Consider the following 54,113-nt stretch of genomic DNA (forward strand, 5'->3'; position numbering starts at 1 on the left):
GAACCCGGAAGCTAAGCCTTACAGCGCCGATGGTACTGCAGGGGGGACCCTGTGGGAGAGTAGGACGCCGCCGAACAATCATTGTATGAGAGCCCTGCACCGGGAACGGTGCGGGGCTTTCTGCGTTTATGAGTTTATGAGGGTCTCACCAGCTTCGTGTCATAGGCCAGGATCACCGCCTGGACGCGGTCGCGGGAACCGGTCTTGGACAGGATGCGGCCCACGTGGGTCTTCACCGTCGACTCGGCCAGGTGCAGGCGCTCCGCTATCTCCGTGTTGGTCCAGCCCTGGCCCATGACCCGCAGGATCTCGGTCTCGCGGTCGGTGAGGGAGGTCAGGCGGGAATCGAGGGTGTCGTCGGGCTCCGCGGAGGCGTCCGGCAGGTGCTGGACGTAGGCGTCGAGCAGGCGGCGGGTGAGGCTGGGGGCGACCACCGCGTCGCCCGTGGCCACCGACCGGATGCCGGCGAGGAGTTCCTCGGGCCGGGCGTCCTTGACGAGGAAGCCGGACGCGCCGGCGCGCAGGCCGGAGTAGGCGTACTCGTCGAGGTCGAAGGTCGTGAGGATGAGGACCCGGGTGCGGCCGCCGGTCGCGACGATACGGCGGGTCGCCTCGATGCCGTCCAGGCCGGGCATGCGGACGTCCATGAGGACGACATCGGGATGGAGTTCGGCCGTCAGGCGGACGGCCTCGGCGCCGCCCGGCGCCTCGCCCACGACGGTCATGTCGTCCTGGCTCTCCAGGAGCATCCGGAAGCCGAACCGCTGCAGGGGCTGGTCGTCGGCGATGAGGACGGTGGTCACTGCGGGATTTCCTCCGGTAGGTGCAGATGGACGCGCCAGCCGCGTTCGGGGTGCGGACGTGGGCCCGCCTCAAGTGTGCCGCCGTACAGGGACGTTCGCTCGCGCATGCCGGGCAGGCCGCGGCCACCGGGGCGGGCTGGGCGGGCGGGAGAGGCGGCGGTCCGGCCGGTGTCGGTGACCGTGAGGGTGACGGCGCCGCCGGCCTCGTAGGAGAGGGCGATGTGTGCGGTGGCGTCGGGGCCGGCGTGCTTGAGGGTGTTGGTGAGGGCTTCCTGGATGACGCGGTAGAGGGTGAGCTGGCGGCCCTCGGGGAGCGTGGCGCGGCCGTTGATGCTCGTACCGACGGGGAGGCCCGCGCGGCGGACGCCGTCCAGGAGTCGGTCGAGGTCGGTGAGGGCGGGCTGCGGGGCGAGTTCGGCGGGGCCGTCCTGTTCGTCGTCGCGCAGGACGTCCAGCAGGCGGCGGAGTTCGGCGAGGGCCTGGCGGCTGGTGGTGCCGATGGCGTCCAGGGCCTGGGTGGCGCGCTCGGGGGACTTGGCGGCGGCGTACCGTCCGCCGTCGGCGAGGCCGGTGATGACGGAGAGGTTGTGGCCGATGATGTCGTGCATCTCCCGGGCTATGCGGGCGCGTTCGGCGGCTGCGGCGAGCCGGAGCTGCTGGTCGCGTTCGGTCTCGAGACGGTGGGCCCGGTCCTCCAGGACCTCGGTGTGGTCGCGCCGGGCCCGGGTGGTGATCGCGATGAGGGCGACCACGCCGATGGACAGGAGCATCGCCCCGATCTGCTGGTGCCAGGAGCCGTCGTCGCCGTACCGGGCGGCGGTGACGACGGCCGGGGCGGTCACCAGAGGGGTCACCCACCACAGGGAGCGCAGGGGGCGGCGCAGGGTGATGTGGAAGACGAGGACGAGCTGGAGCAGGGCGGCCTGGAGAGCGGTGCCGGTCCAGGCGTTGACGAGGTCCACCGGGACCATGAGGAGGAGCACGGCCACGGGGTGGGTACGGCGCCACAGGAGGGGGACCGAGAAGGCGAGGCTCATGGCGATGACGAGGCCGCCGGGCACGTCGAGGCTGTGGGCGTTGTGGCGCCAGCCGCCGCCGGCGTAGTCGGTCAGCGCCGCGATGACCCAGAAGGCGGTGAGGTGCAGGTCCCACACGAGCGGACGGCGTCGGTCGAAGGCGCGTAGCCGCCGGGTGACGCGCTGGACGTACTCGGTGAGGGGTTCGGCCGCTCGGTCTTCCGGGACGGGCTTCACGGGCTCCATTCGACCATGGTCGGGGGAGAGGGGGACGGGTGCGTCCGTCCCGGGGCCGTATATGAGGTGAGGGGTGTGGTACCCGGGTATTACGGTGGCGCGCATGAGTGCCTCGGTCCCCGGTGACTACGTGATCCGCTCCATACGCGCCGACGAGTGGCCCGCCGTGAAGGAGCTGCGCCTGCGCGCGCTGCGGGATCCGCTGGCGCACCTCGCCTACCTGGAGACGTACGACGACGCGGCGGCGCGGCCGGACTCCTACTGGCAGGAGCGGGCGGCCAAGGCCGCGGAGGGGCAGACCGAGGCGCAGCAGATCGTCGCCGTGGGGCCCGCAGGGCTGTGGCTCGGCACGCTGACCGTGCTGGTGGAGGAGGCGGGGACTACGGACTGGGCCGGGTTCCCCGTGGAGCGGCGGCAGGGGCATGTCGTCGGTGTGTTCGTGCGGCCCGAGTGGCGGGGGAGCGGGCTGACCAAGGCGCTGTTCGACGTCGGTCTGGAGTGGGCGTGGGCGAACGGCGCGGAGCGGGTGCGGCTCATCGTGCATCCGGACAACGGGCGGGCGCAGGGCGCCTACCGGAACGCGGGGTTGGTGGCGAGCGGGCGGACGGTGCCGCTGGTGGACGGGCCCGGGGACCACGAGCTGGAGTTCGTGCTGGAGCGCTGACGCGGGGCCCCTACACGGGGAGTTCGTCGTGGGGCCAGCGGGCTCGGCCCTGTTCCCGGGAACGGAGCAGGGCCAGGGTCGGCATGCCGTGGTCCGCGCCGGTGGTCAGCAGCTCCGGGAGCTGGGGAAGCGGCGCCACGGCGGCGACGTCGTCCAGGACGAGGGTCATTGGTGGGTCGAGGCGACCGGAGGATGACCGTTCGGCCATGCGCCGGCCGCGCTCGACCACGCTGGAGACGAGCGCCGTCAGCAGCGGCATCGCGCCGGGGCTCGTGCGAGGGTCCTCGATGGATTCCCCCACCACGTAAAGGGTGCCCTGTTCGTGGACGAAGGAATCCAAGGCGAGGGCATCATTTCGGTTGGGAGTGCAGGCCTCGCGGATATTGACCGTGGAGAGGGCCGCGAGGGCTCGGGCCGTCAACTGCTGTGCCATGTCGCGGCGTTCGGGGTGGGCGGTGAGGGCCCCTTCGAGTTCGCCCGCGGAGCCGGGCGCGGCTTTGGGGTGGGTGCGCAGGACGCGTACGGCGTCCTGGATCTGAAGCCCCTGCGACCAGCGGTGGACGTGGCGGATGGTGCGGCCGTCGATGGCGGCGGCGTGGAGGTAGCTGCGCAGCAGGAGTTCGGCGGTGTCGCTGACGGCCTGGTCGAGGCGGGCGGTGGGGCGGATCGGGGCGAGGAGGGCGGCCGCTCTGGTCGTGGCCGTCCGTCCGTCCTCGCAGCCGGCGGTGGGGGACCAGTGGAGGCGGGCGGGGGTGTCGCAGCGGTGGGTGGGGTCGTACAGGTGGACCGGGCCGAGCTTGGCGCGGGCGTCCTTGGTGTCCGACCAGAGGGCCGGGTTGGAGGTGATGACGAGGGCTGCGCCTTCCGCGTCGCGGAGGGTTCGGGTTGCGGTGGAGTGGCGGGTGGCCGGGGGGCCGTAGTGCACCGCGCCTTCGGCGCGGTGTGTTTCCCACCCACCCACCCGTTCACCGGCGGCCACAGAAGTGAGGGGCTCCGCCTCCGGAACTGCCTGCGGCTCGGGCGCCCTCGGAACGGGTACCTCGTGCGACTGCTCCCGTGTCGGCTCCGGCTCCCGCTCCACCACGGGCGCCGCCTGCTCCTCCACCCGCCGCCGCAGTCGTACCGCCCGCCACCGCGCCACCGTGCTCATCACGAACACCGTCAGGACGACCAGCACCATCATCTGGCCGATGAACAGCCCCCAGAACAGCCCGTACCCGGAGAGTGCGCTCGCCGGGGTGTCCGGCCAGGCGCCGGGGATGTCGTGGGGCTCGGCGATCAGCTCGCGCATGGCCAGGGGGGTGCCGGTGAAGGTCACGCCCGGGGGCCAGGAGCCGTGGGCGAACAGGGCGGACAGGCCGGTCGCCGTCCACACCAGCAGCGTCATGCCGAGGAGGAAGGCGAGTATGCCGACCAGCAGGCCGTCCGGGATGCCACCCTGGGCCGGCCGCTGGTCGCGGTGGTCGTCCGGTCTCATGCGTCCGGTCCCTCCCCGTGTTCCTAGGCCACCGTCGATTCGGACGAGTCGCCGATGTGCTGTTCCACGAAGGCAGCCGCCCGTTCCTCCGCCTCCAGTTCGGCGGCGCGCAGGGCGTCGTCGTTGAAGTCGGCGGAGGACTGGGTCATCGCGCGGTCGGTGAACACCAGGGGGCGTTCGGTCTCGGTGATCAGGTGTTTGACCACCTGGACGTTGCCGTTGACGTCCCACACCGCGATGCCGGGGGTGAGGGTGGGGATGATCTCCACGGCCCAGCGCGGCAGGCCGAGGACGCGTCCCGTGGCCCGCGCCTCGTCGGCCTTCTGGGCGTAGATGGTCCGGGTGGAGGCCATCTTGAGGATGGCCGCGGCCTCTCTGGCGGCCGCGCCGTCGACGACGTCGGACAGGTGGTGGACCACCGCCACGAAGGACAGGCCGAGCCGGCGCCCGAACTTCAGCAGCCGCTGGAACAGCTGCGCCACGAACGGGCTGTTGATGATGTGCCAGGCCTCCTCGACCAGGAAGATGCGCTTCTTCCGGTCGGGGCGGATCCAGGTGTGCTCCAGCCAGACGCCGACGATGGCCATGAGGATCGGCATGGCGATGGAGTTGCGGTCGATGTGGGAGAGGTCGAAGACGATCAGCGGCGCGTCGAGGTCGATGCCGACCGTCGTCGGGCCGTCGAACATGCCGCGCAGGTCGCCGTCGACGAGGCGGTCGAGGACGAGGGCCACGTCCAGGCCCCAGGCCCGCACGTCGTCTATGGCGACGTTCATCGCCTCGGCGGACTCCGGCTCGGGGTGGCGGAGCCGCTCGACGATGTCGGTGAGGACGGGCTGGCGTTCGACGATGGTCTCGTTGACGTAGGCGTGCGCCACCTTGAGGGCGAAGCCGGAGCGCTCGTCGAGGCCGTGCCCCATGGCGACCTCGATGATCGTCCGGAGCAGCGCGAGCTGGCCCGTCGTCGTGATCGCCGGGTCGAGGGGGTTGAGACGGATGCCGTGGTCCAGGGCGGCCATCGGGTCGAGCCGGATGGGAGTTATGCCCAGCTCCTCGGCGATGAGGTTCCACTCGCCGACGCCGTCCTCGCCCTGGGCGTCCAGGACGACGACCTGGCGGTCGCGGAAGCGGAGCTGGCGCAGGACGTATGTCTTCTCCAGCGCGGACTTGCCGTTGCCGGACTCCCCGAGCACCAGCCAGTGCGGGGCGGGGAGCTGCTGGCCGTAGAGCTGGAAGGGGTCGTAGATGTAGCCCTTGCCGGAGTAGACCTCGCGGCCGATGATCACGCCGGAGTCGCCGAGGCCGGGCGCGGCGGTCGGCAGGTAGACGGCCTGGGCCTGGCCCGTGGAGGTGCGGACGGGGAGGCGGGTCGTCTCCACCTTCCCGAAGAGGAAGGACGTGAAGGCCTCGGTGAGGACGGACAGCGGGTCCCGCATCTGGCTCAGCCCCTACCTTCGGATGCCGGTGGCGAACGGAAGTGTGTTCACGAAGGCGCGATGGTGCTCACGGTCGCACCACTCCAGTTTCAGGTACGACTTCCCGGCCGAGGCCCTTATCGTCCGCTTGTCGCGGGCGAGGGCCTCGGGGGTGCGGGAGGAGACCGTGATGTAGCCGACCAGGTTGACGCCGGCCGCGCCGCTGGCGAGGTCCTCGCCGCGCTGGTCGAGGCGGCCGTGGGCGGCGATGTCGCGGGGGTCCACGGTCCGGTTCATCTTGGCGGCGCGGGACGCCTCGGCGTCGTCGTTGGTCTTCTCGGTCAGCATGCGTTCGATGGCGACCTCGGTGGGTTCGAGGTCCATGGTCACGGCGACCGTGCGGATGACGTCCGGGGTGTGGACGAGGAGCGGCGCGAGGAAGTTCACGCCGACCGGGGTCATCGGCCACTCCTTGATCCAGGCGGTGGCGTGGCACCAGGGCGCGCGGGTGGAGGACTCGCGGGTCTTGGCCTGGAGGTAGGTGGGCTCCATGGCGTCCAGCTCGGCCGGCCAGGCGTTGCGCTTGGTCATCGCCTGGATGTGGTCGATGGGGTGGTCCGGGTCGTACATGGCGTGCACGAGGGAGGCGAGCCGGCCCTGGCCGAGCGGCTGGCGTACGCGGATGTCGGCTTCCTGGAGGCGGGAGCAGATGTCGGTAAGCTCGCGGGCCATGACGACGGCGAGGCCGCCGTCGCGGTCCAGTTTGCGTCCGCCCGCCGAGCGGGCGGCGCGGGCCATGGCGTTGGCCTCGGCGGCCAGGTCGCGGTTGTAGTGCATACAGGCGATGAGGTATGCGCGGTGCTGCTCGCTGCTGGTCGACACCATCGACTGGAGCTGGTCGTACGACTGCTGGAGCCACGGCAGCGACTTGGCGTCGCCGCGCTGGGCGACGTCCTTGGCGTGCGCGTCGGGGTCGGCCGGGAGGGTGCGGGCCAGCATCTGGATGCGGGTGACGAAGCCGTCGCCGTTGGCCACATGCTTGAGCAGGGTGCCGAAGCGGTCGACGAGGGCTTCCTGGTCCTCGGAGTCGCGCAGGCCGACGCCAGGGCCCTCGATCTCGATGGCGGCGGTGACGGTCTTGCGGTCGGCGTGCAGCAGTACGGCGATCTCGTCGGGGCCGAAGGGCGCCGCCAGCCAGCTGATGCGGCCGATGCCGGGCGGTGGGCCGACCTCGACCTCACGTCCGTCGGCCCGGGTGCCGGCCTCGATGGCGCCGGAGCGGTAGGTGGTGCCGTTGCGCAGTGTCCGCTTGAAGCTGCGGTTGATCTCGAACCACTTGTAGAACGTCCGGTGCTTGTACGGCACGTAGACGGCCGCCAGCGCGAGCATCGGGAAGCCGCAGAGCAGCACGATGCGCAGGGAGAGGACGGGGACGAGGAGCCCGCACATCATGCCGAGGAAGGCGCCCACGACGATCAGCGCGATCTCACCGGTCTCGCGGTTGCGGCCGACGATCGCGTTCGGCCGGGCGCGGCCGATCAGATACGTACGGCGGGGCGTGACCGGATGGGACACGTGGGACTCGGTCGTCAACGCCCGTCACCTCCTGTGCTCTTGCTGTTGCGGGTGTTGCCGGCGTGGGGCGTGTTCACCGGGCTGGCGGAGCGCGGTGCGGGTGCGGCGGAGGGGACATTTCCGCCGCCGCCGTTCGAGGGGCGCGAGCTGTGCGCGGCGACTCCGCCGGAGGCGGGGTTCGAGGGGCGGGCGGCCGCGGAGGACGAGGACTGGCCGCCGCCGTCGCCGTTGTTGCGGGCGCTGTGGGTTCTGATGCCCTGGGCGACGAGGTTCGCCGGGGAGCTGATCACCGCGGCGGCCTTTCCTTCGGCGCCCTGCATGATGCGGTTGTTGCGGCCGTTCGCGATCTCGTCGCCGAAGCCGGGGACGAAGCGGTAGATCATCGCCGAGGCGAAGATCGCGAGGAGGATGATGGCGAGGCCGGAGACGACGGCCGAGAAGGCGTCGGGTCCGTCGTCGGCCGACAGGGCGCCGGCCAGCCCGAGGACGATGACGATGACGGGCTTGACGAGGATCACGGCGATCATGATCCCGGCCCAGCGGCGGACGTGGCCCCACAGGTTCTTGTCGACCAGGCCGGCGTAGACGACGGTGCCGAGCAGGGCGCCGACGTAGAGCAGGGCGGCGCGGATGACGAGTTCCAGCCAGAGGACGCCGGCGGCGAGGATCGACACCAGGGAGACGACGATCAGCATGATCGGTCCGCCGCCGATGTCCTCGCCCTTCTCCAGGGCGCCGGAGAACGTGCCGAAGAAGGTGTCCGTCTGGTCGCCGGTGGCCTTGGCGAGGACGTCCGTGACGCCGTCGGTGGCCGAGACGACCGTGTACAGGATCAGCGGCGTGAACGCCGACGCGAGGACGGTGAGCCAGAGGAACCCGATCGCCTCGGAGAGCGCGGTGGTGAGCGGGACGCCGCGCACGGCTCGCTTGGCGACGGCCAGCAGCCACAGGAGGAGCGTGAGGATCGTCGACGCCGCGAAGACGACGGCGTACTGCTGGAGGAACGTCGGGTTCGTGAAGTCGACGTTGGCGGTGTCCTGCACGGCGGCACTGAGCTTGTCGACGGTCCAGGCGGCGGCCTTGGCGCAGCCCTTGGCGAGGGAGGAGAGGGGGTCGAGGGCGGCGGTGGGGCTGTAGTTACCTCCGCCGGTACCTCCGGTGGATCCGCCGGCGCCTTCGCCTCGTTGGCAGTAGTCCTTGGCGGGGCCCACGATGAGATCGCAGTTGTCGTCCGACGGGGTCGGCGAGGGTGTGGGCGCGGCTACGGCACGGGTGGCGAGCAGCACGGCCGTGGCCTGTACGGCGGTCAGCGCAGCGGCGACCTTGAGTACGCGGCGCGGGTTATCGGGCATACGTGAACCCTCCGTACTCCTGGACGGCCTTGGACATCTCGTCGGCGCTGGATGCCTTGTTGTCTCCGGGGACCGGCGCGGGACCGTCCTTCTGGGAGAAGGACTCGACCTTCCAGTCGCCGTCCGCCCAGCGCAGCTGCAGGGTCATGGTGAACCAGTCGCTGCTGACGGGGTTGGTGGTCTTCTCGCCCGCTGTGCCGAATACCCCGGTGCACCAGACCTCCACGGTCGTGGAGGCATCCGTGGACTGGGTGACCTTGGTGCCGATCGGCATGGTGCGCGAGACGTAGGTGCTGCCACGCGTGGCGTTGCCGTTCGCGTCCAGGCCGATGGAGCTGAGGAACTGCTTGCTGTAGGCCTTGTCGAACTTGTCTCCGAGCGCGGCCTGCTTGTCGGTCACGAAGACCTGCCGCACGATCTCGTCACGCCGGGCCGGCTTGAGGATGTCGGCGGAGACGAGAGCCACCGCATAGTTCGCCGCCGCGCTCTGCGCGCCCTGGTCGTCGTGGGCGAAGCCCGACTGGACCGGCTGGGTGCCGGTGGGGGCCGTTGCCGAGGTTCTGGGGTTGCCGGCGGCCGCCTCGTCGTCCGGGGATGCGGAATCGTCTCCTCCACGGTTCGCGAAGGCGATCGCCGCGATGAGGAGGACGACGACGCCGACCACCGTGACCAGGCTCCGTGAGGACGAGCGGCCGCCGCGCCGCGGCCCCCCGTCCGCGTCGGGCAGTCTGGTGCGCGTGTGACCCGTGCCGCCGTAACCGCCGGAGGACTGGTGGTCGTCTCCGAGACTCATGCCGCGTACGCCCCCTCGACGTCGTGCCTGCCGTAGAAGTACGACGGTAGCCGTGCTGGTTCCCGCGCGGGCGCGGTGTGGTGACTCGACATCAGGGAAACGCAACCTCAGCCGGTTGGCACGACGGGCGGGTGGGATGGGGGAGACAGGGACCGTGGGGTGCCGGGCTACACGGCCATCCCGTACACGATGGTGAAGAGGGTGCCGAGCGAGCCGATGATGAACACGCCCGTCAGCCCGGCAATGATGAGGCCCTTGCCCTGCTCCGCGCTGAAGGTGTCGCGCAGCGCGGTGGCGCCGATGCGCTGTTTGGCGGCGCCCCAGATGGCGATGCCGAGGCAGAGCAGAATGGCGACGGCCATCACCACCTCGATCATGATCTTGGCCTCGTTGCCCAGGCTGCCGAAGGGGCCCCAGTCCGGAGCGATCCCCCCGATGATGGTGTTGATGTCTCCCTCGTCGGCCGCAAAGAGCATGTAAGTCACCGCCCCTGTTGGGTAGTTCCGCGCCCTCTGCGGACGTGCAGAGGTCAGGCCTCATTGTCGCCGACAATGCCGCCGTCGTATGTCGACTTGGCGTCATTGATTGGCGGGTTTCGTACGAATAGCTTGCCACCGCCTCGTGCCGGGTGCTCAGGGAGGCGCGTGGCGGAGTACGAGGTGTCGTATCGTCACTCTGTGTATCACGGCAGGTCACGAGGGGCAACGATGCGTGAGCGAAACCTGCCGGGTGGCTCGGTCGTTAGGCCCTTTCAGGCCGTCTTCGACTCCTGGTGGCGGATTCTGACGGGTGGTCGGGTGAAGGGCCGTTTTGGTGTTCGTCCGGTGACGGCCGCCGCACGGGTGTCGCCTCTACACTGAGCCGGGCGGCGACTCCTGAACGGCGAGGGGCGGTTGACGGTGCGTAAGGCATGGATCGCGGGGACCGTGGTCGTCGGCTCCGGTCTCTCCTTCGTGATGCTGCTGGTCGTGGGCGTCTACCTGGTCGCCGGAGACCTCGCGGGAGGTGCCGGCGGAGGGACGAAGAAGCTCGCCAAGGGGTCGGTGCCCGCGGCCTACCAGCCGCTCGTGCAGAAGTGGGGCAATCTCTGCCCCGCCATCAACCCGGCGCTGCTCGCCGCCCAGCTCTACCAGGAGAGCGGCTTCAACCCGAAGGCGCAGAGTCACGCGGCGGCGCAGGGCATAGCGCAGTTCATCCCCGGCACGTGGGCGACCCACGGCATCGACGGGGACGGAGACGGGGACCGGGACGTGTGGGATCCCAACGACGCGATCCCGTCGGCCGCCTCGTACGACTGCTCCCTCGCGTCGTACGTGAAGGACGTGCCCGGGAATCCGACCGAGAACATGCTGGCCTCCTACAACGCGGGGGCCTACGCGGTGATCAAGTACCAGGGTGTCCCGCCTTACAAGGAGACCCGGAACTACGTGAAGGTGATCACCACCCTGGAGAAGAGCTTCGCGGCGCCCCAGACGCGGGTGGATCCCTCGGAGCAGGCCGCCGGGGCCATCGCGTACGCGCAGAAGAAGCTCGGCACGCTCTATCTCTGGGGCGGCAACGGGACGCCCGAACAGGGCGGGCGCTTCGACTGTTCGGGGCTGACCAAGGCGGCGTACGAGAGCGTGGGGATCAAGCTGCCGCGCGTCGCGAACGACCAGTACAACGCGGGGCCGCATCCCTCGCGGGACGAGCTGCTCCCCGGTGACCTGGTGTTCTTCTCGGACGATCTCACCAACTCACGGGCCATCCGGCATGTGGGGATTTACGTCGGCGGCGGCTACATGATCGACGCGCCCCGCACGGGTGCTGTGATCCGGTTCGACCCGATCGACACCCCCGACTACTTCGGGGCCACGCGGGTGACCGAGGATGGCGCGAAAGCGTTGCCCACCACGGTGTGAATGCGAGGGTTTGAACCCAGCGTGAAACCCTGCCCTGAGCTGCGGAGACGTGTTTCTCTTCGATAACGTCTGCGTGATCATTCAGTGGAGTGTGGAACGTATCAACGGGAGTCGTGCGTTCCTGTGTGCGTGTAGGTGACCACGGGGGTGGCGGAAGAGGCGCGCGTTCGGTGCGCCGGAGGACATGACGAAGGGGCCGCAGCACCATGGCTGGACTCGCCGAATCCGGGTCGAACCCCGACGTCGAGCTGCTCTACGACATCAATGGCCTGGCCAAGGACGCGCCGCACTGGTTCGACCGGGTCATGGAGTTCGTCGGTGAGTACGGACTGCTGTTCGCGATCGTGCTGCTGGTGCTCTGGTGCTGGTGGGGTGTGCGGCGGCGCGGCGGTGAGGACGCGGCCTCCCACGTGGCGGCCCTCGTGTGGGCGCCGCTCGCGGCCGGCGTCGCGGTACTGATCAACGTCCCGATACGGGGTTTCGTGGAGCGTCCCCGGCCCTTCAAGACGCATGACGGGCTGGAGGTGCTGATCGAGGGCAAGAACGACTTCTCCTTCGTCAGCGATCACGCGACGCTCGTGATGGCGCTGGCCGTCGCCCTCTTCGTGGCCCACCGCAGGTTCGGGATCGCCGCGATCGTGCTCGCGCTGTTCGGCGGCTTCGCCCGGGTCTACATGGGCGTGCACTACCCGACGGACGTCGTGGGAGGCTTCGCCCTCGGCACGGCGGTCGCGCTGCTGCTGTCGCCGGTCGCCATGGCCCTGCTCACACCGCTGACCCGCGCGATCGAGCGGTCGCCCCGGGTGGGGTGGCTGGTCAGCGCGCGCGGCCCGGAGGGCACGGCCGGACGCGATGCCGTGATCCCCGGGGCGCGCAAGGAGAGCGCCGGGGCGGGCGAGCGGGATCTCGCCGCCTAGAGGACGTACTGAGGACGTACAGACGACGTACAGAGGACGTACGCGGGCGCGTTTCTAGAGCGCCTGGGGGTTGTTGAAGACGCGGTTCGGGTCGTACTGGTGCTTGAGTTTCGCCAGGCGCGGGGCCGCGTCCGCGTAGTAGGCCTTCCGCCAGTCCGTCAGGGTCGGGTCCGTGTAGTTCTGGTAGGCGGCGCCCGAGGCGTACGGGCGCATCGACTTGTGGGCGGAGGCCAGCCAGGACTGGGCGTCCGTGCCGCTCGTGCCCGGCCGCCACGAGACGAGGTACTGGACCAGCGTCCGGGAGCGGCGGTGCACGAACGCGGTCGCCGTCGGGGAGACGCGGTTCACCGCGCCGCCGAGCGCGGTGAACGCGATGCTGCCGGCGCCGCCGCGCACCGAGGTGAGGCGGGAGAGCAGGGCGCGGATGCCGTCCGCCGGGATCGAGCGGTCGAAGAAGTCCGAGCGGGCCGCGTACGTCTCGCGGCCGAGTCCGCCCTCGGGCGAGCGGCCCGGGGTGGAGCCGGGCAGGTGGCAGCGGGCGTCGGTGGAGAACGACGAGCAGCCCGCGTACATCTCCATCGACTCCGCGTACGAACGCCGCTTGAGGTACACCTTGCTCGCGGACGAGCCGATGCGGCCGGCCAGCCGGTCCACGGCGTTCTGCAGTTCGCGGTAGCCGCCCAGGGAGAAGGCGGCGACCGAGACGGTGGGCGTGCGGCCGGGGGCGGCGGCCAGGTGGAGGGACGACCAGATCTCGTCGGGCTGGTCCGGCCCCCACTCCTGCCAGGCGCGGACGACCGCGGCGGCCCTGCGCCAGGGCCAGGTCAGGTACGCCGTCACGGCCCGGGGGGCCGGGTGGGTGCGGAACTGGAACTCGGTGACGACGCCGAAGTTGGCGTTGCCCGCGCCGCGCAGGGCCCAGAACAGGTCCTTGTGGCCGTTCTTGGCGTCGGCGGTGATCTGCTTGCCGTCCGCCGTGATCAGGGTGGCCCGGGTGAGGCTGTCGCAGGTCAGGCCGTAGGCGCGGGAGACGACGCCGTGGCCGCCGCCGAGGGTGAGGCCGGAGACGCCGACGGTGGGGCAGGAGCCGGCGGGGATCGTGACGCCCTTCGCGGAGAGGGCGCGGTACACGTCGATGAGCTTGGCGCCGGCGCCGACCGTGGCCTCGTTGCCGCTCGCCCGGACGCGGTTGAGTTTCGAGACGTCGATGATCAGACGGCCGTCGCCGGAGGACCAGCCCGCGTAGGAGTGGCCGCCGTTGCGGATGGCCACGGGGACGTGGTGGGCGCGGGCGTAGGAGAGAGCCGTGCGGATGTCGTCGGGGTGGGCGGCGTAGGCGACGGCGCTCGGTTCGAGGGTGTCGAAGCGGGTGTTGTACAGGCGGTGGGCCGATTGCCAGGCGCGGTCGCCGGGGCGGAGCAAGGGGCCGTCCAGGGATTTGGCCAGGGCTGCCCAGGAGGCGGGGGTGGGGGCGAGGGTGCGGGTGGAGGTTGCGGTGTGGGTGAGGCGGGGGGTGGTCTCGGGGTTCTTTGCCGGGCCGGAGCCGGAGCCGGAGCCGGAGCCGGGGCCGGGGGCTGGGCCGGGGCTTGTGCCAGTGCAGGCCGAGGCCGTGGTGGTGGTGAGGGCGGCGGCTGCGGAGCCGCCTAGGAATGTGCGCCGGTGCATGTCGCCTCCGCGGTCCCGTGGGGGGGGTCTTGGGAGGAGACGGGGGTGTGGGGGTGGGGGTTCCACGAGTGGGCCTGGTGGGTGGTCCGGCGGTGGTGTGGGCCGGGGGTGGGTGTCGCGGGCCGGCGCTGGCCGGGTGCCGCTGCGCCCACCCGTGCCGCCCCAGCGGCACGATTGCCCGCAGCTATGGGGGGTGGGGCTACGCGCTGGGATGGGATTCCGCGTCTGTGCGGGCCTGGCTTCTGGCTCTTCGGGCCGGGCCTCGCCAGCCGCAGGTGCAGCGGGCCAGGCAGAACGGGCCCTGCTCGACCGTCGTCGTGAGGTGTTCCGGGGCGTCCCCGGGGGCTTCGATGCCGTCCTGTTGCGCCACGCCCGCAACGTTACCGGGGTCGCCTGCCCCTCGTTAACCGGGACGGCAGGGGGTCCGGAACGGGCGGGACGGCTTGGGGCAGGTGGCGATGGTCGGGCGGGAGAGGGAGCGGCGGGGCAGGACGAGGGCGGGCGGTGGGCTCGCCCTGGCCGGGGGCGTCGTCTGCGTGTGTCTGACCGGTGCCGCGTGCTCCGGGCCGGGGTCCGCCGCGCAGGGGGCGGACGGCGGTGATCCGGTCGCCGTGCTGCACCAGGCCGCCGACCGGCTGGTGGCCGCCGGGAGCGCCGAGGCGCGCACCGCGATGGAGATGGCCAGCGGCGGGACGCGGGTGACCATCCGCGGCGAGGGTGTGTACGACTTCGAGGCGCGGCTGGGGCGGCTGAAGGTGCGGCTGCCGCAGGATCCGGCGGGGACGAGTGAGCACCGGCCGATCACCGAGCTGCTCGCGCCGGGCGCGCTGTTCATGAAGAACCGGGGCGCCGGCGTGCCCGACGACAAGTGGGTGCGGGTCGACACCGCCTCGCTGTCCGACGGGAACCTGGTGACCGGCGGGGCGACGGACCCCTTCGCCGCCGCCGAGGTGCTGCGCGGCACGCACCGGGCGACGTTCGTGGAGCGCACCGAGGTCGCGGGGACCGCGGTGCGGCACTACCGGGGGACCGCCGATCTCGCGCGGGCGGCACGCGGTGCCTCGGACGGCAACCGGAAGGCGCTGGCCGCGGCGGCCGAGGGGTTCGCCACCGCCGAGGTGCCCTTCGACGCCTACCTGGACGACGAGGGGCGCATCCGCAAGCTCCGGCAGCGCTTCAGCTTCGTCAACGGGGGCGAGGAGGGCACCGTGGCCGTCGCCTCGACGACGCTGCTCTTCGGCTTCGGCACCGCCGTCCGCGTACGGTTGCCCGAGGAGCGGGACATCTACGCCGGCCGGATCGCGGCGGAGCCCGGCGAGGCGGCGGCCGGGGCCGCGGATGAGGCGGCGGACGGCAAGAACTAGCCCTTCCGTGCCATGCGCGGTGCGTAGGCCGCTCCCTACTCTAGGAAGTCGGTGACGGCAGAGACGAGGTGACGGGTGTGGCTCCGGTCGGCGGCACGGCGGTTCAGGACCACGTGGCCCTCGCCGAGATCGAGCTGTGCGGTGAGTTGATCATCGCGGCCTCGGCCGCCCGGGAGCGGCTCAGCCTCGAGAGCATCGACGAGGTGCTGCGCGTGGCCGAGGAGCGCTCACGTGCGCAGTAGCCGGCCGATGGCCTTCGTCGCCTCTTCCACCTTCGCGTCGATCTCGGCGCCGCCCTTGACGGCCGCGTCGGCGACGCAGTGGCGCAGGTGCTCCTCCAGGAGCTGCAGCGCGAAGGACTGGAGGGCCTTCGTCGAGGCCGAGACCTGGGTGAGTATGTCGATGCAGTAGACGTCCTCGTCGACCATGCGCTGCAGGCCGCGGATCTGGCCCTCGATGCGGCGCAGCCGCTTGAGGTGCTCGTCCTTCTGCTTGTGGTAGCCGTGGATGCCGCGGTCGTGGTCGGTCACGATCTCCGTGCCGTCCGTCTCCACCTGTTCCACGGCGGCGGAGGACGCACCCGCGCCGGCCTCGGTGGTCGTCATCGCGTCCTCCTGCTGGATTTCCTCGGATCCGGGGGATCCAGGGGATTGCGGACATATACCCCTGACGGGTATATGGTAACGAACTTTCCTGGGTAAGGGGCCCCTTCGCAGAGCCCCGACGTCGCCCCCCTGCTCATCACTCTGCCTGATGGGCGACACTGGGGGACGGCCCGTTAGCCGTGGCCGGATGATGCGCCTAGCATCAGCCTGACCGAAACCCATGCACCCCGAGGACCCCACGTGCGCTTTCGTCTGACCCCCAGGGAGACGAGCTTCTACGACATGTTCGCCGCCTCCGCGGACAACATCGTCACGGGCTCGAAACTCCTGATGGAACTGCTCGGGGCGGACGCATCCGCCCGGGCCGAGATCGCAGAGCGTATGCGGGCCGCCGAACACGCGGGTGACGACGCCACGCACGCGATCTTCCACCAGCTGAACTCCTCGTTCATCACGCCCTTCGACCGCGAGGACATCTACAACCTCGCGTCGTCCCTCGACGACATCATGGACTTCATGGAGGAGGCCGTCGACCTGGTCGTCCTCTACAACGTCGAGGAACTGCCCAAGGGCGTCGAGCAGCAGATCGAGGTGCTGGCGCGGGCCGCCGAGCTGACCGCCGAGGCCATGCCGAACCTGCGCACCATGGACAACCTCACCGAGTACTGGATCGAGGTCAACCGCCTGGAGAACCAGGCCGACCAGATCCACCGCAAGCTGCTCGCCCACCTCTTCAACGGCACGTACGAGGCAATAGAGGTGCTGAAGCTCAAGCAGATCGTGGATGTGCTGGAGGAAGCGGCCGACGCCTTCGAGCACGTGGCGAACACGGTGGAGACCATCGCCGTCAAGGAGTCCTGACCTCTTCATGGACACCTTCGCTCTGGTCGTGACCATCGGGGTCGCGCTCTTCTTCACGTACACCAACGGCTTCCACGACTCGGCGAACGCGATCGCGACGTCCGTGTCGACGCGTGCGCTGACGCCCCGGGCGGCGCTCGCGATGGCCGCCGTCATGAACCTCGCCGGCGCGTTCATGGGTTCCGGGGTCGCCAAGACCGTCAGCGAGGGGCTGATCGAGACGCCCGAGGGGTCGAAGGGGATGGGGATCCTCTTCGCCGCGCTCGTGGGCGCGATCGTCTGGAACCTCATCACCTGGTACTTCGGTCTGCCGTCCTCGTCCTCGCACGCGCTGTTCGGCGGCATGGTGGGGGCCGCGCTCGCCGGGAGTACGACCGTGTACTGGCACGGCGTCGTCGACAAGATCGTCATCCCGATGTTCGTCTCCCCGGTCATCGGCCTGGTCGCCGGTTACCTGGTGATGACCGCGATCATGTGGATGTTCCGGCGGGCCAACCCGCACAAGGCGAAGCGCGGTTTCCGTATCGCGCAGACGGTGTCGGCGGCGGGCATGGCGCTGGGGCACGGTCTGCAGGACGCCCAGAAGACGATGGGCATCGTGGTGATGGCGCTGGTCATCGCCGATGTCGAGGACTACGGCGACCCGATCCCGGTGTGGGTGAAGATCGCCTGTGCGCTGATGCTCTCCGCGGGGACGTACGCCGGTGGCTGGCGGATCATGCGGACGCTGGGCCGCAAGATCATCGAGCTGGATCCGCCGCAGGGGTTCGCCGCGGAGACGACCGGCGCGTCGATCATGTTCGGGTCGGCGTTCCTGTTCCACGCACCGATCTCCACGACGCACGTCATCACGTCGTCGATCATGGGTGTCGGGGCCACGAAGCGGGTGAACGCCGTGCGGTGGGGGGTCGCACGCAACATCATCATGGGGTGGTTCATCACCATGCCGGCCGCTGCCGTGGTGGCCGCGGTGTCGTTCTGGCTGGTGAATCTGCTGTTCCTCTAGGGCGTGACAGCTGGGAGGGCCCGCCCCCGTTGCCGGGGGCGGGCCCTTGTGCTCCTCGCGGTGGCACCGCCATGCAGCACCGCGAGGGGATCGGGAGGCGGGTCTAGCCGAAGCGGCCGGAGATGTAGTCCTCCGTGGCCTGGACCGACGGGTTGGAGAAGATGCGCTCCGTGTCGTCGATCTCGATCAGCTTGCCGGGCTGGCCGACGGCCGCCAGGTTGAAGAACGCCGTACGGTCGGAGACGCGCGCCGCCTGCTGCATGTTGTGCGTCACGATGACGATCGTGAAGCGCTCCTTCAGCTCGCCGATCAGGTCCTCGATCGCGAGGGTGGAGATCGGGTCGAGGGCGGAGCAGGGCTCGTCCATGAGCAGCACGTTCGGCTCGACCGCGATCGCCCGCGCGATGCACAGGCGCTGCTGCTGGCCGCCGGAGAGCCCGGAGCCCGGCTTGTTCAGGCGGTCCTTGACCTCGTTCCAGAGGTTCGCGCCCCGCAGGGACTTCTCGACCACGTCGTCCAGCTGGGACTTCTTGTACTTGCCGTTGAGGCGCAGGCCCGCCGCCACGTTGTCGTAGACCGACATCGTCGGGAACGGGTTCGGGCGCTGGAAGACCATGCCGACCTCGCGGCGCACGGCGACCGGGTCGATGCCGGTGCCGTAGAGGTTCTCGTCGTCCAGCATGACCTTGCCGTCCACCCGGCCGCCCGGGGTGACCTCGTGCATGCGGTTGAGCGTGCGCAGGAAGGTGGACTTGCCGCAGCCGGAGGGGCCGATGAAGGCCGTCACGGAGCGGGGCTCGACGGTCATCGAGATGTCCTCGATGGCCAGGAAGGAGCTGTAGTAGGCGTTGAGGCCGCTGACATCTATGCGCTTGGCCATGGGAATCACTGCTTCTTTCGGGTCGCTGACTGTTGTCGCCTTGGCCGCGTCAGCGACCGGACTTCGGGGCCTTCCAGCGGGCGATGCCGCGGGCCGCCAGGTTGAGGATCATGATGAACGCGATGAGCGTCAGGGCCGCCGCCCAGGCACGGTCGTAGGCCGGGTCGGAGCCCGCGCTGTACTGGAGGTAGATGTACATCGGCAGCGACTCCTGCGGATCCTGGAACGGGTTCGCGTTGATGAAGTCGGTGCCCCAGACCAGCAGCAGCACGGGGGCCGTCTCGCCGGTGATGCGGGCGACGGCCAGCATGACACCGGTGACGATGCCGCCGATCGACGTCGGCAGGACCACCTTGAGGATGGTGCGCCACTTGGGCACGCCCAGGGCGAGCGACGCCTCGCGCAGCTCGTTCGGGACGAGCTTGAGCATCTCCTCGGTGGACCGGACGACCACCGGGATCATCAGGATGCACAGGGCGAAGGAACCGGCGATGCCGGACGGGCCCATGTCGAGGATCAGGACCCACAGGCTGAGGACGAACAGACCCGCGACGATCGACGGGATGCCCGTCATGACGTCGACGAAGAAGGTGACGGCCTTGGCGAGCCGGCCGCGCCCGTACTCGACCAGGTAGATCGCGGTGAGCACACCGATCGGCACGGAGAACAGGGTGGCGAGGCCGACCTGCTCCAGGGTGCCGAGGATGGCGTGGTAGATGCCGCCGCCGGGCTCGCTGTCGGCGACCACGCCCATCGAGTGGCTGAGGAAGTAGCCGTCGAGGACCTTCACGCCCTGCTTCACGGTCTCCCAGATCAGGGAGAGCAGCGGGATCAGCGCCATCAGGAAGGCGACCCAGACCATGCTGGTCGCCACCCGGTCCTTGGCCTGGCGCACGCCCTCGACGCGGGCCGAGATGGCGTACGAGCCGGCGACGAAGAGCACCGCGGCGATCAGCGCCCACTGGATGCTGCTGTTCAGCCCGGCCGCGGCGCTGATGCCCAGGCCGGCGAGGACCGAGCCGCCGGCGACCGCCCAGGGGAACCACTTGGGCAGGGTCGCGCCGCGCAGGGAACCGCGGCTCTTGGGGGTAAGGGTTGCGTGGCTCATGCGTTGGCCCCCGAGTACTCCTTGCGGCGGGCGATGATCATGCGGGCCGCGCCGTTGACGGCCAGGGTGATCACGAAGAGCACCAGGCCGGAGGCGATCAGCGCGTCCTGGCCCATCACGGTCGCCTCGTTGAACTTGCTGGCGATGTTCTGCGCGAAGGTGCCGCCGCCCGGGTCGAGCAGGCTGGGGCTGATGTCGAAGGTCGGCGAGAGGACCATCGCGACGGCCATGGTCTCGCCGAGCGCGCGGCCGAGGCCGAGCATCGAGGCGGAGATGACGCCGGAGCGGCCGAAGGGGATCACCGACATCCGGATGACCTCCCAGCGCGTGGCGCCGAGGGCCAGGGCGGCCTCCTCGTGCATGCGCGGGACCTGCCGGAAGACCTCACGGCTGACGTTGGTGATGATCGGCAGGATCATGATCGCGAGCAGGATGCCCACGGTGAACAGCGAGCGCGGCGCGCCGCCGTTCCACTCCAGGATCCCGGTCCAGCCGAGGTACTGGTCCAGCCAGCCGTAGAGCCCGTTCAGGTGCGGCACGAGGACGAGCGCGCCCCACAGGCCGTAGACGATCGAGGGCACGGCGGCGAGCAGGTCGATCACGTAGGAGATCGGGCCGCCCAGCGCGCGCGGCGCGTAGTGCGTGATGAACAGGGCGATGCCGACCGCGACCGGGACCGCGATGAGCATGGCGATGATCGACGACACGACGGTGCCGAAGGCCAGGACCGCGATGCCGAACTCGGCCGGGTCGCCGCTCGGGTTCCACTCGAAGGTGGTGAAGAAGTTGGCCTCGTCCTCGCTGATCGCGAGGGTGGCGCGGTAGGTGAGGAAGGCCGCGATGGCGGCCATGATGACCAGCACCAGGATGCCGGACCCGCGGGAGAGCCCGAGGAAGATCCGGTCGCCGGGGCGGGTGGCGCCGCGGGCGGCGCGCTCGTCCCCGGGGCTGGTGGGCGGGGGCGTGGGGGAGGGTGTCGGCTTCTGGGTGTCCGTAGTTATGTCCATCGGGTTCTCCGGTCTGCGGAGCCGTCGTACGCGGCGGCTCGGGCGGAGCCCGTCGAGGGCTCCTGGCGGCGGTGCACCGGACGGTGCGGCCCGGCCCCCGGACGGGGACCGGACCGCACTCGGGTCAGCTCAGGCCCGAGATGGTCTCGCGGACCTTGGTGATGATCTCGGTGGGCATCGGGGCGTAGCCGGCGTCCGCCAGCAGGCCCTGGCCGTCCTCCGAGGCGATGTAGTTCAGGAAGGACTTGGCGGCGGGCAGGGTCTCCGCCTTGTTGCCCTTGTCGCAGGCGATCTCGTACGTCACCAGGACGATCGGGTAGGCGCCGTCGGCCTCCGGGGTGTAGTCCAGCTCCAGCGCGAGGTCCTTGCCGGTGCCGACGACCTTGGCCGCGCCGATGGCGGCGGTGGCGTTCTCGACGGTGGCCGCGACCGGCTCCGCGGCGGCGGTCTTGACGTCGACGGTCTTGATGCCCTCCTTGGCGTACGACAGCTCGAAGTACGAGATGGCGCCGGCGGTCTGCTTCACCCCGCCGGCCAGGCCGGAGGAGCCCTGCGCGGACTGGCCGCCCTTGGCCTGCCAGGACTTGCCGCCCTCGTACTTCCAGTCGTCGGGCGCGGCGGCCTTCAGGTACTTGGTGAAGTTGTCCGTGGTGCCGGACTCGTCCGAGCGGTGGTAGGCCTGGATCTTCAGGTCGGGCAGCTTGGCGTCGGGGTTGAGCTTGGCGATCGCCGGGTCGTTCCAGTTGGTGATCTTGCTGTCGAAGATCTGGGCGAGCGTCGGGGCGTCCAGGGCGAGGCTGTCGACGCCGGGGACGTTGAAGCCGACCGCGATCGGGCCGCCGACCATCGGCATGTTGATGGCCTGGCCGTCCTTGCAGACCTTCTTGGAGGCCTCGACCTCTTCGGGCTTCAGCGCGGAGTCCGAACCGGCGAAGGCGGTCTGGCCCTGCGTGAACGCGGTGATGCCCGCGCCCGAGCCGGTCGGGTTGTAGTTGATCTGCACGCCCTTGCAGGCGGCGACGTACTGCTTGACCCAGGCGTCGATCGCGTTCTTCTGGGCGGAGGAGCCGGAGGCCTGGAGCTGGCCCTTGGCGTCCTCGCACTTGATGTTGCTGTTGGCGGCGGCGTTGCTGCTGTCCCCGCTGCCGCCGTTGCCGCCGGTGTCGTCGGAGCCGCACGCCGTGAGGGCCAGGGCGCCGGAGACGGCGAGAGCACCGAGAGCGAGGGCCCGCCGGTTCATGCGCTGAAGCTTCACTTGAGGGAGTTCCTTCCAGGAGCCGCCGTCCTGAAATCCGGCGGCGTGCGAGGACTGCGAGCTTTTGGGATACGGGCGCGCTTTCGGGTGCGACCCGTATCGGCTAAGGCCGAAATTAGGCAGAACAGGTGAAGCCGCCGATGGGCGTAAATGAACGCGGGGTGAACCCCTGTGGACGGTGCGGTGAGGTCACGGAACGCTTACGTCAAGGACACGGAGTGGTCCCGGGCGGGAGGGCCGCGAGGAGGGCGTCCACGAGGGTCCGGTCGCGGGGCTGGGTGAGCCGGGCGCGGGCGGCCGCGGGCGCCAGCCACAGGATGCGGTCGACCTCGTCGGACGGGGCGAAGGCGCCCGTGGTGGCCGCCGCCGCCCAGTACCGGACCTCTTTGGGGCGGCCGTTCGCCAGGTAGCGGACCGTGGGCAGTTCGACGCCCGGCCGGGCGGCGTACCCGGTCTCCTCCGCGACCTCGCGCAGGGCCGCGGCGAGCCAGTCCTCGCCGGGCTTGAGCTTGCCCTTCGGGTGCGACCAGTCGTCGTACTTCGGCCGGTGGACGAGGCACAGCTCCAGGGTGGCGGGGTGCTCGGGGGCGGAGCGCCACAGGACGCAGCCGGCCGCCTGGACGGTGTCTGCGGGGGTCACCACTGTGTGCTCGCGCCTCCTGTCCCGGGTTCCGAGGAGAGTCCTGCGGCGGCTACGGCAGCCTGATGGGTTCCTTGTGCCAGCTGTGCTGGAACGCGTACCTCGCCGCCTCCACCTCATGCCGCTGGTCGGCGTGGAGCACGCCCAGCGCGTACGCCGTCGCCGGTGCGATGCGCGGCGTACGGGCCGCCTGGGCCGCGGCCGCCGCGGCCTCCGAGGCGTCGCGGTGCCGGTCGAGGGCCTCGCCCGCGGCGAGCAGGCGTACGTCCGCGCAGTCGTCGTCGGGGTCGGTCTCCGCGGTGCCCGCGGTGTGCCCGGTGGGCTCGCCGGTCAGCACCTCGAGGGCGTACCGGTGCAGGCGCAGGAGCAGGCGGACCTGGTGCCAGGGGGCGTCCTGCGGGTGCGGCGACGGGTCGGGGGAGAGGCCGTGGACCAGCGCCTGGGCGTTGTACGGGCTGCCCGCGGTGACCAGCGGGAGGGCGGCCACGGCGTCGGTCAGGCGGTCCTCGGCCGCGATGGCCAGGGGGCGGAGGCCGGTGGGGGCGGCCGCGGCGGCGGTCAGAGGGCCGGTGGTCCGCAGGGGGACCTCGCTGGCCAGTAAGGCGACTTTGTCGGCGACCGCGTGGAAGCGGCTGCTGCCGAGGGCCTGGAGGGCGGTGGAGTGGGCCCGGGTGCGGGCCAGGGTCAGCTGGCGGTCGAGCAGCGCACCCGCCTTGGCGGCACCCACGGTGAGGTTGCCCCGGTCGGGGTGGGCGGTGGGGGGCGTGGCGGGGGGTGGCGCCGTCGCCCTGGTCCCGCCGCTCACCGGGCGTGGGGACGGGAGCGGTGCGGAACCCGAGAGCCGGTGCAGGGCCTGGAGCAGGCGGTCCAGGCGGGACGCGTACGCGTGTTCCATCGCCAGCGTGCCGGAGAGCCAGGCCAGCTCGGGGCGCATGCCCTCCGCCCAGTCGGCGTCCAGCAGGGGCTGGAACGTGTGCAGTGTGCCGCTGAGGCGGCGGGCGGCCCGGCGCAGGGCGCGGGCCGTCTCCACGTGGGTCGTGGGCGGGGCGGGGGGCGCCGCCGACCTGGTCGCCGGTGACGCGCCGTTCGGGGACGCGCCCGTCTCGCGGTGCCGGCGCAGGGCTCGGAGGAACTCCGTGGCCTGGCCGCGCAGATAGGACGCCAGGGCGTCGGTGTCCGAGGCCGAGTCCGAGGCCGGGTGCGGGTGCGCCATCGCCTTCGCGGGGGCCCGGTCCGTCGGGTCAAGGTGTCGCTGTGCCACGCCGGCGCCTCCGGGCGTCTATGAGCATCTCCTGGATGTTGCGCAGGGGCTGGCCGTCCGCGTCGGTCGCGTGCCGGGTCCACTCGCCGTCCGGGCCGAGGTGCCAGGAGGCGGTGCCGTCGGACATGCCGGTCTCGAGCAGCCGGTTCAGGGCCGCCCGGTGGGCCGGGTCGGTGACCCGGACCAGGGCCTCTATCCGGCGGTCGAGGTTGCGGTGCATCATGTCGGCGCTGCCGAACCAGACCTCCGGCTCGCCGCCGTTGCCGAAGGCGAAGACCCGTGAGTGTTCGAGGAAGCGGCCGAGGACGGAGCGGACGCTGATGTTCTCCGACAGGCCCTCCACGCCCGGGCGCAGCGCGCAGATGCCCCGCACCCACACGTCGACCCGGACGCCGGCCTGGGACGCCCGGTAGCAGGCGTCGACCACGGCCTCGTCGACCATCGAGTTGACCTTGATGCGTATGTACGCGGGGCGGCCGGCGTGGTGGTGCTGGATCTCCTTGTGGATCCGGGAGACCAGGCCGTCGCGCAGGGACTTGGGCGCGACCAGGAGACGGCGGTAGGTCTCGCGGCGGGAGTAGCCGGAGAGGCGGTTGAACAGGTCGGAGAGGTCCGCGCCGACCTGCGGGTCCGCAGTGAGCAGGCCGAGGTCCTCGTAGAGGCGGGCCGTCTTCGGGTGGTAGTTGCCGGTGCCCACGTGGCTGTAGCGGCGCAGGGTCTCGCCCTCCTGGCGGACCACCAGGGAGAGCTTGCAGTGGGTCTTCAGGCCCACCAGGCCGTAGACCACGTGGCAGCCGGCCTCCTCCAGCTTGCGGGCCCACTTGATGTTCGCGTGCTCGTCGAAGCGGGCCTTGATCTCGACCAGGACCAGGACCTGCTTGCCCGACTCGGCCGCGTCGATGAGCGCGTCGACTATCGGGGAGTCGCCCGAGGTGCGGTACAGCGTCTGCTTGATCGCCAGGACGTCCGGGTCGGCCGCCGCCTGCTCCAGGAAGGCCTGGACCGAGGTCGAGAAGGAGTCGTACGGGTGGTGCAGGAGGACGTCCCTGCTGCGCAGCGCGGCGAAGATGTCCGGCGCGGAGGCGGACTCCACCTCGGCCAGGTCGCGGTGGGTGCCGGCGACGAACTTCGGGTACTTCAGCTCGGGGCGGTCCAGGCTGTGGATGCGGAAGAGACCGGTGAGGTCGAGGGGGCCGGGGAGGGGATAGACCTCCGCCTCGCCGATCTTCAGTTCGCGGACGAGGAGGTCCAGGACCTCGCGGTCCACGCTCTCCTCGACCTCCAGGCGGACGGGCGGGCCGAAGCGGCGCCGCATCAGCTCCTTCTCCAGGGCCTGGAGGAGGTTCTCCGCGTCGTCCTCCTCGACCTCCAGGTCCTCGTTGCGGGTGAGGCGGAAGGCGTGGTGCTCCAGGACCTCCATGCCGGGGAACAGCTCTTCCAGGTGGGCGGCGATGACGTCCTCGATGGGGACGTAGCGGCCGGGCGACGCTTCCAGGAAGCGGGAGAGCAGCGGGGGGACCTTGACGCGGGCGAAGTGGCGGTGGCCCGTGACGGGGTTGCGGACGACGACCGCGAGGTTGAGGGAGAGGCCCGAGATGTACGGGAAGGGGTGGGCCGGGTCGACGGCGAGGGGGGTGAGGACCGGGAAGATCTGGTGCCGGAAGAGCGTGAAGAGGCGGGCCTGCTCCTTCTCGGCCAGTTCGCTCCAGCGGACCAGGTGGATGCCCTCCTCGGCGAGGGCCGGGGCGACGTCCTCGTGGAAGCAGGCGGCGTGGCGGGCCATGAGCTCGCGTGAGCGGGCCCAGATCATGTCCAGGACCTCGCGGGGCTGGAGGCCGGAGGCGGAGCGGGTGGCCACGCCGGTCGCGATGCGGCGCTTGAGGCCGGCGACGCGGACCATGAAGAACTCGTCCAGGTTGCTGGCGAAGATCGCGAGGAAGTTGGCACGCTCGAGGAGGGGGGTGGCGGGGTCCTCGGCGAGTTCGAGGACGCGTTCGTTGAACGCGAGCCAGCTGCGTTCGCGGTCCAGGAAGCGGCCCTGCGGGAGCTGGGCGCCGCCGGCCTGGGACTCCTCCGACTCCTCGTACGCGTCGAGGTCGGCGTCGATGTCCGGCTCCAGGTCGGAGACCGTGGCGGCCACGGTGTGCGAGCGGTGCGCGGCGATGGAGCCCACGGAGGGCTGCGTGTGCTGGACCTCTGCCTGGGTGTTCGGCTGCCTCATGAACCCATTCTTCCGCGCCACGCGCCGGACAGGCGCGTCGGAGGGCACGGAAGGCTCTGGCTCGGTGGGCTTCATTCGGTGAGGGTCGCAAGGCTGTCTGAATCGATGGTTACGGGGACATGACGTGTGGGATAGCGGGGGGTCACTGGGTGGGATGCGGGGTGCCTGCGGCGCCTGTGCGGGGTTGGCGGGGTGCCTGCGGTGCCTGCGGTGCCTGTGTGGGGTTGGCGGGGTGCCTGCGGCGCCTGTGCGGGGTGGGTGGGGGTGCGCGTAGCGCCTCGGGTTCGGTGGTGGGTCGGGGCCGCGCCGGGGGGTGTCCGTCCTCGGAACGGCGCGGAATCGGTCCCTCAGAAGGGTGCGGGACGTTGACGCGCCAACCGCTGCGGGCGGACACCCCCCGACACGGCCCCTTCCCGCCGTACGCGGCTCTCCCGCCGTCGCCCTCGGGCGCGGGCAGTCGGCCTTCCCGCTGCGGACGCCCCGGCCCTGCTCCTCGCGCTCCTGCCGATCGATGTCGGAGGGCTGGGCGGCTTTGGTGACGCCCGGCGATCCCCGGTGGGCGGCCGGGAGCGACCGGTGGGCGGTGCTGTGGGCGGCGGTGGTCGTGGCGAGGGAGGCTCAGGACTCCGTGCGGTACATCAGGTCCGTCTCGTGGGTGACGAAACCCAGGCGCTCGTAGACGGACACGGCGGCCTTGTTGTCCGCGTCCACGTACAGCATCGCCGTGGGCAGCCCCTGTCCGGCCAGGTGCCGCAGGCCGATGGTGGTCAGGGCCTTGCCCAGGCCGCCGCCCTGGATGTCGGGGCGGATGCCGAGGACGTACACCTCGCCCAGGCCCTCCTGCGCGTGCACCTTGGTCCAGTGGAAGCCGATCAGCTCGCCCGCCCGCTCGGCCAGGAAGAAACCGGCCGGGTCGAACCACTCCTCGGCCTTGCGGTCGTCGAGGTCCCGCTGGGTGAGGGAGCCCTGCTCGGGGTGGTGGGCGAAGGCGGCGGCGTTCACCGCGAGCCAGGCCGCGTCGTCCTGCCCGGGTACGAAGGCGCGGACGGTGACTCCCTCGGGCAGCCGCGGGTCCGGCAGGTCGAGACCGGCCAAGGGCCGCCGCATCTGCCGTAGTTCGCGGAACAACGTCAGGCCGAGCACCTGCGCGAGGTGCCGGGCGGCGGAGTGGCCGCCGTGCGCCCAGATCCGCAGCCGCTTGCCGGAGGCGGCGAGCAGCGCGGAGCCCAGGGCGCGTCCGTGCCCCTGGCCGCGGTGCGAGGGGTGGACGACCAGTTCGGCGGCCGGCGGCTCGATCGGGTCGGTGCCCTCCAGCTGGGCGTAGCCGACGAGTTCGCCGTCGACGGTGAGCAGCAGGTGCGCGATGCCCTCCCGCGCGGGGCCGCGCAGGTGCAGCCGGCCCTGCTCGGACACGGCGTGCTGCCCGTCGTTCCGGGCCGCCTCGGTGAGCAGGGCGAGGACCGCGCCGGTCTGCTCCGGGGTCAGTTCGGCGAGGGTCTCGATCGAGCGGGGGCGGCCGGGCCGCACGGTGTCGTCGCTGGTCATGCGTACGAGGGTAAAGGGCCGGGTGGGCAAAGCGGCGGCAGCCGACCGGGATGAACGTAAACCAGGATGTAACCCCGAACCCCCTGTCGCGCTACGCGCGTTGACTCTAGGCTGCCGCTCCGACGAGCCGTCCCTCAGCGGCTCGCGCCACGCACACCCACAGGGGGGCGCATGCCAGCCACAGCACAGCCGCACCAGTCGCGCCGCAGACGCCGCACCGGCCGTCTCCTCGCCGCCGCCACGGTCGTCACCGCCGGGGCGCTCGCCGCCGCGGCCCTGCCGGCGTCGGCGACCGCGGACGCGGACGCGAGCGGGCAAAGGCACGGCCACGGGCACGGACACGGCCGCTACCAGGACGTCCAGTTGCTCTCCTTCAACGACCTGCACGGCAACCTGGAGCCGCCCGCCGGTTCCTCCGGCCGGGTCACCGAGGTCCAGCCGGACGGCACGACGAAGACGGTCGACGCGGGCGGTGTGGAGTACCTCGCCACCCACCTGCGCGAGGCCCGCAAGGGCAACCGCTACTCCGTCACCGCGGCCGGCGGCGACATGGTCGGCGCGTCCCCGCTGCTGTCCGGGCTCTTCCACGACGAGCCGACCATCGAGGCGCTGAACAAGCTCGACCTGGACGTGACGTCCGTCGGCAACCACGAGTTCGACGAGGGCGCGAAGGAACTGGCCCGCCTCCAGAAGGGCGGCTGCCACCCCACCGAGGGCTGCTACACGGACAAGAGGTTCAAGGGCGCCGACTTCCCGTACCTGGCCGCGAACGTCCTGGACGAGAAGACGCGCAAGCCGATCCTCGACCCGTACTGGGTGTGGAAGAAGAACGGCGTCAAGGTCGGCTTCATCGGCGTGACCCTGGAGGGGACCCCGGACATCGTCTCGGCGGACGGTGTGAAGGGCCTCTCCTTCAAGGACGAGGTCGAGACGATCAACAAGTACGCCAAGGTGCTCCAGCGCCAGGGCGTGAAGTCGATCGTCGCCCTCATCCACGAGGGCGGTTTCCCGGCGTCGACCTCCTACAACTACGACTGCGACGCCCCGGGCGCCGGCGACGGCGTCTCCGGCCCGATCGTCGACATCGCGAAGAACATCACGCCGCAGGTCGACGCGCTGGTCACCGGGCACACGCACAGCGCGTACGTCTGCACGATCCCGGACCCGGCGGGCAACCCCCGCATGGTCACCTCGGCCGCGTCCTTCGGCCGCCTGTACACGGACACCACGCTGACCTACGACCGGCGCACGGGCGACATCGCGCGTACGTCGGTGAAGTCGGCGAACCACGTGGTGACGCGGGACGTCCCGAAGGCGCCCGACATGACCCGGCTGATCGACAAGTGGGGCACGCTGGCCGCCCCGATCGGCAACCGTCCCGTCGGCCACATCTCCGCCGACATCTCCCGCGACGGCACCGAGTCCCCGCTGGGCGACCTGATCGCCGACGCGCAGCTCGCGTACGGCAGGACCCAGGACCCGGAGACCGACCTGGCCCTGATGAACCCGGGCGGCATCCGGGCCCCGCTGACCTACGCGTCCTCGGGCGCCGAGGGCGACGGCGTGGTCACCTATGCCGAGGGCTTCACCGTCCAGCCCTTCGCCAACACGGTGAACCTCAAGGACTACACGGGCGCCCAGCTGGTCCAGGTCCTCAAGGAGCAGGTCAGCGGCCCGAACGAGGCGGCCCCGAAGATCCTGCAGGTCTCGTCCGGCCTCACCTACACCCTGGACCTGACGAAGTCCGGCGCGGACCGCGTGGTGGCGGACTCGATCCGCCTCAACGGCGCCCCCGTCGACCCGTCGGCCACCTACCGCGTCGCCTCCAACAGCTTCCTCGCGGGCGGCGGCGACGGTTTCCCCACCCTGAACGAGGGCGCGAACGAACTGGTCGGCGGTGACGACCTGGCCGCCCTCGAGCAGTACCTGACGGCCAACTCGTCGGCGACCGACCCGATCGAACCGCCGGCTGCGGACCGGATCACGGTCGTGCGGTAGCCGTCACCGGCCTGGGAAGGGCCCGGTATCCGCGGGCCGTACGAGCCCTGCGAATACCGGGCCCTTCGTCCCTGTGCGGTTCAGGTCCGCTTGGGGCCGGTGATCGTCTCTCCGATCACAAAGCCCGTGGCAGGACCCTTCGGGATGTCGACATCGGTTCCGTAGGGGACCCGTACGACGCCCAGCCAATCGGCCTTGTCGGGCCGAGGCTCGGTGAGGACAGTGACGGTGCCCTGCGCGTCGTAGTCGTCGATGATCACGTACACGGGAATGCCGGCACGGGCGTACTCACGGCGTTTCCTGACCCGGTCGCGGTCCTCGTGGCGCTTTCCGGGAGAGACCACCTCTACCACCAGTCGCACCGCCGCCGCATCGACACCGAGCCCGTCCTCGTCCGCGTACGGTTCCAGGTCTTCCGGCGCGACGAAGACATCGGGGATCCACCCCTTGCGCCGGAAGATGACATTGGCGTCCTGGTACGCCGAGTACTCGCCCTCTCCCAGAAAGCGCACCAGCGCGTTGCGCAGCCGGTTGGCGATCTGGGCATGGGAAAGGCGACCGGTGGGCGACACCTCGATGGCTCCCTCGATGATCTCGGCGCGGTAGCCCTCCGGAAGTTCCACGGCCTTCCATGCCTGCCACACGACCTCGTCCAGGCCGGGCCCGTTCTCGGTACCCGTCTCCGGCCCGGTCGTGGTCCTGAGCTCAGACATGGTCTCGGGCCTCTCGTGTGCAAGAGCGGTCATGGTGACGTCACCTCCTCAAGTGTGGGCTGAGCGTGCTCGGGGCACAAGCAATGCGATCACGGTAAGTACCGGGACATGTCTGACCTGGGGAAACAGTTCCTCCTCACTCAATCGTGTGAGGTAAGGAGCGGCGCGCCGATGTCAGAGGGCCACGTGGTCGATCACGTTGACGACGACGTGTCGATCGGCAACGAAGCGGAGATGGAGCCGCTCCGGGTCCCCGCCGACCAGAGGGTCGCTGTCAGAGACAAGCCCGCGGAGCGGCCGCGATCGAGGCGGCGCGGAAACGTCTCGGCCGACTCTGCCTCCTCGGCGTCCACCCCGAGACGGGGCTGACCACCGGCGGCGCCGAAGAGGCGGCGATGAAGCGCGCCCTGTCCGCGGGGGCCGCGGAGACCTGGGTGCCGGCCTCGTCCGAGAAGATCGGCACGGCCTCGCGCTACCGCGCCCTGGACCAGATCGGTGCGCTGGTCACTGACGCCGCCCCCGAACGCGCTGTGCTGGGGCGGCTCACCGACCTGGGCGTGACGGTCCTCACGGCCGGCTGACGGCTCACGGCGACCGGCACTACGGGACCTCCGGCGGCGGCTTCGGCGCCCCCGGCAGCCGGACGGTCGCCGTCGTGCCGCCCCCCTCCGCCGGGGTCAGGGTCACCTCGCCCCCCGCCTGCTGCACCGTCCGCGCCACGATCGACAGGCCCAGGCCGGACCCCGGCAGGGCGCGGGCCGACGGGGAGCGCCAGAAGCGGTCGAAGACGTGCGGGAGCTCGTCGGCGGGGATGCCGGGGCCGTGGTCGCGGACGGTGAGGACGCCGTCGGCGAGGCGTACGTCGACGGTGCCGGACTCCGGGCTGAACTTCACCGCGTTGTCCAGGATGTTGACGACCGCCCGCTCCAGGGCCGCCGGTTCCGCCCGTACGTACCACGGCCGCACGTCGGCCGTGAGGGTCAGCTCCGGGCCGCGCAGGCGGGCGCGGCGCAGCGCGGACTCGACGACGTCGTGCCAGGGGAGGATCCGCGTGCGGCCCTCGTGCTGGCCGGTGTCCGGGCGGGAGAGTTCTTGGAGGTCGCCGATCAGGGCCGCCAGTTCCGTCATCTGCGCCTTCACCGAGGCGAGGAGGGCCTTGCGGTCCGCCTCCGGGATCGGGCGGCCGGTCTCCTCGCTGCGGGTGAGGAGTTCGATGTTCGTACGGAGCGAGGTGAGAGGGGTGCGCAGTTCGTGGCCCGCGTCGGCGATGAGCTGCTGCTGGAGGTCGCGGGAGCTGGCCAGGGACGCCGTCATGCTGTTGAAGGAGCGGGAGAGGCGGGCGATCTCGTCGTCGCTGTCGTCCTCGACCGGGATGCGGACGGTCAGGTCCTCGGTGCGGGCCACGTGTTCGACGGTGCGGGTCAGTTCGTCGACGGGGCGCAGGCCGGTGCGGGCGACCCAGAGGCCGGCGGCACCGGCGCCGATCACTCCGGCGCCCGCGACGAAGACGAGGACGAGGGCGAGGTTGCTGAGGGAGCGGTTCACCTCGCTGAGCGGGCGGGCGGCGGAGACGGCCACATCCGGCAGGCCGGGCACGCGGTAGGTGAAGACCCGGTACTCGGCGCCCTCCGGCCCCTTGGCGTCGTGCAGCGCGTTGATGGACTCGCCCTCGGCCACCGCGTGGTCGGAGTCCGTGAGCGGGACCTCCTCCGTGCCGATGATCAGGCAGCTGCCGCCCGCGCTGTCGACGACCTGGACGGACGAGCCGAAGGGGTTCTGCTCGTGCGTGACGGGATCGTGGGCGCACAGGCCGGTGCGGAGGTTGACGTACTGGCTCACCTGCTGCCGGTCCATGCGGTTCGCCTTCAGCGCCTCGTCCAGCGAACTCACCAGCACGCTCTTGACCACGAACCAGCACGCCACCGCCGCAGCCGCCACCGCGAACGCCACCGCCGCCGCCACCAGCAGCGACAGCCGCGCCCGGATGGGCAGGGCGCGGAAGCGGCGTACCGGTCCGCTCACTCCGCGCCGCCCTGCCGCAGCACATAGCCGACGCCCCGGACGGTGTGGACCAGGCGCGGCTCGCCGCCCGCCTCCGTCTTGCGGCGCAGGTACATGACGTACACGTCGAGGGAGTTGGACGACGGCTCGAAGTCGAAGCCCCAGACCGCCTTGAGGATCTGCTCCCGGGTGAGGACCTGGCGCGGGTGCGCCATGAACATCTCCAGCAGGGTGAACTCCGTGCGGGTCAGCTCCACCGGGCGCCCGGCCCGGACGACCTCCCGCGTCGACAGGTCCATGGTCAGGTCGGCGAAGGTGAGGGTGTCGGAGTTCTCGGCGGCGGCCTCCACGGCTGCCGCGTAGGAGCTGCGGCGCAGCAGCGCGCGGATACGGGCGAAGAGTTCGTCCAGCTCGAAGGGTTTGACCAGGTAGTCGTCGGCGCCGGCGTCCAGGCCGGTGACCCGGTCGCCGACGGTGTCACGCGCGGTCAGCATCAGGATGGGGGTCGTGTCGCCCGCGCCGCGGATCCGGCGGGCGGCGGTCAGGCCGTCCATGCGGGGCATCTGGATGTCGAGGACGACGAGGTCGGGCCGGTACGCCGCCGCCTTCTCCAGGGCGTCGGCGCCGTCGACGGCGACCTCGGTGCCGTAGCCCTCGAAGGCCAGGCTGCGCTGGAGGGCTTCGCGGACCGCCGGCTCGTCGTCGACGATCAGGATGCGCTGGAGGTCACGGTCGCGGTCGCCGTCTGCGGGGCTCATGGGTTCAGCGTCGCACGTTCGTCGCGGGTACTCGTGGCCGCTCAGTTGCTCGCACCCGCGCGCAGGTCGGGCAGGTCCGCCTTGACGGTGTTGACCGGGATCGCGAAGCCGAGGCCGACGCTGCCCGCGCTCGCGGACGCCTCGGTCGCCGAGTACATCGCGGAGTTGATGCCGATGATGTTGCCGTTCATGTCGATCAGCGCGCCGCCGGAGTTGCCCGGGTTGAGGGAGGCGTCGGTCTGGATCGCCTTGTACGTCGTCGTGGACGAGCCGGTGTCGCCGTTGAACTCCTGGCCGCCGAACTCGAACGGCCACTGCCCGCCGCCCTGCCCCCGCTGTTGCTGCTGCTGCCCCTCGTCGGTGGAGACGGTCACGTCGCGGTCGAGGGCCGAGACGATGCCGCTGGTCACGGTGCCGGTCAGACCCTCGGGCGAGCCGATGGCGACGACCTGGTCGCCGACCCCGACGGCGTCCGAGTCGCCGAGGCTCGCGGCCTTCAGGCCGGAGGCGTTCTCCAGCTTGATCAGCGCGAGGTCCTTCTTGCTGTCCGTGCCGACGACCTCGGCGGTGTACTCCTTGCCGTCGCTGGTCCTCACCTTGACCGACGAGGCGCCGGAGACGACGTGGTTGTTGGTGATGATCTCGCCGTCATCGGTGATGATCACGCCGGAACCGGTGGACGAGCCGGCGTTCGAGGTGGCGCTGATCTCGACGATGCTGGGGCTGACCGCCTTCGCGACCCCGGAGACCGTGCCCTTCTGGCTGGACGGTACGACGTTGGTGCTGGTGGCGGTGGCGACCGTGTCGCCGCCGGTCAGCTCCTGGATGCCGTACGCGGTGCCGCCGCCGATGGCCGCCGCCACGATCGCCACCGCCGCGAGCAGCGCGACGGGGCCGCGACGGGCCCGGCGCCTCTTCTGCGGCTGCTCGGGCTGCCCGTCGGCGGCGAACCCGGCGTAGGGCGCCGCGGGCGGCTGGGCCGGCGGGGGCGGCCACTCGGGGTTGACGGGAGAGGAGGCGTGCTGCTGGGCACCCTGGTACGGGTTCTCGTACGGGTTCTCTTGCGCGTGCTCGTACTCGCCGTTGCGGCGGAGGCTCTCGGTCATGTCCATGAGCTTCGCGCCCGAGGATGAGAGCGGCCTGAGTGCTGCCTGAGAAGCCCGGCAGAACCTCGTATGCCCGATATAAGGACGACTGCCGGGCGGGTGCTACACGCAGCCGCAGGACTGCCGTACGACCAGCTGCGACGGGAACACCTTCAGCCGCTCGCGCCGGGAGCCCGCGACCCGCAGGCCGTCGTCCAGGACCAGGTCGACGGCGGCCCGCGCCATCGCCGGCCGGTCCGAGGCGACCGTCGTCAGCGGCGGGTCGGCGAGGTCCGCCTCCTTGATGTCGTCGAAGCCGGCCACCGCCAGCTCGCCCGGCACGTCGATGCGCAGCTCGCGGGCGGCCCGCAGCAGGCCGATCGCCTGGTCGTCGGTGGAGCAGAAGATCGCCGGCGGGCGGCGCGGCCCGGCCAGGATCTCCAGGCCCACCTTGTACGCGTCGTAGCGGTTGTACGGCGCTTCGAAGAGCCGGCCCTCGGTGGACAGCCCGGCCTCCTTCATCGCGCGCTGCCAGCCCTCGACGTGGTCGGAGACGGGGTCGCCCACGGACGGGGTCTCGGCGGTGCCGCCCATGCAGGCCACGTACTCGTAGCCGTGCTCCAGCAGGTGGCGTACGGCGAGCTGGGCGCCGCCGAGGTCGTCGGTGACCACGGCGACGTCGTCGATGGCCTCGGGCCGCTCGTGCAGCAGGACGACCCGGGCGTCCCAGGCGTCGATCTCGGCGGCGGCCAGGTCGTTCAGGGCGTGGCTGACCAGGATCAGACCGGAGACGCGCATCCCGAGGAAGGCCCGCAGGTAGTGGACCTCGCGCTCGCCCACGTAGTCCGTGTTGCCGACCAGGACCATCTTCCCGCGCTCGGAGGCGGCCTGCTCGACGGCGTGCGCCATCTCCCCGAAGAAGGGCTGGCGGGCGTCCGGGATGATCAGGCCTATGAGGTCCGTGCGCCGCGACGCCATGGCCTGGGCGACCCGGTCCGGGCGGTACCCCAGCTCCTTGATCGCGGCGAGGACACGCTCGCGCGTGGCCGGGGCGACCGGCCGGGGTCCGTTGTTGATGACATAACTGACGACGGCGGTGGAAGTTCCCGCCAGCCGCGCCACATCATCCCGAGTCACCTTGGCCACGCGCGGAGTCTACGCGGATGGATCCGCTCCGGGCAGGGCGTATCACACCTTGGATGACCTCGTCGCCGCCGTATCGGGGGCCTCCGCCGCGGCCTCCGCCCCGGCGCGCGCCGTCTTCTCGCGCTCCGTCTTCTCCCGCTCCGTCTTCTCGGACTTCGCCTTCTCCGTCTTCTCGGACTTCGCCTTCTCCGGCTTCTCCGGCGTGACGAAGCGGTAGCCGACGTTGCGGACGGTGCCGATCAGCGACTCGTGCTCGGGGCCGAGCTTGGCGCGCAGCCGCCGTACGTGCACGTCGACCGTGCGGGTGCCGCCGAAGTAGTCGTAGCCCCACACCTCCTGGAGCAGCTGGGCCCGGGTGAAGACCCGGCCCGGGTGCTGCGCGAGGTACTTGAGCAGCTCGAACTCCTTGAAGGTCAGGTCCAGGACCCGGCCCTTGAGCTTGGCGGAGTACGTCGCCTCGTCCACCGAGAGGTCGCCGTTGCGGATCTCCATCGGGGAGTCGTCGCCGACGATCTGCTGGCGGCCCATGGCCAGCCGCAGCCGCGCCTCGACCTCCGCCGGCCCCGCGGTGTCCAGCAGTACGTCGTCGATGCCCCAGTCGGCGGTGACGGCGGCGAGGCCGCCCTCGGTGACCACGAGGACCAGCGGACAGCTGAGCCCCGTGGACCGCAGCAGCTGGCACAGGCTGCGGATCTGGGGAAGGTCACGGCGCCCGTCGACGAGGATCACGTCGGCGCCGGGGGTGTCGACGAGGGCCGGGCCCTCCGCCGGAGCCACGCGGACGTTGTGCAGCAGCAGGCCGAGGGCGGGGAGCACCTCCGTCGACGGCTGAAGGGCGTTGGTGAGGAGCAGCAGAGAGCTCATCGCGCCCCACCTGCCTGGGTCGTCCTACGGTCGTGCACGCTTCGCTCGCCCATAACGTCTGGTTCCTCCTCGGTCCCTGCGAGGACGTTTACGGCACTGCTTCGTACGGTGCGGATCCCGTGCCCGTGGGGCCCGCCGCGCGTCCGGGAGGTGAACGATCGGCCACGCTCCTGGAAGCACAAAAGGACCCGGGGGCTACGCTGCCCGAGTCCTCTACGCAGCAGAATAGCCGACATGAGCTACCGAGCGTCAGGTCATGTGGCGCGTTCCACCTCTGGTCCACGGAATCGTCCGCATTCCGAGACGCCCGGGGGAGCGCCCCGCCGCACGCCCGCACGCACCTTCCTGCGCAGCGCCGACGGGGTCCGGATCGACGCCGTGTACAAGCCGGCGGCGAGCGACGGTGACCCCTCCGACCTGGTGTTCGTCGTCGCACACGGCTTCACCGCGGGCGCGGACGAGGCGCACGTGCTGCGCATCGCGCGGAGGTTCGCCCGGTACGGCGCGGTGGTCACCTTCTCCTTCCGGGGCCACGGTGCCTCCGGCGGACGGTCGACGGTCGGCGACCGCGAGGTCCTGGATCTGGCGGCGGCCGTGGCGTGGGCGCGCGGCTTCGGGCACGCGCGCGTGGTGACCGTCGGTTTCTCCATGGGCGGCTCGGTGGTGCTGCGGCACGCGGCGCTGTACGGCCCGGACGACGCGGCGCGGACGGACGCCGTGGTGTCGGTGAGCGCGCCCGCCCGCTGGTACTACCGGGGCACGGCGCCGATGCGCCGGCTGCACTGGATGGTGACGCGCCCCGAGGGCCGGTTCGTCGGCCGCTACGGCTTCCGCACCCGCATCCATCACCTGGCCTGGGACCCGGAACCGCTGTCGCCGGTGGACGCGGTGCCCCGGATCGCCCCGACGCCGCTCCTCCTCGTCCACGGCGACCGGGACGGCTACTTCCCCCTCGACCACCCCCGGATGCTGGCCCGGGCCGCCGGTGACCACGGCGAACTCTGGCTGGAGCCCGGCATGGGCCACGCGGAGCACGCGTCGGACGAGGCCCTGCTGGACCGGATCGGCGCCTGGGCGGTCTCGAAGGCGGGCTAGCCTGACGGTGTTCACCGTCAACTGATTGAGGAACCAGATGGCAAAGGTCACGGTGCGCTACTGGGCCGCCGCGAAGGCCGCCGCGGGAGTGGCCGAGGAGCCGTACGACGCGGACACGCTCGCCGACGCGCTCGGCGCCGTGCGCGAGCGGCACCCCGGCGAACTCACGCGCGTGCTGCTGCGCTGCTCGTTCCTCGTCGACGGCGACCCGGTGGGCACCCGCGGGCATGAGACGGTACGGCTGGCCGACGGCGGCACGGTCGAGGTGCTCCCGCCGTTCGCAGGAGGGTGAGCGATGACCGACCAGCCTTATCAGCCGCATCAGCAGTACCAGCCGCATCAGCGGTACGAGGGGTACGACGAGCACGGGAGATGGGTCGGGCAGGGCGGGTACGGCGCCCAGTGGCCCGATCAGCAGGCCCACCAGGGCCACCAGGCCCACCAGGCTCCTCAGGGGTACGAGGACCCGAACGCCGGCCAGTACACGCAGCAGTGGCAGGGGCAGACCTGGGAGACGCAGGTGCACCAGACCCAGCCGCCGGTCCCGGCGGAGGAGACGGCGTACCTGCCGCCGTACGGGTCCGAGCCGCGGCAGCAGTACCAGCAGCAGCCTCCGGCACAGACGTACGCACCCCAGTACCAGCCCCAACCCCAGCCCCAGCCGTACGCTCCCCCGGCTTCGGACCCGGCCCCAGCCCCCTCCGCCTCGCCCGCGCCCGCCTCGCCCGGCGACGCCGGCTACGGTCCGGCCACCCTCGCCGGGAACACGCGGGTGACCGACGCGCAGCGGGCCCGTGCCGAAGGGCGTTCGCCGATCATCGACCCGGGGATGCAGCCGGCCGGGCTCACCGCGCTGCTCGGGCTGCTGCTGGCCGGCGCGGCGGCGCTCGGCACGTACGCCCTCCTCGTCCCGCTCGTTGCCCTCCAGGCCGTCACCGCGGCGGGCTGGTTCCGGCTGAACGGCATGTGGCCGGCCCGGCAGGGCATCGCGCTGGGCTTCGCGGCCGCGCTGGCCGCCGACGCGGCGCTGCTGGTGTCGGACCGCTCCCCGGCGGCGATCCTCGGCACGCTCGGGGTGTGGGTGCTGCTCTCCCTCGTCCTGCAGCTGCGCTCGCACGCCGACCCCGACGAGCGGATGTACGGCCTGATGGCGACCGTCGCCGCGGCGGCCCTGGCCGTGATCGCGGGCGGCTACCTCGCCGCCGACGCGGACGCGGTGACGGTCGGCGCGGTCGCGGTGGCCGTGGCGGTCGTGGCCCGCGCCCTGCCGCTGCCCACCGCGGGTTCCGTGGTCGTCGCGCTGCTCGCGGCGGCCGGAGCGGGGATCGCGGTCGGCTCGGCGACGGACTTCGGGGCGTCGGGCGCGCTGCTCGGCGCGGGCGCGGCGGTGTGCGCGCTGGTCGGCCTCCGGGTGGCGGCGTACGACTACCCATCCCGTTTCGTCCACTTCACGGCGGGCGTGGCCCTGCCGCTGGCCGCCGCCGCGCCGGCCGTGTACGTGCTGGGCCGGGCGCTGGCCTGACCGCCGGGCGCCCGGCACGGGTGTCACAGGTGGTCTACAGAACCCGGGCGGCGCCACCCGCCCGGGTTACGCTCGCGCCTGGACGGCCACCGGCCGTCGGGGGACCGCTGTCGTCGACCGTCCAGGGTTGGGGAACTCCGCATGCGCGCACTGCGAATACTGTTGGTCGTCGTCGTGATTCTGGGCGGCCTCTTCGTGATCGCCGACCGTGTGGCCGTCAACTTCGCCGAGGACGAGGTCGCGGACAAGGTGCGCAGCACCGAGAACCTGCCGTCGACGCCGGACGTGTCCATCAACGGCTTCCCGTTCCTCACCCAGGTCGCCGGCGGTGAGCTGGACGACGTCCAGGTGGGCATCGACGGTTACGAGGCGTCCACCGGCCAGGGCGGCGAGAAGATCCGCATCGCCGAGCTGCGCGCGGACATGAAGGGCGTCGCGTTCTCCGGCGACTACAGCTCCGCCACCGCGGCCACCGCCACCGGCACCGCGACCGTCGCCTACGACGAGCTGATGAAGGCCGCCAAGTCCGAGCCCACGGACATCGCTCCCGGCATCACCGCCAAGGTCATCGGCCTCTCCGACGGCGGCAACGGCAAGATCAAGGTGTCGCTCCAGGCCACGGTCCTGGGCGTGGACCTGCCCGAGCCGGTCCAGGTGCTCAGCTCGGTCAAGGTCAAGGACAACGACGTCGAGGTCGTCGCCGACGGCCTGCCGGAGATCGGCGGCCGGCAGCTCGCCGAGTCCCGGATCCGGGCCATCACCGACTTCCAGCAGACCATCGACGAACTGCCGGGCGGCATCGAGCTGGACAAGGTCGAGGCGGCGAAGGACGGCGTCGAGATCACGGTGAAGGGTTCGGACGTCAAGCTCGCCGGGTAGGGCCCAGGAGGGCCCGAAGTCCGACAGGCGAGACGGCGCCGTCCGTAGCGCAGATGCGACGGCGTGCGCCCGGCCCGCACGGCGTCGCGCGCCGCCCGGGACCCGCCACCCCATCCCGCATCGCGGACGATCGCGTCTCATCATGCGACACGCCGGTGACATGGCCCGGCATCCGTCCCTACGATCGGTACCCATGAAGCGACAGGCGGATCTGACGAAGCGGCGGGCAGTGGACCTGTGCCGCGTTGCCGCCATGCTCTGTCGCACCTTCTGACCGGACGGCGCCGTCGCCGTCCGTCCCCCTCACCCGCCCTGCCCAGGGCACCCGCGCGCCGCCGCACGGCCCGAGCGCGCGCACCCCTCTCACCGCTCACCCCGCCGCAACTGCCCCGGAGGAGAAAACATGAGCCGCAGCGACGTCCTGGTCGACGCCGACTGGGTCCAGGAGAACCTGGACGACCCCGGCATCGCGATCGTCGAGGTGGACGAGGACACGTCCGCCTACGAGAAGAACCACATCAAGAACGCGATCCGGATCGACTGGACCCAGGACCTCCAGGACCCGGTCCGCCGCGACTTCGTCGACCAGGAGGGCTTCGAGAAGCTCCTGTCGAAGAAGGGCATCGCCAACGACACGCTGGTGGTCCTCTACGGCGGCAACAACAACTGGTTCGCGTCGTACGCCTACTGGTACTTCAAGCTCTACGGCCACGAGAACGTCAAGCTCCTCGACGGCGGCCGCAAGAAGTGGGAGCTGGACGCCCGCGAGCTGGTCGCCGGCGACGAGGTCCCGCAGCGCCCGGCCACCGACTACAAGGCCAAGCCGCAGAACACCGCGATCCGCGCCTTCCGCGACGACGTGGTCGCCGCCATCGGCGCGCAGAACCTGGTCGACGTCCGCTCGCCCGACGAGTTCTCCGGCAAGCTGCTCGCCCCGGCCCACCTCCCGCAGGAGCAGTCGCAGCGTCCGGGTCACGTCCCGTCCGCCCGCAACATCCCGTGGTCGAAGAACGCCAACGACGACGGCACCTTCAAGTCGGACGACGAGCTGAAGCAGCTCTACACCGACGAGCAGGTCGACCTGGCGAAGGACACCATCGCCTACTGCCGCATCGGTGAGCGTTCGGCCCTGACCTGGTTCGTCCTGCACGAGCTGCTCGGCGTGGAGAACGTCAAGAACTACGACGGCTCGTGGACCGAGTACGGCTCCCTCGTCGGCGTGCCGATCGAGCTCGGCGCCAACAAGTAAGTCCGCCCCCAACCCCTCAGGAGTACGACATGTGCGGAGCGAAGGCCGGCGGCCCCGACGCCTCGACGATCAAGCCCGGTGAGACCACCATCCAGGGTCACGTGACCCGTGACGGCGAGCCGGTGACGGGCTACGTCCGTCTGCTGGACGCCACCGGCGAGTTCACGGCGGAGGTGCCGACCTCCGCGACGGGCCAGTTCCGCTTCTACGCGGCCGAGGGCACCTGGACCGTACGGGCGCTCGTCCCCGGCGGCACCGCCGACCGCACGGTCGTCGCCCAGCAGGGCGGTCTCGCGGAGGTCGCGATCGCCGTCTGACGGCACCCGCGCCACGCGGCGGCCGAGGGGCCGCACCCACCGGGTTGGACGCCTGGGGTGCGGCCCTTCGGCATGTCCGGATCCCGTGTCCGGATCTACGCTGGAGGTATGTACGCACGGCGGCGGCACGTCTACTTCGCCATGATGGGGACCTGCATCGCGCTCTTCGTCCTGGCCTGGGGCGTCGTGCGCCTGTGGTCCGTGCCGGCCGCGGTGGCCATGTGCGTGGTCGCCATGGTCATCCCGCCGCTGGCCGCGATGGCCGCCAACCGCCGGGGCCCGGACGACCGCTGGTGGGACGATCCGTCCGGCGACCCCAAGTCCGACGAGTGGTGGGACGAGCTGGACGGGAAGAAGGGGCCGCGCTAGACGTCCGCGTTCGGGGAGGATGGCGTGCATGTCCCCGACGAAGCTGTCCACCGTCGTGCTGGACGCGCACGACGCCCACGAACTCGCCGCCTTCTACCTGCGGTTGCTCGGCTACGAGGTGCGGGCCGAGGAACCGCACTGGGTGCTCATCGGCCCGCCGCCCGGCACCGGGGGCACCTCGCTGGCCTTCGAGACGGAGCCCGCGTACGTGCCGCCCGTGTGGCCGTCCCGCCGTCCGGGCGACCAGCAGATGATGCTGCACCTCGACATCGAGGTCGACGACCTGGCCGCGGAGACCGCGCGGGCCGTGGCCGAGGGCGCCCGGCTCGCCGAGTACCAGCCCCAGGACGACGTACGGGTGCTGCTCGACCCGTCGGGGCACCCCTTCTGCCTGTGGACGCGGGCAGGTCAGTAGCCCGTCAGCAGCCCGTCAGCAGCCCGTCAGTAGACGAGCGCCTGCGTGTCGTCGGCGAGGGCCTCCTGCACGAAGACCTGCGCGCCCGCGATCCGCACGCCCTCGATGACGTCCTTCTCGGTCAGGTCGCGACGGGCCGCGCACTGGGTGCACAGCGTCACCCGGCCGCCCGCCAGGAGCGAGTCGAGCAGGTCCGGGAGCGGCGCGGCGTGCGGCAGTTCGAACTCCGCGGCCCGGCCCGGCACCGCGAACCACGCGGACTCGCCGGTCAGCCACAGCGAGACGTCGACCCCGCTGGCCACGGCCACCGCCGCCACCGTGAACGCCTGAGAACACCGCTCGGGCGCGTCCGCCCCCGCCGTCACCTTGATCACGAGCTTCTTCGCCATGGCCGAATCGTAATCAACGGCGCCACAACCCCGGGCCGGGGCCATGGGTCTCCTGTGCGCACGCCTGATCGATTGCGTACTACACGTTCTGTGGGGGGACGTCTTGGAACCGGAACTGGAACCGGAAGAAGCAGAAGCGGAAGAGGAAGAGGAAGCCGGAAGACCGGCCGCGGCAGAAGAGGACTCGGCAGAAGAGGACTTGGCCGAAGAGGGCTTGGCAGAAGAGGCCGCACCCCGGCCGCGTCGGCGCGGGCGCCGCACCGCACTGCTCATCTGTGCCGCCGCCGTCCTGGGCCTCGTCGCCGGCACCTGCACGGGGTACCTCGTGCAGGCCGACCGTGCGCCGACGAGGCTGCCGTCGCTCGCGCAGCCCCTGCACGCACCCGCCGAGGGCCGAACGCCGAAGCGGCTGCCGGCCGCACAGGACCGCAGGGTGCGGACCGACGGCGACCTGCGCGAGCTGCTGCTGGAGAAGCCGCGCGGGACGAAGGACGCCGAGTGGCTGGAGGGCACCGACGGCTGGATGGACCTCGCGTCCTACGCCGAGACCTTTGAGCAGCCGGGCGAGGGTTTCGAGGAACAGCTGGAGCAAGAGTTCCGGCGGGCGGCCGTCACCGCCTGGGACGGCGACTCCTACTCCGTGGAGATCCGGCTGGTCCAGTTCCGCCAGGAGGACGTCCTCGCGGCCGCCGAGTCCAGTGAACGGGCGCAGTACTGGGTGATGCAGGGTCCGGAGTCCGACGGCTGGGCGATTCCCGGGACCGGGGACGGGATGGCGTACGTCTTCGAGGAGCCGGAGACCGAGCCCGGCTACGTGCCCGTGTACACCGCGGAGGCGCACGCCCGGCGGGGTGACGTCGTGATGGAGATCTGGATCAGCGGCGAGAAGCGGGTCGACAAGAAGATGATCATGGATCTGGCGAAGCGGCAGATGGAGCGGCTGTGAACGAGAACCCGCAGGAGCCGGCCCCGTCGGCTCCGGAGCCCACCGAGAAGCGGCCCGGGCGCGGGCGCCGGGCCGTCGTCATCGGCTGCGGTGCTCTGCTGGCCGCCGCCGTCGTCGCGGGCACCGGATACACCGTCGTGACCGTGAACGGCGCCGACCGGGACGCGGGCGCGCCCGTCTGGACACTCCCGGAGGCCGCGCCCGCGAAGAAGGCACCGGCGGCGAAGGCCACCGGCCTGGCCCAGGTGCTGGTGCCGTTCCGGAGCGACGGCTGGTCGCGCGGTCCCGACATCGGGGAGTTCGGCTCGGACGCCACGCTGACCGGCGCCCAGGCCACCGCCCTGCGCAAGGAGTCGCTGGCCGGCCTGCCCCGTTCGGAGCGCAAGGAGCTGGAGAAGGAGATCGACCGCCGCCGCATCACCGGCATCGCGATGCGCAACTACGCCGGTACCGGGACGTTCACCTCCGACGGGGTGACGGGATCCGCCACGGTGACCATCGTGCTGGCGCGCATGGAGAACCGGTCGGCCGTCCGGTCCATGGCGGACGGCCAGAACGAGTTCTTCGAGGCGCTGGACGTCTTCCGTGAGGGCCCGCGGATCAAGGGCCACAAGGACGCCCGCTGCTTCCGCCTGCCCGGCGAGTCCGACGACGACCTCGACATGATGTTCTGCGCCGCCCACGAGGGAGACGTGCTGGTCACCGCCACGGCCGACGGGATGCGGCCGTTCGACACCCAGGGCGTGACCGCCCTGCTGACCGAGCAGCTGAACCGTATCGCCGAGCCCGGGAGGTCCGTGTGACCGAGCAGACCACTTCTCCGGCCCCCGTGCTGCCGCCGATGCCGGACACCCCGCCGCCGGTCCCGGACCCGCGTCCGGCACCCGTGAAGCGGGACCGCCGCGTCCTGCGGGCCGTGCTGCGCTGGACCGCGGCTGTCGCCGTCCTCGCGGCCGTGGGATCGGTGACGGCGTACGGCGTCACCCGCCTGGAGCGGACGGACGTACCGGGGCTGGCGACCGCGACGGACGGGCGATGGGACTACCCGGCGCTCACCGCGGCCCCCCTGCCGTCCGGCAGCCCGGGACCGTTCGCCGACGAGAACAAGGCGGGCGCCCACTACGCCGATCCGCGCGACCTCCTGCTGCCGGCCCCCGAGGGCGCGAAGGCCGACAGGGCGCTGCGCGGGAAGGACGGCTGGCTGGCGACGGACGTCTACCTCAAGGAGTACCGGGAGGAGTTCGACCGTGACGAGCTGCGGCAGATGCTCGTCGACGAGGGCCTGCGGCACATCGCCGCCCGCGGCTGGACCACCCCGGACGGCACGCACACGCGGATCTACCTGCTGCACTTCGACACGGCGGCCGTGGTGGACGAACTCCAGTTCACCCACGTCGCGCCGTTCGTCAAGCCGGCCTACGCGGTGCGCGGTACGGACGACTCCGTCCCCGACGAGGACTTTCCGGTCAAGGCCCAGCTCGGCGACCTCGCGTACTCCGTCTACACCGAGCCCGAGCCCTACGGTGCCGAGCAGGTCCGGCAGGCCTACCTCGGGGCCGGTGACATCCTGGCCGTGGTGCTGCAGAGCCGGAAGGGGGGCGCCCCGGCCGTGCCCTTCCAGCAGACCGTCGCGCTGCAGAGCCGGCTGCTCGCCTGACCGCGACGGAGTACCTCGCAGGGAAGGCCGGGGCCCGGCCGCGTAAGCTGGGCCCCGGCCCTGTCGTATGCCCCCCGCTCAAGGAGCACCCCGTGGAGATCTTCTTCGAAGCCCTGCTGGTCCTGGTCTGCGTCGGCGTTCTCGCCTTCGCCGGTCTGACCGTGAAGAAGCTGTACCAGGGCCAGCGCTGATCCCCGACGCCAGGAAGTACCGCTCATCATGATCGAGATCCCGTCCGACCTGCACAAGGACCTCGTACCGCTCGTCTTCCTGCTCGGCGACTGGGCCGGCGCGGGCGTGCACGACTTCCCGGGCGACGAGAAGTGCAACTTCGGGCAGGAGGTCTCCTTCACCCATGACGGCCGGGACTTCCTGGAGTACCGCTCGCACACCTGGGTGCTCGACCAGGACGGCAACAAGGTCCGCCCGCTGGAGTCCGAGTACGGCTTCTGGCGCATCGACGCGAACCGCAGGGTCGAGGCCACGATGACCCGCGACGACGGCGTCATCGAGATCTGGTACGGCGAGCTGGCCGACCAGAAGCCGCAGATCGACCTGGTCACCGACGCGGTGGCCCGCACCGCCGCCTCTCGGCCCTACACCGGCGGCAAGCGGCTGTACGGCTACGTCAAGAGCGACCTGATGTGGGTCGGCGAGAAGCAGACCCCCGAGGTCGAGCTGCGCCCCTACATGTCGGCGCACCTGAAGAAGGTCGTCACCCCGGAGGACGTCGAGCGCTGGGCGAAGGCCCTGCCGGACGACATGCCGGACGACGGGATCGCTTTCTTCAAGTAGTCACCGGTTCGTCCGTTCACCCGTGCCAGACGATGGTGCAAACATAGACGCACTCGTGCCGGGGGACCGCGAGAAACTGGATGAAGCCACGTCCGCCGAAGATGGGGAAGTTCCGTAATCCGCCGGGCTTCCCCTCCGGTCGGCTGCCCGCGCCCTCGGCGTCAGACCCGAGGGCGGCGATCTCGGTGGCGATGCGCTCCACCTCGGCCACGACACCGACCGGCAGTCCGGCCGTGAGGTACTCCTCGCTCGGGTTGTAGTCCCACTTCCAGTCGCTCACAGGCCGACCTCCGCCTCCGCCGCGGCGTGGATCTCCCGGATCTCGGCGATGGCCTCCGCCGGATCCTCCGTTCCGGCGCTCACCACCTCTTCCAGGTGTCGCAGACGTGCGGCGAGAGGCGGTCGGCGCTGGATCGCCACGAACACTCCCCAGGTGTGGACGAAGGTGCGCAGCGGTGCGAGGGACTGGTTCTGCTGCGCGCTGGTGGTCGCCTCGACGAGATCCTGGACGAAGGCGGGCACCCGGCTCGGCGTCAGCTTCTCGACCGCGGCGCGAAGTGCCTCGGGGGTGAGAGCGGGCATGGGGATGAGGGGCTCGGTGAGCGGTTCCGGGCGGTGTGCGGTCACGGGAGGGTCCTCCGGATCAAGTGCCGGTGCTGGTGTCGACGGTACCGACCGCGGCGAGAGCCGGGATCGCTTTCTTCAAGTAGTCCTAGACTCATGGGTGTGGTGAGCACCGACTGGAAGAGCGACCTCAGGCAGCGCGGCTACCGGCTGACCCCGCAGCGGCAGCTGGTGCTCGAAGCCGTCGACACCCTCGAACACGCGACACCCGACGACATCCTCGGCCAGGTGCGGAAGACGGCGTCGGGTATCAACATCTCCACCGTCTACCGCACGCTGGAGCTGCTGGAGGAGCTGGGACTGGTCAGCCACGCCCACCTCGGGCACGGCGCGCCCACCTACCACCTGGCTGACCGGCACCACCACCTCCACCTGGTCTGCCGGGACTGCACCGAGGTGATCGAGGCCGACGTCTCGGTGGCCGCAGACTTCACCGCGAAGCTCCGCGAGGAGTTCGGCTTCGACACCGACATGAAGCACTTCGCGATCTTCGGCCGGTGCCGCGACTGCACCCTGAAGGGTTCAACTACCGAGTCGTAGGCTAGGCGTATGAAGAGCCCCCTGCTGTCCCTGCCCGGCGCCGTCCCCGCCGAGGGCGTGGACGAAGGCGTCGCCGCCCACTACGGCGACCTGTTCCGCGAGCAGCGTGCCCTCGCCGACGGCACCGGCTTCGTCGACCTCTCCCACCGCGGTGTCCTCACCGTCGCGGGCGACGACCGGCTGGCCTGGCTGCACCTGCTGCTCACCCAGCACGTCAGCGACCTGCCGGCCGGAGAGGCCACCGAAGCGCTGATCCTCTCCGCGAACGGCCACATCGAGCACGCCCTGTACCTGGTCGACGACGGCACCACCACCTGGGCCCACGTGGAGCCAGGCAGCCAGGAGGCGCTGATCGCCTACCTGGAGTCGATGAAGTTCTTCTACCGGGTCGAGGTCGCCGACCGCACCGCCGACACCGCGGTCGTGCACCTGCCCGCCGGCTCCATCACCGAGGTCCCCGCGGGCGTCGCCGTCCGCGAGACGCCGTACGGCCGTGATCTCTTCCTGCCGCGGGAACGGCTGGAGGCGTTCGCCGACGGGGCCGGTCCCGCGGCCGGGATCCTCGCCCACGAGGCGCTGCGGGTCGAGCAGCACCGGCCGCGGCTGGGTTTCGAGACCGACCACCGGACCATCCCGCACGAGCTGGGCTGGATCGGCACGGCCGTGCATCTCCAGAAGGGCTGCTACCGCGGCCAGGAGACCGTCGCCCGGGTGCAGAACCTCGGCAAGCCGCCGCGCCGCCTGGTCTTCCTGCACCTGGACGGCAGCGAGGTGCACCTGCCGCCGGCCGGGGCGGAGATCCGGCTCGCGGACGACGGGCCCGAGGGCCGCAAGATCGGCTTCGTCACCACGTCCGTACGCCACCACGAACTGGGTCCGGTCGCCCTCGCCCTGGTCAAGCGGAACGTGCCGGTGGACGCCCGGCTGACGGCCGAGGACACGGCCGCCGCCCAGGAGACGGTCGTGGAACCCTGAGCCTTTGCGCTCAGACCTCCACCAGGACCGTGAACGGGCCGTCGTTCGTCAGCGACACCCGCATCTGCGCGCCGAACCGGCCCGTCGCCACGGTCGCGCCCAGCGAGCGCAGCTGGGCGACGACCTCGTCGACGAGCGGTTCGGCGACGTCGCCGGGCGCCGCCGCGTTCCAGGTGGGGCGGCGTCCCTTGCGGGCATCGCCGTAAAGGGTGAACTGGCTGATCACCAGGAGCGGTGCGCCGAGGTCGCTGCACGACTTCTCGTCGTGCAGGATCCGCACCGACCAGAGCTTGCGGGCCAGCTGGGCCGCCTTCTCCTTGGTGTCCTCGTGGGTGACGCCGACCAGGACGCACAGCCCCGCGCCGTCGATCGCCCCCACGGTCTCGCCGTCCACGACGACACTCGCGCCGTCCACCCTCTGCACCACTGCACGCATCCCGCCATGATGCCGTGCGCCCCCAGGGTCGGAGCGGGCGGGCCCGTACGGGGCTTTTTCTGCCACCTACCCCCCCATCTGGGGCCGATCGTGGGCACTCGGTCACATAGCGGCCATGCGGGGTGGCACGATGCTTCCCAGACGCCGGGCGAGGGGACGGTAGGGCACATGAGCACACCGAGTACGGGACAGTCCCTCGGGACAGTCGCGTTCACATGTCCGGGTGGCCTGGAGGCGCCCCGGCCGCCCGTGCAGCGCACGGACAGCCCGGAGCTGCCGGCCGAGCCCCCGGAGCACGACCTGAGCGCGCTGAGCCTGCCGGAGCTGCGCACGCTCCGCCGGGACGCGCAGCGCGAGGAGGCGGACCTCAGCTATGTACGACGGCTGCTGCAGGGGCGTATCGACATCCTCCGCGCCGAGCTGGCGGGGAGGGGGCCGACGGCCGTGGTGACCACCGCGGTGACCGGGTCCGTGGTGGAGCGGCTGTCGGAGATCCTGGCCGACGCCCCGGCGCGGCAGCGCTCCTCCGCCCGGCACGTGACGCTGGGCACCCCGCGGAGCGAGGAGTGCAGGCGGCTGGCGGCGGAGATGCTGGGCGAGGTGGAGCTGTCGGACCTGACGGCCCGCACCGACACCGAGCTGACCAACGGGATGGGCCGGCTCGTGCGCTACGAGCAGCAGGTCTCCCGGGACCGGCAGCGGCTGCAGCGCACGGCGGACGGCTGCAGCGCGGAGATCGCACGCCGGTACCGTGAGGGGGAAGCACAAGTCGACGACCTGCTCGTGTGACGCGGAGGGCGGCGGTCCGCGCCGCCCTCCGGTCCGGTGATCCCGGGCCGTCGCCGCGGCGGGTCACCCGTCCGGAAGGCCACCGCCGATGCCCGCGCCCCAGCCGACGCAACCGTCCCAGCCGTCCCAGCTGCCTCAGACGGAGCAGTCCGCCCCCACCTCCGCCCTCTCGCCCGTCGTGCCGCCCGTCCTCGCCGAGGTCGTCCGGTCCGGCTTCGTCGAGGGGCGGCACCGGGGCAGTCTGGTCGTCCTGGGCTCGGACGGGGCCGTGGAGCTGGCGCTCGGTGAGGTGACGGCGCCGGTCTTCCCGCGCTCCGCCAACAAGCCGATGCAGGCGGCGGGCGTGCTGCGGGCCGGTCTCGACCTCGCGGGGGAGCGGCTGGCGCTGGCCTCCGCGAGCCACTCCGGAGAACCGTTTCACCGCGACCTGGTCCGCAAGATGCTCGCCGAGTACGGCCTCGACCCGGCCCAGCTCCGGTGCCCGCCCGACCTGCCGCTGGACGCCGAGGAGCGGGACACCTACCTCGCCTCGGGCGCGGTGCCCGACCGGGTCACCATGAACTGCTCCGGCAAGCACACCGCGATGCTCGCGGTCTGCGCGCAGCGGGGCTGGCCGCTGGAGACGTACCTCGACCCCGAGCACCCGCTCCAGCGCACCATCCACAGGGTTGTGGAGGACGCGGCGGGCGAGCCGGTCGCCGCCGTCGGCACGGACGGGTGCGGGGCGCCGCTGATGGCGATCAGCCTCGTGGGTCTCGCCCGCGCCTTCCGCTCCTTCGTGGGCGCCGAGCCCGGCACGGCGGAGCGGCGGGTCGCCGACGCGATGCGCGCCCACCCCGAGTACGTCGCCGGCACCCGCCGGGCCGACACCTGGCTGATGCGGGAGGTGCCCGGCAGCCTCTCCAAGATGGGCGCCGAGGCCGTCCAGGCGGTGGCCCTGCCGGACGGCCGCGCCCTCGCCTTCAAGGTCGAGGACGGCGCGACGCGGGCCCTGGGCCCGGTCCTGGCCCGCACGCTGACGCTGCTCGGTGTGGAGGGGGACGTGGTCGACCGCATCGGCCGTACGCCGCTGCTCGGCGGCGGGCGCGAGGTGGGGGAGATCCGGGCGGCCTTCTGAGGGCCCGCGCCGGCTCCCGCACAGCCCGCGCCGGCACCCGCGCCGGCCCGCCCGCGCCGGCCTGCCCGCGCCGGCCCCCTCACCGGCCGCAAATCCGCGCGACGCCGGTGCGCCGGCCGACCTACGGTGAGCCCATGACCAGCCGCACCGACATAGACGTACGTCCCATCACCGAGGCCGACTTCCCCGACTGGAACCGCGCCCTGAACACCGGTTTCCTCATGCCGCCCGCGGTGGCCGCGGCGCAGTTGGAGGCCCGTCGCGAGCAGTTCGTGCCGGGCCGGTCGCTCGGCGCCTTCGACGGGGAGCGCTGTGTGGCGACCTTCCGGTCCTTCGGCCAGGAGGTCACCGCCGTCGGGGGCGCCCTCGTCCAGGCCGACGCGGTCTCCAACGTCACGGTCACCGCGACCCACCGGCGCCGCGGCCTGCTGACCCGGATGATGGCGCGGGACCTGGCGGCGGCGAAGGAGCGCGGGGACGTCGTCGCCACGCTGATCGCGGCCGAGTACCCGATCTACGGCCGGTACGACTTCGGACCCGCCACCACCATGACCGAGTGGGCGGTCGACGTCCCGCGGGCCGGGCTCGACCCGCGCTGGGCGGGCCCGGCGGACGGCGGGCGGATCGACCTGGTGGACGGCGAGGACGTGCGCAAGGCCGGCCCCGGGCTGCACGAGCGGGTGCGCCGGTCCCAGCCGGGCGCGGTCAGCCGCCCCGAGCTGTGGTGGCGGGCGCGGACCGGCGTCGTCAACACCAACGGCACTCCGTGGACCGAGCCCTTCTACGCCGTGTACCGCGCGGCGGACGGCGAGGTCGAGGGCATGGTCTCGTACCGGGCCGACGACCACTGGGGCGACGCCAAGCAGCCGATGGAGACGGCGACCGTCGACTGGCTGCTGGCCGCGACGCCCGCCGCCGAGCGCGCGCTCTGGCACTACCTGTGCTCGATCGACTGGATCACGACGGTGAAGAGCGGCTGGCGGGCCCCCGACGACCTGCTCCCGCACCTCCTGCCGGACCCGCGCGCGGCGAGGATCGTCACGCAGGCGGACTGGCTGTGGGTGCGGATCCTGGACGTCGTGCGGGCGCTGGAGGCGCGGACGTACGAGGGGCGCGGGTCGGTGGTGCTGGAGACCGTGGACCGGGGAGGGCCGGCCGGCGGGCGGTGGCGGCTGGAGGCCGGGCCGGACGGGGCGTCCTGCGCGCCGACCACCGAGAGCGCCCATCTCGTGCTCGACGTGGGCGAGCTGGGGGCGCTGTGGCTGGGCGACGAGTCGGCGGTGCGGCTGGCGGCGCTCGGCCGGGTGCGGGAAGAACGAGCGGGCGCCGCCCGTGTGGTCGACGCCCTGCTGCGTACGTCCAGGCGGCCTTGGTGCCCGGACATGTTCTGAGGCCGCTCCCTTCTGCCGGTGACGGTGGACGTGCGCATCCGTAGCGCGTGCTCTTCGGTTGTGTTGTCGTACCGCTGTTCGGTTGTGGTTGTTGTTCCGTGGTGCCTTCGTGCGGTGGTGCCGACTGACTGTCCGGGCTCCCGGCTCCCCTCCGGAAGGGGGCCCGGACAGCAGTACGTCGGTATCAACCGGACTGGGCGAGCAGCATCACGAGGATCACCGCGCCCACACCGCCGATCATGGTGTTCTTCGCCTTGATGCCGATGGACAGCGCGACGAACGCGATGATGCCCATCGGCCCGTACTTCCATTGCACGAGCTGCTCGAAGCCGATGGCCAGAGCGGCGACGACGATGGCGATGAGCGGCATGGTGGACCCCCTGTTCACCGTGGTGGCCAACCCCCGTAAGGTCCGACCACGTTGCTCAAGTTGGCTGCCAACTTCACTGTACTTATCTCCGCTTGGATGCGTCTCATAACCACCTTTCCGCGAACTGCCCAAAGATGGCGCGAAGTTGTAGTGTTTGGTCGTGGAGCGGGAACATGCCCCCGTCAATGGGCGGGAGAGACCGCAGCGGCCACCGGCAACACATCGCGAGGTGGCCGACGAACTGCGCGCCCGGATCAGGTCCGGTCGGCTGCGGTCGGGCCAGCGCATGCCCACCCAGGCCCAGTTGGCCGAGGAGTTCGGCGTGGAGCGCGGCGTCGTACGCCAGGCCCTGCGCGTCCTCCAGTCGGAACGTCTGCTCACCAATGTGTCCAAGGGGAGCCCCGCGACCGTCGCGCCCGGCCTCCACGGCGCCCCGACCGGCCCTCCGGCGCCGCCGATGCCCACCACCGTCGCCCTCGCGCCACGGATCGCGGAGGCCTTCGCCGCCCCGCACGTGGAGATCGACGCCCTGTGTCTGACCTCCGTCTCCCTGACCCTCGCCCTCGGTGAATCGCTGCGCCAGATCCACGCGGGGCGACTGAAACCGGCCAAGGTCGACGTCCGCGTCCTGCTGCCGAGCCGCGACATCGACCTGGCCTTCCCGGTGCCGGTGGGCGGCGGCGGGGCCGGCGACCCGGTGCACGAGCGGTGGCTGGCCATGCGCAACGCCCAGGGCCAGGTGCTCCGGCACAACCTGCTGAGCCTCAGGGCCACGCACGGCATCGACGTGCGCGTCTCCTTCCGCGCGCTGCCCTTCACCCCGCCGGTGAAGCTCTACCTGCTCAACGGCGAGGAGGCGCTCTTCGCGTACTACACGCTCAGCCGGCGCGAGCGGGAGGTCGGTCACGAGCGGCTGGAGATGTACGACGCGGAGGGCGTCCGCTCGACGCTGTTCGCCTTCGACCAGCGCGGCGGCCTGCGCGACGGCGTGTTCGTGAAGCAGTCCCGGCTGTGGTTCGACGCGCTGTGGGGGACGATCAGCTCGGAGCTGACGCTCACGGGCTGACCGCCCCCGGTCACAGCGCGGGCCCCGCGACCAGGAGGGCCAGCAGGATCGCGCCGGCGGAGCTGACGGACGGGCTCTTCGCCTTGATGCCGATGGTGAGCATGAGCAGTCCGATGATCCCGGTGGCGCCGTACTGCCACTGGACGAACTGCTCGAAGGCGATGACGAAGACCGTGGAGACCAGGGCGAGGACAGGCATGGTGTTTCTCCCCCCTTCGGGAAGTCCGGCACGTTCTGGAAGGTAAACTTCCGCCAACTGGACTAAGTTGGCAACCAACTCTGTCTATGTTGTCCCCACTTGGCGACTACCTATAAACAAGTTTCAAACAACTCCCGGTAGGTAGGTCGAAGTTGTAGCGTTTGGTCGTGACTCAGGAGAACGTGTCCGTGAACGGCAGCAGAAGACTCTCGGCCCAGGAGATCGCCGACGTCCTGCGGGAGCGGATCCGCGGCGGAGACCTCAAGGCGGGCGACCGCCTGCCCACCCAGGCCGAGCTGGCCGACGAGTTCGGCGTGGAGCGCGGCACGGTGCGCCAGGCCCTGCGTGCCCTCCAGGAGGACGGTCTCCTCACCAACGTCAGCAAGGGCAGCCCGCCGCGCATCGCCGAGCCCGCCACCTCCCGGGGCGAGCCGCAGCCGACGATGGTCTCGCTCGGGCCGCGGCTGGCGGCGGCGTTCGCGGCACCGCGCGTGCGGGTCGACGTCGTGTGCCACACCTCGGAGACGCTGATGCTGGCCCTCAGCGAGCCGCTCCGTCTGATCCACGAGGGCCGCATCCGGCCCGAGGCCATCGACTTCCGCGTCCTGATGCCCTCGCGCGACATCGAGCTGGCCTTCCCCGTCCTGGTGGAGGACGAGGAGGACGACCCGGTCCACCAGCGCTGGCTCCAGATGCGCAACGCCCAGGCCCGGGTGCTCCAGCACAACCTGCACGCCGTGCGCTCCACCCACCGCGTCGACGTGCACATCGCCTTCCGCGCCCTGCCGTTCACCCCGCCGATGAAGCTCTACCTGCTCAACGGCGAGGAGGCGCTCTTCG

57 protein-coding genes, 1 rRNA gene and 1 pseudogene (1 of these 59 running past the window's edge) are annotated in these 54,113 nt (G+C 71.3%); 29 read left to right on the forward strand and 30 right to left on the reverse strand.

The features are described from left to right. Positions 1 to 76, forward strand: a 5S ribosomal RNA gene (gene rrf / locus ACFW01_RS24620); the annotation flags it as partial. Positions 77 to 134: 58 nt separating this feature from the next. Here rrf and ACFW01_RS24625 read toward each other — a convergent pair. After that, the gene (locus ACFW01_RS24625; RefSeq protein ID WP_384506636.1) at positions 135 to 803 is read right to left on the reverse strand and encodes a response regulator; all 669 of its coding nucleotides are present in this window, start codon (positions 801 to 803) and stop codon (positions 135 to 137) included. Then, positions 800 to 2,065 (reverse strand): sensor histidine kinase, encoded by a 1,266-nt coding sequence (locus tag ACFW01_RS24630; protein WP_384506639.1) that lies wholly within the window; start codon positions 2,063 to 2,065, stop codon positions 800 to 802. Before ACFW01_RS24630 ends, ACFW01_RS24625 begins: the two co-directional genes overlap by 4 nt. Positions 2,066 to 2,159: 94 nt before the next feature. Between ACFW01_RS24630 and ACFW01_RS24635 the strand changes: the two genes are divergently transcribed. Continuing rightward, positions 2,160 to 2,720, forward strand: a complete 561-nt coding sequence (locus tag ACFW01_RS24635) for a GNAT family N-acetyltransferase (protein ID WP_384506642.1) — start codon at positions 2,160 to 2,162, stop codon at positions 2,718 to 2,720. A gap of 10 nt (positions 2,721 to 2,730) precedes the next feature. Here the strand turns inward: ACFW01_RS24635 and ACFW01_RS24640 are convergent, their stop codons facing one another. From ACFW01_RS24640 to ACFW01_RS24665, 6 genes are all read right to left on the reverse strand, one after another. Next, positions 2,731 to 4,197, reverse strand: a complete 1,467-nt coding sequence (locus tag ACFW01_RS24640; protein ID WP_384506645.1) for a type IV secretory system conjugative DNA transfer family protein — start codon at positions 4,195 to 4,197, stop codon at positions 2,731 to 2,733. A 23-nt stretch (positions 4,198 to 4,220) separates the two neighbouring features. Then, positions 4,221 to 5,633, reverse strand: coding sequence for an ATP-binding protein (locus ACFW01_RS24645; protein WP_384506648.1), 1,413 nt, complete (start codon positions 5,631 to 5,633; stop codon positions 4,221 to 4,223). 12 nt (positions 5,634 to 5,645) lie between these two features. Continuing rightward, the gene (locus ACFW01_RS24650; protein WP_384506651.1) at positions 5,646 to 7,205 is read right to left on the reverse strand and encodes an SCO6880 family protein; all 1,560 of its coding nucleotides are present in this window, start codon (positions 7,203 to 7,205) and stop codon (positions 5,646 to 5,648) included. Beyond that, positions 7,202 to 8,539 (reverse strand): hypothetical protein, encoded by a 1,338-nt coding sequence (locus ACFW01_RS24655; protein WP_234961479.1) that lies wholly within the window; start codon positions 8,537 to 8,539, stop codon positions 7,202 to 7,204. The genes ACFW01_RS24650 and ACFW01_RS24655 overlap by 4 nt, the downstream gene beginning before the upstream one ends. Beyond that, entirely contained in the window at positions 8,529 to 9,332 is an 804-nt protein-coding gene (locus tag ACFW01_RS24660; protein WP_234961480.1) for a hypothetical protein, read from the reverse strand. The genes ACFW01_RS24655 and ACFW01_RS24660 overlap by 11 nt, the downstream gene beginning before the upstream one ends. A 167-nt stretch (positions 9,333 to 9,499) precedes the next feature. Next, positions 9,500 to 9,808 (reverse strand): hypothetical protein, encoded by a 309-nt coding sequence (locus ACFW01_RS24665; RefSeq protein ID WP_055417641.1) that lies wholly within the window; start codon positions 9,806 to 9,808, stop codon positions 9,500 to 9,502. 417 nt (positions 9,809 to 10,225) lie between these two features. On the opposite strand from ACFW01_RS24665, the gene ACFW01_RS24670 reads away from it, so the two are divergent. Then, positions 10,226 to 11,233 carry a bifunctional lytic transglycosylase/C40 family peptidase gene (locus ACFW01_RS24670; RefSeq protein WP_234961481.1) on the forward strand — a complete coding sequence of 336 codons (1,008 nt, stop codon included), beginning with the start codon at positions 10,226 to 10,228 and terminating at the stop codon, positions 11,231 to 11,233. 206 nt (positions 11,234 to 11,439) lie between these two features. Beyond that, a complete protein-coding gene (locus tag ACFW01_RS24675) occupies positions 11,440 to 12,150 on the forward strand; it encodes a phosphatase PAP2 family protein (RefSeq protein ID WP_234961482.1) in 711 nt (236 codons plus the stop codon). 54 nt (positions 12,151 to 12,204) lie between these two features. On the opposite strand, the gene ACFW01_RS24680 is transcribed toward ACFW01_RS24675, so the two are convergent. Beyond that, a complete protein-coding gene (locus ACFW01_RS24680) occupies positions 12,205 to 13,815 on the reverse strand; it encodes an FAD-binding oxidoreductase (protein ID WP_384506656.1) in 1,611 nt (536 codons plus the stop codon). 458 nt (positions 13,816 to 14,273) lie between these two features. Between ACFW01_RS24680 and ACFW01_RS24685 the strand changes: the two genes are divergently transcribed. Beyond that, on the forward strand, positions 14,274 to 15,179 hold the full coding sequence (locus ACFW01_RS24685; protein WP_234961512.1) for a hypothetical protein: 906 nt from the start codon (positions 14,274 to 14,276) through the stop codon (positions 15,177 to 15,179). 77 nt (positions 15,180 to 15,256) lie between these two features. Then, positions 15,257 to 15,421 (forward strand): hypothetical protein, encoded by a 165-nt coding sequence (locus ACFW01_RS24690; protein WP_007451049.1) that lies wholly within the window; start codon positions 15,257 to 15,259, stop codon positions 15,419 to 15,421. Here the strand turns inward: ACFW01_RS24690 and ACFW01_RS24695 are convergent. Then, positions 15,407 to 15,784 carry a metal-sensitive transcriptional regulator gene (locus tag ACFW01_RS24695; RefSeq protein WP_234961485.1) on the reverse strand — a complete coding sequence of 126 codons (378 nt, stop codon included), beginning with the start codon at positions 15,782 to 15,784 and terminating at the stop codon, positions 15,407 to 15,409. The genes ACFW01_RS24690 and ACFW01_RS24695 overlap by 15 nt on opposite strands. A 240-nt stretch (positions 15,785 to 16,024) precedes the next feature. Here ACFW01_RS24695 and ACFW01_RS24700 point away from each other — a divergent pair, with 240 nt between their 5' ends. Beyond that, on the forward strand, positions 16,025 to 16,645 hold the full coding sequence (locus tag ACFW01_RS24700) for a DUF47 domain-containing protein (protein WP_122621147.1): 621 nt from the start codon (positions 16,025 to 16,027) through the stop codon (positions 16,643 to 16,645). A gap of 7 nt (positions 16,646 to 16,652) precedes the next feature. Then, positions 16,653 to 17,651, forward strand: a complete 999-nt coding sequence (pitH, locus tag ACFW01_RS24705) for a low-affinity phosphate transporter PitH (RefSeq protein WP_234961486.1) — start codon at positions 16,653 to 16,655, stop codon at positions 17,649 to 17,651. A 103-nt stretch (positions 17,652 to 17,754) separates the two neighbouring features. Here the strand turns inward: pitH and pstB are convergent, their stop codons facing one another. The 8 genes from pstB to mshD form a co-directional block, all read right to left on the reverse strand. Next, positions 17,755 to 18,531 carry a phosphate ABC transporter ATP-binding protein PstB gene (gene pstB / locus ACFW01_RS24710; RefSeq protein WP_122621145.1) on the reverse strand — a complete coding sequence of 259 codons (777 nt, stop codon included), beginning with the start codon at positions 18,529 to 18,531 and terminating at the stop codon, positions 17,755 to 17,757. A 49-nt stretch (positions 18,532 to 18,580) separates the two neighbouring features. Next, the gene (gene pstA, locus ACFW01_RS24715) at positions 18,581 to 19,639 is read right to left on the reverse strand and encodes a phosphate ABC transporter permease PstA (protein ID WP_234961487.1); all 1,059 of its coding nucleotides are present in this window, start codon (positions 19,637 to 19,639) and stop codon (positions 18,581 to 18,583) included. Continuing rightward, positions 19,636 to 20,646 (reverse strand): phosphate ABC transporter permease subunit PstC, encoded by a 1,011-nt coding sequence (gene pstC / locus ACFW01_RS24720; RefSeq protein ID WP_234961488.1) that lies wholly within the window; start codon positions 20,644 to 20,646, stop codon positions 19,636 to 19,638. The genes pstA and pstC overlap by 4 nt, the downstream gene beginning before the upstream one ends. Before the next feature lie 124 nt (positions 20,647 to 20,770). Next, the gene (gene pstS / locus ACFW01_RS24725) at positions 20,771 to 21,901 is read right to left on the reverse strand and encodes a phosphate ABC transporter substrate-binding protein PstS (RefSeq protein WP_234961489.1); all 1,131 of its coding nucleotides are present in this window, start codon (positions 21,899 to 21,901) and stop codon (positions 20,771 to 20,773) included. 205 nt (positions 21,902 to 22,106) lie between these two features. After that, a complete protein-coding gene (locus ACFW01_RS24730) occupies positions 22,107 to 22,541 on the reverse strand; it encodes an NUDIX domain-containing protein (protein ID WP_234961513.1) in 435 nt (144 codons plus the stop codon). A gap of 52 nt (positions 22,542 to 22,593) precedes the next feature. Continuing rightward, on the reverse strand, positions 22,594 to 23,802 hold the full coding sequence (locus ACFW01_RS24735; protein WP_384506663.1) for a CHAD domain-containing protein: 1,209 nt from the start codon (positions 23,800 to 23,802) through the stop codon (positions 22,594 to 22,596). Further along, entirely contained in the window at positions 23,783 to 26,023 is a 2,241-nt protein-coding gene (locus ACFW01_RS24740; protein ID WP_234961490.1) for an RNA degradosome polyphosphate kinase, read from the reverse strand. The genes ACFW01_RS24735 and ACFW01_RS24740 overlap by 20 nt, the downstream gene beginning before the upstream one ends. Positions 26,024 to 26,641: 618 nt before the next feature. After that, positions 26,642 to 27,568: a mycothiol synthase gene (gene mshD / locus ACFW01_RS24745; RefSeq protein WP_234961491.1), complete on the reverse strand. Its 927-nt coding sequence runs from the start codon at positions 27,566 to 27,568 to the stop codon at positions 26,642 to 26,644. A 171-nt stretch (positions 27,569 to 27,739) separates the two neighbouring features. On the opposite strand from mshD, the gene ACFW01_RS24750 reads away from it, so the two are divergent. Continuing rightward, on the forward strand, positions 27,740 to 29,566 hold the full coding sequence (locus ACFW01_RS24750; protein ID WP_234961492.1) for a bifunctional metallophosphatase/5'-nucleotidase: 1,827 nt from the start codon (positions 27,740 to 27,742) through the stop codon (positions 29,564 to 29,566). Between the two features lie 80 nt (positions 29,567 to 29,646). Here ACFW01_RS24750 and ACFW01_RS24755 read toward each other — a convergent pair whose 3' ends face one another. Then, positions 29,647 to 30,312, reverse strand: a complete 666-nt coding sequence (locus ACFW01_RS24755; protein WP_384506667.1) for a Uma2 family endonuclease — start codon at positions 30,310 to 30,312, stop codon at positions 29,647 to 29,649. Positions 30,313 to 30,569: 257 nt separating this feature from the next. On the opposite strand from ACFW01_RS24755, the pseudogene ACFW01_RS24760 reads away from it, so the two are divergent. Beyond that, positions 30,570 to 30,860, forward strand: a pseudogene (locus ACFW01_RS24760) (DeoR family transcriptional regulator); the annotation flags it as partial. Between the two features lie 19 nt (positions 30,861 to 30,879). Here ACFW01_RS24760 and ACFW01_RS24765 read toward each other — a convergent pair. The 5 genes from ACFW01_RS24765 to ACFW01_RS24785 form a co-directional block, all read right to left on the reverse strand. Beyond that, positions 30,880 to 32,301, reverse strand: coding sequence for a HAMP domain-containing sensor histidine kinase (locus ACFW01_RS24765; RefSeq protein ID WP_234961494.1), 1,422 nt, complete (start codon positions 32,299 to 32,301; stop codon positions 30,880 to 30,882). Further along, positions 32,298 to 33,038, reverse strand: a complete 741-nt coding sequence (locus ACFW01_RS24770) for a response regulator transcription factor (RefSeq protein ID WP_234961495.1) — start codon at positions 33,036 to 33,038, stop codon at positions 32,298 to 32,300. Before ACFW01_RS24770 ends, ACFW01_RS24765 begins: the two co-directional genes overlap by 4 nt. Positions 33,039 to 33,079: 41 nt before the next feature. Then, on the reverse strand, positions 33,080 to 34,150 hold the full coding sequence (locus ACFW01_RS24775) for a S1C family serine protease (RefSeq protein ID WP_384506672.1): 1,071 nt from the start codon (positions 34,148 to 34,150) through the stop codon (positions 33,080 to 33,082). 96 nt (positions 34,151 to 34,246) lie between these two features. Further along, complete coding sequence (locus ACFW01_RS24780) at positions 34,247 to 35,269, reverse strand: LacI family DNA-binding transcriptional regulator (protein WP_125493072.1); 1,023 nt, start codon at positions 35,267 to 35,269, stop codon at positions 34,247 to 34,249. A gap of 42 nt (positions 35,270 to 35,311) precedes the next feature. Further along, positions 35,312 to 36,133, reverse strand: coding sequence for a response regulator transcription factor (locus ACFW01_RS24785; RefSeq protein ID WP_384506675.1), 822 nt, complete (start codon positions 36,131 to 36,133; stop codon positions 35,312 to 35,314). A 234-nt stretch (positions 36,134 to 36,367) separates the two neighbouring features. On the opposite strand from ACFW01_RS24785, the gene ACFW01_RS24790 reads away from it, so the two are divergent. The 8 genes from ACFW01_RS24790 (at position 36,368) to ACFW01_RS24825 (ending at position 41,979) form a co-directional block, all read left to right on the forward strand. Continuing rightward, positions 36,368 to 37,228 (forward strand): alpha/beta fold hydrolase, encoded by an 861-nt coding sequence (locus ACFW01_RS24790; RefSeq protein WP_234961498.1) that lies wholly within the window; start codon positions 36,368 to 36,370, stop codon positions 37,226 to 37,228. Between the two features lie 37 nt (positions 37,229 to 37,265). Beyond that, a complete protein-coding gene (locus tag ACFW01_RS24795) occupies positions 37,266 to 37,520 on the forward strand; it encodes a MoaD/ThiS family protein (protein ID WP_161328499.1) in 255 nt (84 codons plus the stop codon). Between the two features lie 3 nt (positions 37,521 to 37,523). Then, entirely contained in the window at positions 37,524 to 38,750 is a 1,227-nt protein-coding gene (locus ACFW01_RS24800) for a hypothetical protein (RefSeq protein ID WP_384506680.1), read from the forward strand. A gap of 141 nt (positions 38,751 to 38,891) precedes the next feature. Continuing rightward, positions 38,892 to 39,629: a DUF2993 domain-containing protein gene (locus tag ACFW01_RS24805; protein ID WP_234961500.1), complete on the forward strand. Its 738-nt coding sequence runs from the start codon at positions 38,892 to 38,894 to the stop codon at positions 39,627 to 39,629. Between the two features lie 403 nt (positions 39,630 to 40,032). Continuing rightward, positions 40,033 to 40,878: a sulfurtransferase gene (locus ACFW01_RS24810; protein ID WP_234961501.1), complete on the forward strand. Its 846-nt coding sequence runs from the start codon at positions 40,033 to 40,035 to the stop codon at positions 40,876 to 40,878. Positions 40,879 to 40,907: 29 nt separating this feature from the next. Next, positions 40,908 to 41,195: a DUF1416 domain-containing protein gene (locus tag ACFW01_RS24815; protein WP_031047895.1), complete on the forward strand. Its 288-nt coding sequence runs from the start codon at positions 40,908 to 40,910 to the stop codon at positions 41,193 to 41,195. Positions 41,196 to 41,303: 108 nt separating this feature from the next. Continuing rightward, positions 41,304 to 41,564 carry a DUF3099 domain-containing protein gene (locus ACFW01_RS24820; RefSeq protein WP_234961502.1) on the forward strand — a complete coding sequence of 87 codons (261 nt, stop codon included), beginning with the start codon at positions 41,304 to 41,306 and terminating at the stop codon, positions 41,562 to 41,564. A gap of 28 nt (positions 41,565 to 41,592) precedes the next feature. Further along, positions 41,593 to 41,979: a VOC family protein gene (locus tag ACFW01_RS24825; protein ID WP_234961503.1), complete on the forward strand. Its 387-nt coding sequence runs from the start codon at positions 41,593 to 41,595 to the stop codon at positions 41,977 to 41,979. A gap of 26 nt (positions 41,980 to 42,005) precedes the next feature. On the opposite strand, the gene ACFW01_RS24830 is transcribed toward ACFW01_RS24825, so the two are convergent. Then, positions 42,006 to 42,368: a DsrE family protein gene (locus tag ACFW01_RS24830; RefSeq protein ID WP_003974797.1), complete on the reverse strand. Its 363-nt coding sequence runs from the start codon at positions 42,366 to 42,368 to the stop codon at positions 42,006 to 42,008. 199 nt (positions 42,369 to 42,567) lie between these two features. Here ACFW01_RS24830 and ACFW01_RS24835 point away from each other — a divergent pair, with 199 nt between their 5' ends. From ACFW01_RS24835 to ACFW01_RS24850, 4 genes are all read left to right on the forward strand, one after another. Next, complete coding sequence (locus tag ACFW01_RS24835; protein ID WP_384506686.1) at positions 42,568 to 43,314, forward strand: hypothetical protein; 747 nt, start codon at positions 42,568 to 42,570, stop codon at positions 43,312 to 43,314. Next, a complete protein-coding gene (locus ACFW01_RS24840) occupies positions 43,311 to 44,117 on the forward strand; it encodes a hypothetical protein (protein WP_384506689.1) in 807 nt (268 codons plus the stop codon). The genes ACFW01_RS24835 and ACFW01_RS24840 overlap by 4 nt, the downstream gene beginning before the upstream one ends. Then, positions 44,114 to 44,971: a hypothetical protein gene (locus ACFW01_RS24845; protein WP_384506692.1), complete on the forward strand. Its 858-nt coding sequence runs from the start codon at positions 44,114 to 44,116 to the stop codon at positions 44,969 to 44,971. The genes ACFW01_RS24840 and ACFW01_RS24845 overlap by 4 nt, the downstream gene beginning before the upstream one ends. Positions 44,972 to 45,190: 219 nt before the next feature. Then, positions 45,191 to 45,766 carry an FABP family protein gene (locus ACFW01_RS24850; RefSeq protein ID WP_122621124.1) on the forward strand — a complete coding sequence of 192 codons (576 nt, stop codon included), beginning with the start codon at positions 45,191 to 45,193 and terminating at the stop codon, positions 45,764 to 45,766. Positions 45,767 to 45,782: 16 nt separating this feature from the next. On the opposite strand, the gene ACFW01_RS24855 is transcribed toward ACFW01_RS24850, so the two are convergent. After that, positions 45,783 to 46,046, reverse strand: coding sequence for a hypothetical protein (locus ACFW01_RS24855; RefSeq protein WP_384506695.1), 264 nt, complete (start codon positions 46,044 to 46,046; stop codon positions 45,783 to 45,785). After that, positions 46,043 to 46,393: a DUF6247 family protein gene (locus ACFW01_RS24860; protein ID WP_384506698.1), complete on the reverse strand. Its 351-nt coding sequence runs from the start codon at positions 46,391 to 46,393 to the stop codon at positions 46,043 to 46,045. The genes ACFW01_RS24855 and ACFW01_RS24860 overlap by 4 nt, the downstream gene beginning before the upstream one ends. A gap of 99 nt (positions 46,394 to 46,492) precedes the next feature. Here ACFW01_RS24860 and ACFW01_RS24865 point away from each other — a divergent pair, with 99 nt between their 5' ends. Both ACFW01_RS24865 and ACFW01_RS24870 read left to right on the forward strand, forming a co-directional pair. Next, positions 46,493 to 46,930 carry a transcriptional repressor gene (locus ACFW01_RS24865; RefSeq protein ID WP_234961508.1) on the forward strand — a complete coding sequence of 146 codons (438 nt, stop codon included), beginning with the start codon at positions 46,493 to 46,495 and terminating at the stop codon, positions 46,928 to 46,930. A 9-nt stretch (positions 46,931 to 46,939) separates the two neighbouring features. Next, a complete protein-coding gene (locus ACFW01_RS24870) occupies positions 46,940 to 47,905 on the forward strand; it encodes a YgfZ/GcvT domain-containing protein (protein ID WP_384506701.1) in 966 nt (321 codons plus the stop codon). A gap of 10 nt (positions 47,906 to 47,915) precedes the next feature. Here ACFW01_RS24870 and dtd read toward each other — a convergent pair whose 3' ends face one another. Then, positions 47,916 to 48,341: a D-aminoacyl-tRNA deacylase gene (dtd, locus tag ACFW01_RS24875; RefSeq protein WP_161328490.1), complete on the reverse strand. Its 426-nt coding sequence runs from the start codon at positions 48,339 to 48,341 to the stop codon at positions 47,916 to 47,918. A 168-nt stretch (positions 48,342 to 48,509) separates the two neighbouring features. On the opposite strand from dtd, the gene ACFW01_RS24880 reads away from it, so the two are divergent. The 3 genes from ACFW01_RS24880 to ACFW01_RS24890 all read left to right on the forward strand — a co-directional run bounded on the left by ACFW01_RS24880 (position 48,510) and on the right by ACFW01_RS24890 (position 51,638). After that, positions 48,510 to 49,130 carry an aerial mycelium formation protein gene (locus tag ACFW01_RS24880; protein ID WP_234961510.1) on the forward strand — a complete coding sequence of 207 codons (621 nt, stop codon included), beginning with the start codon at positions 48,510 to 48,512 and terminating at the stop codon, positions 49,128 to 49,130. An 88-nt stretch (positions 49,131 to 49,218) separates the two neighbouring features. Beyond that, complete coding sequence (locus tag ACFW01_RS24885; RefSeq protein ID WP_384506705.1) at positions 49,219 to 50,247, forward strand: asparaginase; 1,029 nt, start codon at positions 49,219 to 49,221, stop codon at positions 50,245 to 50,247. Positions 50,248 to 50,381: 134 nt separating this feature from the next. After that, positions 50,382 to 51,638: a GNAT family N-acetyltransferase gene (locus tag ACFW01_RS24890; protein ID WP_384506708.1), complete on the forward strand. Its 1,257-nt coding sequence runs from the start codon at positions 50,382 to 50,384 to the stop codon at positions 51,636 to 51,638. Between the two features lie 184 nt (positions 51,639 to 51,822). On the opposite strand, the gene ACFW01_RS24895 is transcribed toward ACFW01_RS24890, so the two are convergent. Beyond that, positions 51,823 to 52,008 (reverse strand): hypothetical protein, encoded by a 186-nt coding sequence (locus ACFW01_RS24895; protein ID WP_003974784.1) that lies wholly within the window; start codon positions 52,006 to 52,008, stop codon positions 51,823 to 51,825. 154 nt (positions 52,009 to 52,162) lie between these two features. Here ACFW01_RS24895 and ACFW01_RS24900 point away from each other — a divergent pair, with 154 nt between their 5' ends. Then, a complete protein-coding gene (locus ACFW01_RS24900) occupies positions 52,163 to 53,074 on the forward strand; it encodes a GntR family transcriptional regulator (RefSeq protein WP_234956990.1) in 912 nt (303 codons plus the stop codon). Positions 53,075 to 53,084: 10 nt separating this feature from the next. On the opposite strand, the gene ACFW01_RS24905 is transcribed toward ACFW01_RS24900, so the two are convergent. Next, positions 53,085 to 53,273, reverse strand: coding sequence for a hypothetical protein (locus ACFW01_RS24905; RefSeq protein WP_384506713.1), 189 nt, complete (start codon positions 53,271 to 53,273; stop codon positions 53,085 to 53,087). A 161-nt stretch (positions 53,274 to 53,434) separates the two neighbouring features. Here ACFW01_RS24905 and ACFW01_RS24910 point away from each other — a divergent pair, with 161 nt between their 5' ends. Next, on the forward strand, positions 53,435 to 54,113 hold the 5' portion of the coding sequence (locus tag ACFW01_RS24910; RefSeq protein WP_234956992.1) for a winged helix-turn-helix domain-containing protein. It continues 197 nt past the right edge of the window; 679 of the gene's 876 nt are visible here — the first part of the coding sequence; it begins with the start codon at positions 53,435 to 53,437; the stop codon falls past the right edge of the window.

Source organism: Streptomyces sp. NPDC058985 (genome assembly GCF_042740985.1).
GTDB lineage: Bacteria > Actinomycetota > Actinomycetes > Streptomycetales > Streptomycetaceae > Streptomyces.

Excerpts from the sequence above, each read along its gene's own strand:
- pstA (WP_234961487.1), bottom strand. The coding sequence starts at position 19,639 with ATGAGCCACGCAACCCTTACCCCCAAGAGCCGCGGTTCCCTGCGCGGC.
- ACFW01_RS24665 (WP_055417641.1), bottom strand. The coding sequence starts at position 9,808 with ATGCTCTTTGCGGCCGACGAGGGAGACATCAACACCATCATCGGGGGG.
- ACFW01_RS24805 (WP_234961500.1), top strand. The coding sequence starts at position 38,892 with ATGCGCGCACTGCGAATACTGTTGGTCGTCGTCGTGATTCTGGGCGGC.
- ACFW01_RS24825 (WP_234961503.1), top strand. The coding sequence starts at position 41,593 with ATGTCCCCGACGAAGCTGTCCACCGTCGTGCTGGACGCGCACGACGCC.
- ACFW01_RS24885 (WP_384506705.1), top strand. The coding sequence starts at position 49,219 with ATGCCCGCGCCCCAGCCGACGCAACCGTCCCAGCCGTCCCAGCTGCCT.
- ACFW01_RS24655 (WP_234961479.1), bottom strand. The coding sequence starts at position 8,539 with ATGCCCGATAACCCGCGCCGCGTACTCAAGGTCGCCGCTGCGCTGACC.
- mshD (WP_234961491.1), bottom strand. The coding sequence starts at position 27,568 with ATGACCAGCGACGACACCGTGCGGCCCGGCCGCCCCCGCTCGATCGAG.
- ACFW01_RS24630 (WP_384506639.1), bottom strand. The coding sequence starts at position 2,065 with ATGGAGCCCGTGAAGCCCGTCCCGGAAGACCGAGCGGCCGAACCCCTC.
- ACFW01_RS24755 (WP_384506667.1), bottom strand. The coding sequence starts at position 30,312 with ATGACCGCTCTTGCACACGAGAGGCCCGAGACCATGTCTGAGCTCAGG.
- ACFW01_RS24775 (WP_384506672.1), bottom strand. The coding sequence starts at position 34,150 with ATGGACATGACCGAGAGCCTCCGCCGCAACGGCGAGTACGAGCACGCG.
- ACFW01_RS24830 (WP_003974797.1), bottom strand. The coding sequence starts at position 42,368 with ATGGCGAAGAAGCTCGTGATCAAGGTGACGGCGGGGGCGGACGCGCCC.
- ACFW01_RS24870 (WP_384506701.1), top strand. The coding sequence starts at position 46,940 with ATGAAGAGCCCCCTGCTGTCCCTGCCCGGCGCCGTCCCCGCCGAGGGC.
- pstB (WP_122621145.1), bottom strand. The coding sequence starts at position 18,531 with ATGGCCAAGCGCATAGATGTCAGCGGCCTCAACGCCTACTACAGCTCC.
- ACFW01_RS24895 (WP_003974784.1), bottom strand. The coding sequence starts at position 52,008 with ATGCCGCTCATCGCCATCGTCGTCGCCGCTCTGGCCATCGGCTTCGAG.
- ACFW01_RS24645 (WP_384506648.1), bottom strand. The coding sequence starts at position 5,633 with ATGCGGGACCCGCTGTCCGTCCTCACCGAGGCCTTCACGTCCTTCCTC.
- ACFW01_RS24905 (WP_384506713.1), bottom strand. The coding sequence starts at position 53,273 with ATGCCTGTCCTCGCCCTGGTCTCCACGGTCTTCGTCATCGCCTTCGAG.
- ACFW01_RS24685 (WP_234961512.1), top strand. The coding sequence starts at position 14,274 with ATGGTCGGGCGGGAGAGGGAGCGGCGGGGCAGGACGAGGGCGGGCGGT.
- ACFW01_RS24800 (WP_384506680.1), top strand. The coding sequence starts at position 37,524 with ATGACCGACCAGCCTTATCAGCCGCATCAGCAGTACCAGCCGCATCAG.
- pitH (WP_234961486.1), top strand. The coding sequence starts at position 16,653 with ATGGACACCTTCGCTCTGGTCGTGACCATCGGGGTCGCGCTCTTCTTC.
- dtd (WP_161328490.1), bottom strand. The coding sequence starts at position 48,341 with ATGCGTGCAGTGGTGCAGAGGGTGGACGGCGCGAGTGTCGTCGTGGAC.
- ACFW01_RS24675 (WP_234961482.1), top strand. The coding sequence starts at position 11,440 with ATGGCTGGACTCGCCGAATCCGGGTCGAACCCCGACGTCGAGCTGCTC.
- ACFW01_RS24740 (WP_234961490.1), bottom strand. The coding sequence starts at position 26,023 with ATGAGGCAGCCGAACACCCAGGCAGAGGTCCAGCACACGCAGCCCTCC.
- ACFW01_RS24880 (WP_234961510.1), top strand. The coding sequence starts at position 48,510 with ATGAGCACACCGAGTACGGGACAGTCCCTCGGGACAGTCGCGTTCACA.
- ACFW01_RS24795 (WP_161328499.1), top strand. The coding sequence starts at position 37,266 with ATGGCAAAGGTCACGGTGCGCTACTGGGCCGCCGCGAAGGCCGCCGCG.
- ACFW01_RS24890 (WP_384506708.1), top strand. The coding sequence starts at position 50,382 with ATGACCAGCCGCACCGACATAGACGTACGTCCCATCACCGAGGCCGAC.
- ACFW01_RS24680 (WP_384506656.1), bottom strand. The coding sequence starts at position 13,815 with ATGCACCGGCGCACATTCCTAGGCGGCTCCGCAGCCGCCGCCCTCACC.
- ACFW01_RS24770 (WP_234961495.1), bottom strand. The coding sequence starts at position 33,038 with ATGAGCCCCGCAGACGGCGACCGCGACCGTGACCTCCAGCGCATCCTG.
- ACFW01_RS24815 (WP_031047895.1), top strand. The coding sequence starts at position 40,908 with ATGTGCGGAGCGAAGGCCGGCGGCCCCGACGCCTCGACGATCAAGCCC.
- ACFW01_RS24750 (WP_234961492.1), top strand. The coding sequence starts at position 27,740 with ATGCCAGCCACAGCACAGCCGCACCAGTCGCGCCGCAGACGCCGCACC.
- ACFW01_RS24660 (WP_234961480.1), bottom strand. The coding sequence starts at position 9,332 with ATGAGTCTCGGAGACGACCACCAGTCCTCCGGCGGTTACGGCGGCACG.
- pstC (WP_234961488.1), bottom strand. The coding sequence starts at position 20,646 with ATGGACATAACTACGGACACCCAGAAGCCGACACCCTCCCCCACGCCC.
- ACFW01_RS24820 (WP_234961502.1), top strand. The coding sequence starts at position 41,304 with ATGTACGCACGGCGGCGGCACGTCTACTTCGCCATGATGGGGACCTGC.
- ACFW01_RS24785 (WP_384506675.1), bottom strand. The coding sequence starts at position 36,133 with ATGAGCTCTCTGCTGCTCCTCACCAACGCCCTTCAGCCGTCGACGGAG.
- ACFW01_RS24790 (WP_234961498.1), top strand. The coding sequence starts at position 36,368 with ATGAGCTACCGAGCGTCAGGTCATGTGGCGCGTTCCACCTCTGGTCCA.
- ACFW01_RS24635 (WP_384506642.1), top strand. The coding sequence starts at position 2,160 with ATGAGTGCCTCGGTCCCCGGTGACTACGTGATCCGCTCCATACGCGCC.
- ACFW01_RS24640 (WP_384506645.1), bottom strand. The coding sequence starts at position 4,197 with ATGAGACCGGACGACCACCGCGACCAGCGGCCGGCCCAGGGTGGCATC.
- ACFW01_RS24810 (WP_234961501.1), top strand. The coding sequence starts at position 40,033 with ATGAGCCGCAGCGACGTCCTGGTCGACGCCGACTGGGTCCAGGAGAAC.
- ACFW01_RS24695 (WP_234961485.1), bottom strand. The coding sequence starts at position 15,784 with ATGACGACCACCGAGGCCGGCGCGGGTGCGTCCTCCGCCGCCGTGGAA.
- ACFW01_RS24850 (WP_122621124.1), top strand. The coding sequence starts at position 45,191 with ATGATCGAGATCCCGTCCGACCTGCACAAGGACCTCGTACCGCTCGTC.